Source organism: Micromonospora sp. NPDC048909, from assembly GCF_040649635.1.
Classification (GTDB): Bacteria; Actinomycetota; Actinomycetes; order Mycobacteriales; family Micromonosporaceae; genus Micromonospora.
This window is the reverse complement of record NZ_JBEZFU010000006.1, coordinates 401,368-458,726: the sequence shown is the minus strand read 5'-3', so window position 1 is coordinate 458,726 and position 57,359 is coordinate 401,368. Positions and strand designations below refer to the sequence as shown.

The following is a 57,359-nucleotide window of genomic DNA, read 5'->3' as shown; positions in this document are numbered from 1 at the left end:
GCTCGCCGAGCCGGGGCGGCTGCTCGACCGCCGGCGCGGGACGCTGCGCGGGAACCACCAGCCGATCGGCGCCCGGCTCGCGGCGGTCGTCGCCGGGCAGCCCGGGCGGGGCGCTCACCGGCGTCGGCCGGCCGGCCGGCTGCTCGGCGACGTGTCCCACTCCGTTGGTCCGGTGCCCGTTGACGCGGGCAGGGGGCTCGGTGTCGCCGGGGTGGCCGGGCAGCGGCGCCGGCAGATCGCCGTGGCGGGGCGAGGAGGCCGCCCAGCCGAAGGCCGGGTCGGGTTGCCAGCGCGGCGCGGCCTCCCGGGAGGACACACCCTCGCCGGGGCCGGACCAACCAGCCGCCTGGGGCGCCCATCCGCCGCCGGGACGGTTCGGATCGTCCTGCTGACCCGTCCCGTCGCCGTGCTCGCCGGGGGTGGCGGCACCGGGTTGCCCTGCTTCACTCACCGCGCGCTCCTTGGTTGCCCCCGCTGAGGCTACCGTGTGGTGACAGTGGCGATAAGTTACAGCGGCGGGCCAATTCCGCGACGGGTCATCGAGCCCGACCGGTTCGGGGTATAAGTGCCGGCTCGTACGGAGAAACTCGGAGGTTCCGATGTCCGCTGTGGGGAACGGTGCACAGACGGCCGGCCGGCCCACCCGCCTGCCCCGCTCCGCGCGTCGCAAGCAGCTGCTCGCTGCGGCGCAGGAGGTGTTCGTCGCGCAGGGCTATCACGCCGCGGCGATGGACGACATCGCCGAGCGGGCCGGGGTCTCCAAGCCCGTGCTCTACCAGCACTTCCCGGGCAAGATGGAGCTCTACCTGGCGCTGCTGGACACGCACTGCGACGCGATCGTGGCCAAGGTCCAGGACGCCATGCAGGGCACCAGCGACAACAAGGAGCGGGTCAGCGCGTCGGTGCGCGCCTACTTCGACTTCGTCGACCACGAGAGCGAGGCGTTCCGGCTGGTCTTCGAATCCGACCTCCGCAACGACCCGGCCGTGCGGCAGCGCGTGGAGCGGGTCGAGCAGGGCTGCATCGCGGCGATCACCGACACCATCATCTCCGACACCGGGGTGAGCCGGGCCCACGCCGAGCTGCTCGCCTCCGGTCTGGTCGGCGCCGCCGAGACCGCCGCGCAGTTCTGGCTCGCCCGTGGCCGTCAGGTGCCGAAGGCCGAGGCCGAGGCGCTGGTGGCCGCGCTCTCCTGGCGTGGCATCGCCAGCTTCCCGCTGCAAGGTGAGTCAGCCTGACCATCCCCGCCGTGATCGGATAGCCTTCCCACGGCGGCTATTTCGCCCCAGTTGAGGAGGCACAGTGGAGGTCAAGATCGGCGTGCAGTACGCGCCGCGCGAGCTGGTTCTGGAGAGCGCGCAGTCGCCGGCCGAGATCGAGCAGATCGTGACCGACGCCTTCGCCAACAACAGCGGCACGCTGTCCCTGACCGACGAGAAGGGCCGGCGGGTCATCGTGCCGGTCGACAAGGTCGCCTACGTCGAGATCGCCGAGGCGTCCCCCCGGGCGGTCGGGTTCACCGTCCGCTGAGCGTTCCCGGCGTCCGCGGCGGGTGAGGTCGAGCCCGCCCGTCGCGGGGCCGGCGGCGGCGTGGCCGGGTCGGCGGGCTCCGGTCCGGCCCGGTTGGCGGGCCACGGCCGGGGTCAGTTGTTCAGCCCGGCGGCGGCCATCCGCGCGGTGTGCGCGGCGGTCAGCTGCCGGAACAGGGCCGGCGCATCCACCCGCTCCGCCTGCGCGATCAGCGCGGTGAGCGCGCCCCGGTCGGCGGCGGCCACCCGACCGGCCTGCGAGAGCGCCTCGCCGACCAGCCGTCGGGCCCACATCGAGAGCCGGTCCGCCGTCCGCGGGTCGACCTCGATCGCCTGCCGGATCTCACCGGCGGCGAACTCGGCGTACCGGGACTCGTGCAGCACGTCGAGCACCAACTGCCGGTCCGGCTCGTCCAGCGCGCCGGCGATCTCCCGGAGGAAGTCGTCGGTGATCGCGTCCCCGACGTACGCCTTGGTGACCGCTTCCGCCCAGTCGCGCGGCTCCGTCGAGTCGTGGTAGCCCTGCAACGGCTCCACGTACGGCGCCATCGCCACCTCGGGTGACACTCCGAGCGCAATCAGCCGGTCGGCGAGCCGCCGGTAGTTGCCGATCTCGGCGGCGGCCATCTCGCCGAGCGCGGCGCGGCGGCGCAGGTCGGGGGCGAGCCGCGCGTCGGCGGCCATCCGTTCGAAGGCGAGCAGCTCGCCGAGGGCGACCAGGCCGAGCAGGTCGGTGACGGCGGTGCCGGGGGTGGTCGGCGCGGACACGAGCGCAGGTTACCGTTCCGTGCCCTCACACGGGGCCCGCGACGGCGGCTCGTCCCTTCCGCCGGGAACCTTCCCGCCCGCTCCGATTGCCCCTGTGACCCGGGACACATGTCGTCCCCCCGGCCGTTCGGCCCGGACCTGGAATCAGGACGGCGTCCAGCCGGTTCAGGTAGTATGGAGCAGTTGCCGTGGGCGCCGATCTCATCGAAGTGAAGCCCGCGGCGCGCGTGCGGCCCGGTCCGGCTCGGCGATCCGCCCCCGACCGTGTGGCCCGCGCCAAACCGAACGCGCCCTGCGGACACGATGGGGCGCACCACGAGAGGGCACCCCCACATCCACATGAGCGAGTTGACGCAAGGCATTCCGGGCGGCCAGGAGCTGGCCCCCACCGCTCCGGTACGACCGGAGGCACCGACCTTCGCCGAGCTGGGCGCGCGTCAGGAGACCGTCGACGCGCTGGCCGCGGCCGGCATCACCCGCGCGTTCGCCATCCAGGAATACGCGCTGCCGATCGCGATGCGCGGCGTCGACCTGATCGGCCAAGCACCGACAGGCACCGGCAAGACGCTCGGCTTCGGCGTACCGCTGCTCGAGCGGGTCTTCGCGCCCAGCGAGGGCAGCGACGGCGTGCCCCAGGCGCTGGTCGTCGTCCCCACCCGTGAGCTGGGCCTCCAGGTCGCCAAGGACCTGGCCGCCGCGGGCCGCACCCGGGGCGTCCGGGTGCTGCCGATCTACGGCGGGGTGGCCTACGAGCCGCAGATCGAGGCGCTGCGCAAGGGCGTCGAGATCCTGGTCGGCACTCCGGGCCGGCTGATGGACCTGCAGAAGCAGAAGCACCTTCGGCTCGACCGGGTGCGCGCGCTGGTGCTCGACGAGGCCGACCGGATGCTCGACCTGGGCTTCCTCGACGATGTCGAGAAGATCCTGGCGATGCTTCCCGAGGACCGGCAGACCATGCTCTTCTCGGCGACCATGCCGGACCCGATCGTCACCCTCTCCCGGCGCTTCCTGCGCCGGCCGGTGACGATCCACGCCGGGCACACCGCCGAGACGGGTCCGTCGCCGCAGACCGAGCAGCTGGCCTACCGCACCCACTCGATGAACAAGGTCGAGATCGTCGCGCGCATCCTCCAGGCGGAGGGACGCGGCCTGACCATCATCTTCACCCGTACCAAGCGGGCCGCCGACCGGGTCGCCGAGGACCTCGACTTCCGTGGTTTCGCGGTGGCGGCCGTGCACGGCGACCTCGGTCAGGGCGCGCGTGAGCGGGCGCTGCGGGCGTTCCGGGCCGGCAAGATCGATACGCTGGTCGCCACCGACGTGGCGGCCCGGGGCATCGACGTCAGCGGCGTCACCCACGTCATCAACTACGACTGCCCGGAAGACCAGGACACCTACACCCACCGCATCGGCCGTACCGGCCGGGCCGGGGCGAGCGGCGTCGCGGTGACCTTCGTCGACTGGGACGACATGCCGCGCTGGCGGATCATCGACAAGACGCTCGGCCTGGACATGCCGGAGCCGGCGGAGACGTACCACACCTCCGCGCACCTCTACACCGACCTGCACATCTCCCGCGACGTCACGGGCACCCTGCCCACCGCCGAGCGGACCCGGGCCGGGCTCTCGGCCGAGGTCGAGGAGGACCTCGGCGGCGGCCGTTCCCGGCGCGGCGAGGGCCGGGGTTCAGGTTCCCGTCGCGGCGAGAGCCGGGGCGAGGGTCGCGGCGAGGGCCGGGGCCGGGGCGAGCGCCGCCGGGGTCGCAGCGAGGCGGCACCCGAGTCGGACGCCGCCGCCGCACCCGCCGACGCCGCCACCGAGGAGGACGGCACCCGCACCCCGCGCCGCCGGCGTCGCCGCCGGGCCGGCGAGGTGGTCGCGGGCGAGGCGACCGCGGTGATCACCGCGGAGGGCGGGGCCACCGAGCAGGCCGCGACCGGTGAGGGCGAGGCGACGGCGAAGCCGCGCCGCCGCCGGCGCCGTCGCGGTGGTGGCTCCGGCGCCGGTACGCCGGCCGAGGCGACCGCCGACTGAGACCCGCACGACGTTCGGCATCCCCCGCACCGGCCCCGGTGCGGGGGATGTCCGCGTCTCCGGCCGGCAGGCCATCGTTCGACCGGCGGGCCGCGCGTCCCGCAACGGTCCCTCCCGACCTCCTTTGCTCTGCTTCAGCCCGGGCAACAGTGAGCCCTCACTTGTGTTGCCCGGGTTGAAGCAGAGCAAAGGGAGCGAGGTGGGGTGCCGGGTGGTCGTCGAGCCCACGCCGGCATCGCGCGCGCCGCACCGCACGCGCGCACCGCACCGCACCGCTCGCACCCGCTGGGCGGGACCGACCGACCAGGATGATGGAGCAATGGCTGAACCGCTGGACGCCGCCCTGACCGAGGTCCGGGCGTTGCTGCTCGACCCCGCCCTGACCCGGGCGGTGGCCGCCGGACGCCGGCGCGGGCAGCGCCCCTCGGTGATCCGGGCCGAACTGCGGCCGGTGACCCTCAAGGCCGGGCCCCGGCTGCAGATCTCCACCTCCGACGGCGCCCGGCCGTACACCCGGAACGTCGCCCCCGGGTCGGACGCCGCTGCCGCGGTGGACGCACTGCTGGCCGAGCCGTTCGGCAACTGGCACGTGGAGACCGCCGACGCGACGCTCCAACTGCGGGTCACCAAGTCCGGCGAGGCCCAGGTGCACCGGGCCGCCGCGACCCGGCCGGCCGCGACGCCCGGCGGGCACGACCGGGAGAAGGAGTACCTGCTGGACCCGGGCGACCCGTTCTTCGCGGAGATCGGCGGCTCGGCGGCGAAGCGGCGCCAGGTCGACGCGTTCCTCCGGGCGCTGGCCGCGACCCTGCCCGACGAGCTGACCGGCGCGCTGCGGGTGGTCGACCTCGGCTGCGGCAACGCGTACCTGACCTTCGCCGCCTACCGCTACCTGACCGGGCGCGGGCTCGACGTCGAGCTGGTCGGGGTGGACGTCCGGGAGGACCAGCGGCAGCGCAACACCGAGTTGGCCGAGCGGCTGGGCTGGGCCGATCGGGTGCGCTTCGTGGCCGGCACGATCGCCGACGCGGTGGTCGAGCCGGCACCGGACCTGGTGCTTGCTCTGCACGCCTGCGACACGGCAACGGACGAGGCGCTGGCCCGAGCGGTGCGGTGGAATGCCCGCTGGGTGCTCGCCGCGCCGTGCTGTCACCATGACGTGGCCGCTCAGCTGCGGGCTCGGCCCGCACCGGCGCCGTACGAGCTGCTGACCCGGCAGGGGATCCTGCGGGAGCGGTTCGCCGACGTGCTCACCGACGCGCTGCGGGCCGGGCTGCTCCGGCTGCACGGCTACCGGGCCGAGGTGGTGGAGTTCGTCGACTCCCAACACACCCCGCGCAACCTGCTGATCCGGGCCCGACAGACCGGGACGGCGCCGACGGCCGAGCAGCTCCGGGACTACCGGGAGCTGGTCGACCAGTGGCAGGTCAGCCCGCGACTGGAGACCCTGCTCGCCACGGACGCCCCGGTCGTCACGGGCTAGCGCCGCCGGTCGGCGCCCCGCTCGCGGCCCAGCGGGCGTTCGGCGGACATCGCGCGGTCCAGTGGGGATGGTCGCTCGCCCCGGTAAGGCCCCCGCTCGCCCTCGGGCGGAGCGGTCGGAAACGGCACCACCTTGCCGGGGCTCTCGGCATTGCCGGCGGCGGCGAAGGCGTTCCAGGAGATGTCCACCAGCAGGCGCTTGAACTCGGCGTGCCGGACCGCGGCGCTGCGCTGCAACGCCATCCGCACCCCCAGCACCACACCGACCAGGGTGGTGGTCGTGGCACCGGTGGCGGCCAGCACGTGCACGCCGCTGGCGGCCCCGCCGCGCAGCGCGAGCACCAGCAGCCAGATCCAGAAGCCGGCGGCGAACACACCGGCCTTGGCGACGAAGAAGAGGCTGACCGCACCAGGCTGGTACGGCAACGGGCGGCTCGGCTCGACCATGGCGCTCCTCGGCGATGCTGCGGTGCTGGACGACGGTGCCGGGACGGGCACCGAGCTTAGTTGAGGGACGACAATCAACGCTGGACACGCTTCCAGCGCATGCTCATCCTCCGCCGAAAAAAGTCCCGTCCATGGGACAGTTTGTGCGGTCAGTCAATTGTTTCCACGCCGTCGGGTACTACGCTCGGATGCGTCATCGTCCCCGGTGTTGCGGTCGGGAGGGAAGCCCGCAGGGATGAGTTCTGCAGAGGTTTCGCCGCAGATGGCGTTCGCACGGTTCGTGCGCCGGGCCATCGACGACGCCCGCGAGGAACGGGGCTGGACGGTCACGGATCTGGCCGCGCACACCGGCGTCGGCCGCTCCACCGTCTTCCGTTGGCTCGCCGGCGACTGGCAGGACTACCCCGAGCTGGCCAAGGTCCGTGGCTTCTGTGCCGCGCTGGACCTGCCGGTGGCCGCGGCGTTCCGGGCGCTCGGCCTGCCCGACGCCGGTCCGGCCCCGCGCCGGCGCAGCGACGACGGGCCGGTCGAGGCCGACGTCCGGGTGATCCTGGACCGGCTCGCCGACCCGACCGTGCCGGCCGAGGAGAAGCACCACATCCGCGACCTGCTCCGCTACCTCGCCCGCCGCCCGATCCGCCGGGCCGGCTGACGCTACGGCGGGCCGCCGTCAGGGCACGGTGACGGTGAATTCGGCGGTACGGACCACGCCCGCCACCTGGAAGTCGAGGTAGAGCCGGTACCGGCCCGGCCCCGGCGTGGTCAGCCAGAACCGCACCGCCCCGTCGACCAGCGCCGGTTCGGGGTGCACGTGCAGGTAGCCGAGATCCCCCTCGCGCAGCGCCACCAGGTGCCCGTACGCCCCGAGGTAGCGCTCCAGGGCCGGGGCGGCACCGTCGGCGGTGATCCGGAAGGTCAGTGCGACGTTCGCCCCGGCCTGCGGGGTGCCCTGGTAGTCGACGGTGAAGCCGTCGACGGTCGTCGCGGTGGTCGCCGGCGGCAGCGGGCGCGGGTCGTAGCGGCCGGGCGCGGCCAGGTCGACGCCGAGGGTGAGCGCGGTCTGCGTACCGTCGGCAGCGAGCGCGGTGAAGTCGGCGTACGCCCGCCAGGCACCGGGCTGCGGCAGGCTCAGCGGCACCGACCAGGTGCCGTCCGGCGCCATCGTCGGGTGCAGGTGCTGATAGCCGGCCAGGTCGCGGCGCACCACGATGAGGTGCATCGGCTTGTCGTGCACGATGGCGAACCGGGTGACCGGCCGGCGCTGGGCATCGCGGATCTGGAACCGCAGCGGCGCCGCGCGACCCGGGGCGAACTCGGTGCTCAACGGAGCCAGGGTGTAGCCGGCCGCACCGATCGCGAGGCCGCCCGCGTCGGTGCTCGGGGCCTGGTCGGTGCCGCCGCCGTGGTCGTGCGGCGCGGTGCCCGGCGTGTGCGTGTGGTCGGTGCTGGTCGCCAGACCCGCCGCGGTCGCACCCCCGCCGTTGAGCCGGCCGAGGCCGAAGCCGAGCAGCACGGCGAGCACCAGGCCGCCGACCACCAGCGCCAGTCGGAGCGTGCCGCGGTCGGGCGCGGCGGAAACTCCCTCAGGCACCGCTGCCCGACCCGTGACCGGCCTGCTCATCCATGGCGCCCACGGTACCGCCGGAGCCGCCCCGCCCTGGTTGGTGTGCCGGCGGCGTGGCGACGGTCGCAATCGGCCCGGCTCGGGAACTTTTCGCACCCGGCCGCGCGCGACCGCCTCCGGGCGGCGTGGTTCAGCCGCACTCACGCCGGCGGGGACTCAGCCGGCGATCGCCAGGGCGAGGGGCAGCACGTCCGGTGCGCCGGCCCGGCGCAACGCCCGGGTGAGGAGCGTCATCGTCCAGCCCGAGTCGACCTGGTCGTCGACGAGCAGCACCGGCCCGTCCAGCCCGGCGAGCGCGTCGGCGAGGTCCGCCGGCACGGTGAAGGCGTCGTGCAGCGCGCGTACCCGCTGGGCGCTGTTGCCCCGGGCCCCGTGGGCGGACGGAGCGGCCGGCGGCAGTTGCCCGAGTAGCGGCAGCCGGCCGACCGTGGCGATCTGCTCGGCGAGCGAGCCGACCAGACGGGCCCGACGGCGCGAACCGGCCGCCACCACGGCCACCGGACGGCGCGGCCACGGCGAGTCGCCGTGCGCCCACGCCTTGAGCACCTCGACCACGGCGGCGGCCACATCGTCGGGGACCGGGACGTCGGCCGACTCCGGGCCGACCAGTTCGCGCAGCCGGCCACCCCAGCCCAGGTCGGAGAGGCGTCCCACCGCCCGACCGGGCAGCGCCTGCTCCGCGGGGGCGATCCGCCCCTTGAGCGGTACCCCGACCGCGTCCAGCCCGGTGGGCCAGAGCTTCTTCGGCGGGATCTCCACCCCCGGCCGGCCGAGGAAGGTCTGCGCGGCGCTCTCGGCGGTGGTGGACACCTCGGTGGCGAAGAGCGGCCCGGCGCACCGGTCGCACCGGCCGCAGTCGGCCGCCTCGACGTCGTCCAGGCATTCGCGCAGGTAGCGCATCCGGCAGCCGGGCGTGGTCGCGTACTCCCGCATGGCCTGCTGCTCGGCGGTGCGCGCGGCGGCGACCCGGCGCAACCGGGCCTCGTCGTAGACCCAGGGCTCGCCGGTGGCGAGCCAGCCGCCGCGCACCCGGCGGACCGCGCCGTCCACGTCGAGCACCTTGAGCATCAACTCCAGCCGGGCCCGGCGCAGGTCGACCAGGGGCTCCAGGGCCTGGGTGGAGATCGGCCGGTCCGGGTGCAGGGCGGCGAGCACGGCCCGGACCTGCTCCTCCGGCGGGAACGCGAGCGAGGCGAAGTAGCGCCAGATCGCCGCGTCCTCGGCGCCGGGCAGGAGCAGCACCTCGGCGTGCTCGACGGCCCGGCCGGCCCGGCCGACCTGCTGGTAGTAGGCGATGGGTGAGGGCGGCGCGCCGAGGTGCACCACGAAGCCGAGGTCGGGCTTGTCGAAGCCCATGCCCAGCGCGCTCGTGGCGACCAGCGCCTTGATCTTGTTGTCCAGCAGATCCTGCTCGGCGGCCCGCCGGTCGGCGTCGTCGGCCTGCCCGGTGTAGGCGGCGACCGGGTAGCCGCGCGAGCGGAGGAACTCCGTGGTCTCCCCCGCCGCCGCCACGGTCAGCGTGTAGACGATGCCCGAGCCGGGCAGCCGGTCGAGGTGGTCGGCGAGCCAGGCCAGCCGGTGCGCCGGGCTGGGCAGCTCGAGGACGCCCAGGCGCAACGACTCCCGGTCGAGCGTGCCACGCAGCACCAGGGTGTCGCTGCCGTCGCCCGTGCTGAGCTGCTCGGCGACGTCCGTGGTGACCCGGGTGTTGGCGGTGGCCGTGGTGGCCAGCACCGGCGTACCGGTCGGCAGGTTGCCCAGAAAGGTGCGCAGTCGCCGGTAGTCGGGCCGGAAGTCGTGCCCCCAGTCCGAGACGCAGTGCGCCTCGTCGACCACCAGCAGGCCGGTGGTGCCGGCCAGCTTCGGCAGCACCCCGTCGCGGAAGTCCGGGTTGTTGAGCCGTTCCGGGCTGATCAGCAGCACGTCGACCGCGCCGGCGTGGATCTCCGCGGTGACCTCGTCCCACTCGTCGAGATTGGCGGAGTTGATGGTGCGGGCCCGGATGCCGGCCCGCGCGGCCGACTCCACCTGGTTGCGCATCAGCGCCAGCAGCGGCGAGACGATCACCGTGGGCCCGACCGTGTCGGCGGCCCGGCCGGCTTCGGCCTCGGCGGTCCAGCCGGCGCCGGCTTCGGCGGCCCGGTCACGCTCTCGGAGCAGCGCGGTGGCCACGAAGTAGACCGCCGACTTGCCCCAGCCGGTGCGCTGCACGCAGAGCACCCGGCGCCGGTCGACCACCAGCGCCTCGATGGCCCGCCACTGGTCCTCGCGCAGCCGGGCGTGCTCGCCGGCCAGCCGCCGCAGCACCGCCTCGGCTCGCTCCCGTACCGCCGCCCGATCCTGGCTCATCCGGCATTTCTACCAGCGACAGGCGACGCCGCCACGCTCCACCGCCGGAGGCCCTGGTCACGAGCCAGGTGGCGGGACCGTCCGGTCCGGGGTGGCAGCCGGCGTCGGGGGCAGGAAGAAGAGCAGGTCGCGGAGGGGCTCGGTGACGTTCGGCGGCAGCAGGCAGCGCCCGGCGAGCTCCTCCAGGGAGGAGTACGGGCCGCGCAACCAGCGGTCCACCACCATCTGCCGGCACTGCTCGGCGGTCAGGCCGGGCAGACCGGCGAGCACCTGCTCCGGGACGGCGTTGACGTCGATCAGGCCACCGTCGTCGAAGCTGCGGGGCAGGTCCGGTCGCCCGATCCGCAGTTCCCCCCGGGCCGCCGGGTAGTGGTAGAGCAGGTAACGGGAGTGCTCCCGGCGGATGCGCCGCTCCTCCTCGGCGCGGTCCTTGGCGCTGCCCGGCCCGCCGGTGAGTGTCGCCCAGACGCCCCGGCTCAGCAGGACCACGTGCACCGCCCCGATCAACCAGGTGAACACCACCAGGCCGAGAAAGACCACCGACGTGGCCGCGGAAGGCTCGGCCTCGGGGTGTTCGATGTCGAGCAGCGACACCTCGAGGACCAGCACGGCCAGGTAGCCGACGCCGGCGAGCGCGAGCCGCCAGCTGCGCCGCCACGCGGCGTACAGCAGGATCACCAGCCAGGTGAGGCAGCCGAGGGAGAGCAGGACGAGGACGGTACCGACCACCGTGGCGGTCGCGCTCGCCCAGCGAGGCATCGGGGTCTTCGGCCACCGCCCATCGGCTGCGGGCGGCGGACCGGCGAACGACGAGGGCCCGGCCGGCGGTGGCAGGTACGCCGGGAAGGGCGCCGGCGCCGCGCTGACCGGCGGCGGTATCGCGGGCGGCGGCACCGCCGGCGGGGCGACCGACGGCCAGGCCGGTGAGGCTGCCGGCGACACGGCCTGCGGGGTAGCTGGCGGCGGAGTCGGGGGCGTCGGGTCGGCCGCCACCCGCGCCGGCGGGGCGGAGGCGGCCGGGGCTGGCGGCTCGGCGGACGCGGTCGGTTTGCCGGACGCGTTCGGCGCAGCGGACACGGTCGGTTCGACGGAGGCGTTCGGCGCAGCGGACACGGTCGGTTCGACGGAGGCGTTCGGCGCAGCGGACACGGTCGGTTCGACGGAGGCGGTCGGCGGCGCCGAATCGGTGGCCCGGCCGGCCGGTGGCAGCGGTACGGCGGCGGCCGGCATGAGCGTCGGATCGGACCGGAGGATGCGCCGGTGCAGGTCCTGGAGCGCGTCGCCCGGCTCGATGCCGAACTCCTCGCGGAGCAGGTCGCCGTACTCCCGGTAGCCGGCTAGCGCCTCGGCCTGCCGGCCGCTGCGGTGCAGCGCCAACATCAGCTGGTGCCGCAGCCGCTCCCGCAACGGGAACTCGACGACCAGCTCCACCAGCTCACCGACGAGCTCCCGGTGCCGGCCCAGCTCCAGGTCCAGCTCGGCGCGCGTCTCCAGGGCGGCGGCCCGCAGCTCCACCAGCCGGTGCCGGGCCGACTCGAAGAACGGGCCGGGCAGGCCGGCGAGCGGCTCGCCGCGCCACAGCTCCAGCGCCGACCGCAGTGCGGTGACCGCCTCGGCAACGCGGCCCTCGGAGCGCAGCCGCTGCGCTCGGCGCACCGCCCGCTCGAACGCCACCGCGTCCACCGACTCCGGCGTCACCCGCAACAGGTAACCCGCGTCGCTCAGGGTCAGCACCTGACCGGGCGTACGCGGGGAGCGCTCCGGCTCCAGCACCCGGCGCAGCCCGGCGACGTACTTCTGCACGACGTTCGGCCCGTTCGCCGGCGGGTCATCCGGCCAGACCGCCTCGACGATCTGCCCGGTGGGCACCGGACGGCCCGTGGCGAGCAGGAGTACGGCCAGCACCGCGCGCTGCTTGCCCGGGCCGGTGTCGAGCTCCTGGTCGTCATACCAGGCTCGCTGGGGACCGAGGATCTCGAAGCGCACCGTTCCTGACATGCGATCTTTCGCTCCTGACACCCCCCGCTGGCGCCGGCGGCAGCCGCACGGCGGTCGGACCGCAGCATCGGCAGTCGGATCGCAGCATAGCGGCAGTGATTCGGCAGTGCCGGCCCGCAGCATCGTCAACGGCAACCGCCGGACATGCGAGAAAGAGAACCGCGATGACACAGCGCACCCGTACCGCCGGCCTCCTCCGTCGGGTCGTCTCCACCACCACCGCCGCCCTGGCCGCCACCGCGCTGCTCGCCGCCTGCACGCCGGATGATGGTGCCGAGCGGACGGCCGAGCCGGGGTCGTCGAGCGCCGCGCCCACGCCGAAGGCGGCGCTGCTCGCCGCCGTTCCCGACGGCACGGAGGGCACGTTCCGGTTCAGCGGCAAGGACTCGTCCAGCACGGTCTCCGGGATGGTCGACCCGACGGCCAAGGGCGCCGAGTTCACCACCTCGATCAAGGACCCCGACCTGGGCTTCATCACCACCATGTCGTTCCGGCTGGTCGCCGACCAGACCTGGATGAAGGTGAAGTTCACCGGCACCAAGGGCCTCACCGGCCTGCCCAAGCTGCCGGACCGGTGGCTGCGGTTGGACCGGAGCCGGCTCACCGACGGCGAGAGCGCGCCGGTCTACGACGGCGTCGACGTGGGCAACGCCGGCCCGCTCGTCGAGGCGGCGACGGCCGTCGAGGAGCAGGGCACCGGCCGGTACGCCGGCACGATCGACCTCACCTCCGGCGAGGCGGCCAAGGCGCTCGACGCCGAGGCGATGGCGGCGCTCGGCGACAAGGCCAAGGCCATCCCGTTCACCGCCGAGGTCGGCGCGGACGGCAACCTCGCCTCGCTCACCCTCCAGGTGCCGGCGGCGGGCAAGCAGAAGGCGTACGAGTACCTGGTGCGGTACCGCGACTACGGCACCGCGCCGAAGGTCACCGCCCCGACCGGCAAGGCCGCGCAGGATGCGCCGGCAGTGGCGTACGAGCTGCTGAACGGCTGATCACCGAACTGACAGCGAGCGGGCGGCGGCCACACGGGGGGCCGCCGCCCGCTCGTCGTCGGGTCAGCGGCCGAGTACGGAGCCGCCGTTGACTCCCAGCACCTGGCCGGTGACGTAGCCGGCCGCCGGGCTGGCCAGGTAGCGAACCGCCTCGGCGATGTCGGCGGGCTCGCCGGCCCGCCCGACCAGGGTGGCCGCGACCCGCCGGGTGTGCCCCTCGGGGGTCATCCGGTCGCCGAAGAACTCGGTCTCCGCGACGTAGCCGGGGCTGACCACGTTGACCGTGATCTGCTCCGGGCCGAGTTGCGCGGCGAGGTCGTACGCCCAGCCGTGCAGCGCCGCCTTCGCCGCCGAGTACGGTCCGGCGCCGCCGCGCTGGGCGGCGATCGAGCCGAGCAGGATCACCCGGCCGCCCGGCCGGCGCAGGGCAGGGCGCAGCGCCTCGGTGAGCAGGACGGCGGTGAGCACGTTGGCATCCAGGTTGGCCCGCCAGTACGCGGCGGCGCCGGCAAGGGTGTCGGTCTTCCGGTCGAGGTATCCGCCGGCGTTGTTGACCACCACGTCGACGGTCCGGCCGCCGAGCGCGGCGACCACCCGGTCGAGCTGTTCCGGATCGGTCAGGTCGGCGGCGACGGCGCTGACCGCCGCCGGCCGCCCGCACTCCGCACCGATCCGCTCGGCGGTGGCCGACAGCACATCCGCCCGCCGCCCGACGACGAGCACGTCGTAGCCGTCACCGGCCAGCGTCCGCGCGATAGCCGCCCCGATCCCGGTCCCACCCCCGCTGACCACCGCAACCCGCTCGTCCATTCCCGACTCCTCCCCTGCCCGGACACCCCGTCGATCATGAAGTTATCGCCCGCCGACACGGCGTGTCGCGACAATAACTTCATGATCGACGGGGCGGGGCGGGGTTAGGGGCGGGGGGTGGGGCGTAGGGATTTGCGCAGGAGGGTGAGGCGGGGGGTGAGGCTGGCCAGGCCGCCGGGGAAGAAGTAGACGGCCAGGATGAAGATGGTGCCGAGCACGAAGAGCGGCTGGGAGAGCGGCCGGCTGAGCACCGCGGGCAGCGCGTCCACCGCGTCGGAGGTGCCGAACGCGGTGAGCCGGTGGTCCAGGTACATGTAGAGCACCCCGCCGAGCACCGGACCCCAGCGGGTGCCCGGCCCACCGAGCACCACCATGACCAGCAGCGACAGGGTCAGCTCGGACGAGGTGATGTGCGGCGAGGCGCCGCCGACGATCAGGCAGTAGACCACTCCCCCGGCCGAGGCGAGCCCGCCGGCCAGGGTGAACGCCACCAGCTTGTAGCGGTACGGGTCGAGCCCGAGCACCCCGATCCGCCGCTCGTCGTCGCGCAGGCCGGCGAGCACCCGCCCGGTCGGCGAGCCGGAGACCCGGTGCACCACGAAGACCACCACGGCGAGGTAGGCCAGCGCCAGCCAGTAGAGGTTGACCGTGTTGGTCACCCCGACCAGTCCGGCGGGCAGCCCGGAGACGTCCAGCGGCAGCCCCTCCTCGCCACCGGTGAAGCCACCGAAGTCCCGGGCCACCAGGATCGCCCCGACCTGGGCGAAGGCCAGCGTCACCATGGCGAAAGCGATGCCGACCGTACGCAGCGCCACCGCGCCGAGCAGCGCGGCCAGGATCGTCCCGCCGGTGACGGTCAGCAGTGCCGCCTGCCAGAGCGGCAGCCCGGCCTTGGTGACCAGGATGTCGGTGCCGTACACGCCGGCGGCGAAGTAGAGCGCGTGCCCGAAGGAGAGCATCCCGGTCCGGCCGAAGAGCAGGTCGTAACCGGCGGCGAGGCCACCGAAGACCAGGCAGACGGCGAGCAGTTGCAGGGTGCCGGGCGAGTTCAGCGGTCCCTCGAAGATCCCCGGCAGGGGCAGTGTCGAGTACGGCACGATCGCCGCGACCAGCAGCGCGACCAGCGGCAGGAACGGGCGCACCCGATGCCAGCCCCCGCGCTCGGGCGTCAGCTCGGCGGGCACCGCCGCCGGCGGGGCGGGAACCTCAGCACTCTTGACCTCGGTCATGCCGTTGCCACCTTTCCGGCGATGCCCTGGGGGCGCAGCAGCAGCACCACGGCCAGCAGCCCGACCACACAGACGTCGCCGAGGCCGGAGGGGCCGTAGTAGTTGACGAACTGTTGCAGCAGCCCGACCGCGACCGCCGCGTACGCGGAGCCGACCACCGAGCCCATCCCGCCGATCACCACCACGATGAACGCGAAGATCAGCAGCGAGCTGCCCTGCCCCGGTGAGACGGTCCCGAAGTAGACCCCGCCGAGCGCCCCGGCCAGCGCCGCGGCGGCCCCACCGATCGCGAAGACCAGGGTGAACGCCTTGCGGACGTCGATGCCGAGCGCCGTCACCATCTCCCGGTTCTCCACGCCGGCCCGGATCACCAGGCCATAGCGGGTCCAGCGGAGGAAGGCGAGCAGCGCGCCGAGCACCAGCACCGCCGCGATGATCAGCAGCAGGCCGCCGTTGGGCACCTGCGCGCCGAGGATCCCGGTCACCTCGCGGGTCCAGGCCGGCCGAGGGAACGGCCGGGCGTCGGCGCCCCAGGTGGCCTGGAGCAGCGCCACCCCGGCCAGCGAGAGGCCGACGGTGACCAGCACCTGCTCGATGGTGCGCGAGTAGAGCGGCCGGATCAGCACCAGCTCGACCAGGACCGCGACGAGCGTGCCGGCGGCCACCCCGAAGGCGACCGCGAGCACGAAGCCGAACCCGTCCGACCCGGCGCCGGGCAGGTTGCCCGCCGCCCACCAGGTCGCGTACGCGCCGACGCCGAGGAAGAGCCCGTGCGCGAAGTTGAGCACGTCGGCGAGGCCGAAGACCAGCGAGAGCCCGGAGGCGACCAGGAAGTAGAGCGCCGCCAGCCCGAGGCCGGTCAGCGCCAACAGGATCACGGTGCCCATCAGTGCGCGTCCTTCCCGGCCGCCGCGGCCCGGTCCGACCCGGCCGGCTGGTGTCCCTCGCCGGTGCCCACGCCCAGCAGGGACTTGGTCAGCGCCGTCTCCAGCAGCAGTTCCTGGGCGTCGCCGGTCCAGGCCACCTGACCGGCGGCGAGCACCACGGCGTCCTTGGCGAGCCGCCGGACCACCGCGAGGTTCTGCTCGACCAGCAGCACCGGCACCGACTCCGCGACCCGTTCCAGCACCTCGGTCACCTCGGTCACCACCTTCGGCGCCAACCCCTTGGTCGGCTCGTCGATCAGCAGCAGCCGGTTGTCGTTGAGCAGCACCCGACCGATCGCGAGCATCTGCTGCTGCCCGCCGGAGAGCGAGCCGGCCCGTTGCCGTCCGCGCCGGTCCAGCTCGGGAAAGAGCGCGAAGACCTTGTCGTACGCCGGGGTGATGCCCCGCCGTTCGGCGAGCCGCAGATTCTCCGCCACGGTGAGGCCGGCGAAGACACACCGGTCCTCCGGCACGTAGCCGAGCCCGCCGCGGACCAGTCGGTAGGTGGGGCGGGTGAGCAGGCTCTGCGCGCCCATCCGGATCGTCCCGCGTACCTCACCGCTGCGGGGGGTGAGCCCGACGACCGCGCGCAGCGTGGTCGTCTTGCCGACGCCGTTGCGGCCGAGCAGGACAGTCACGCCGGTCGGGGCGACCGTGAAGGACACCCCCTGGAGGATGTGCAGCCCGGCGATGCGGACCGACAGGTTCTCCACGCTGAGAATGGGTTCCATCAGAGCGACTCCCCCAGGTAGGCCTCTTGCACGGTGGGGTTGGCCATCACCGTCTCCGGGGTGTCGCAGGCGAGCAGCGCGCCGTGGTGCATCACGGCGATGCGGTCGGCCAGCTCGAGGATCACGTCCATGTGGTGCTCCACCATGAGCACCGACCGGCCGCTGTCCCCGGTGAGCGACCGGATCACCGCGACCAGCTCGGGCACGTCCTCGGCGCTGACCCCGGCCATCGGCTCGTCCAGCAGCATCACCCGCGGCTCGCCGGCGAGCAGCAGGGCGATCTCCAGCTTGCGCTTCTCGCCGTGGGCGAGGGTGCCGGCGAGCGCCGTACCCCGGTGGGCGAGGCCGACCCGGTCGAGCGCCGCGTCGGCGGCGGCGGCGACCTCCCGGTCGGCCGCCGCCCGCCGCCACAGCTTCATCGAGCCCCCGCGGTGCGCCTGCACGGCGAGCCGCACGTTCTCCCGCACGGTGAGCGAGCCGAAGACCGAGGACGCCTGAAAGGTACGGCCGAGCCCGAGCCGGGCCCGCCGGTGCGGCGGCAGGGTGGTGATGTCCTGCCCGTCCAGGGTTATCCGGCCTTCCGTGGCCCGGCGCAGGCCGGTGATCAGGTTGAACAGTGAGGTCTTGCCGGCGCCGTTCGGCCCGATCACGCCGAGGAACTCCCCGGGCGCCAGGTCGAGGTAGACGCTGTCGACGATGGCGACCTCACCGATCCGCCAGGTCAGACCGCGGGTGGCGAGCATCAGGTCAGCCCTTCATCGCCACGACCGGCGGCGCGGTCTCGTCACCGGTGAGGCTCTTCTGCGCGGTGGCGGTGAACGCGGTGCCGCTGCCGGTCAGCTTGGCCTGGTACATCGGCTGGAGCAGGGCGTGGTCCTCGGCGCGGATGGTCATCTTGCCCTTGACCCCGTCGAAGCTCCAGCCCTCCAGCGCGGTGACCATCTTGTCGACGTCGTCGCCACCCTCCTGGGCAGCGCGGACGACCATCTGGGCGGCGGCGAAGCCGTCCGGGTGGAAGAGGTCGACGGTGCCGACCTTGGCCTTGAGCGCCTTGCTGGCCTCGGTGTCGCTGGCTCCGTCGAAGTAGTGCGACAGGAAGGAGATCTTGCTGCCGGCCGCGCCGAAGGTCGGCCAGGAGGCGCGGATGTCCAGGCCGGTGACGACCGTGGTGGAGGAGAGCACGCCCTGCTGGTCGAGGGTCTGCCACATCGCCGGGGCGGTGGTGCCGGCCCAGGCGACGAAGAGCAGGTCCGGCTTGGCGGCCTTGATCTGGCTGGCGAACGGGGTGAACTCGGTGGCGCTGGCCGGGGCGCGCACGCTGCTGACGGTCGCACCGGCGCCGCCGATGACGGCCTTCACGGCGGCCTCGTTCGCGTCGCCGAAGGCGCCGTCCTGGGCGAAGACCACGACCTTCTTGCCGGTCGGGTCGCCGATGAACGACTTCGCGGTCACCACGTCCTGGTAGGACTGGCGGCCCGAGCGGAAGGTGTACTTGTTCGCGGCGGTGACCGCGTCGGTCGCGGCCGGCCCGGAGATGAAGAGGACCTTGTTCTGCGCCGCGATCGGGGCGACCTGGAGCGCCACGCCGGAGGCGGTGGAGCCAGCAATGATCTTGCTGCCCTTGCCGATGAGGTCCTTGGCCGCGGAGACCGCCTTCGCCGGGTCACCGGCGTCGTCGACCTCGGTGAGTTCGATCGTCCGGTCGCCGACCTTGTTGGTGCCCTTGGTGGCGTAGTCGAGGCCGGCCTTGAACCCCTCGATGTACTGCTTTCCATAGCTGGCCAGCGCACCCGACTGGGAGTACACCAGGCCAACCTTGACCGGGGCGGCGCTGTCGCCGCCGCCGGAGGCGGTGTCCTGCGGGCTGCCACAGGCCGTGGCGGCCAGCGCCGCGGCCATCATCGTGGCGGCGGAGAGGAACACCCGCCGCGTCGTCCGGACCGTCATTGCGACTCCACGTGAGGACTCGGAGGGAGGGAAACTCATTGTCGGCTCACGCTAGAAGTGACGTCACCCACGGGCTATGTGGCCGAAACACACAAGTAACCGGGGTGGGATGGCCGGCCGTTACAGCGAGCTGCTCATACCCGCCCCGACGCCGCAGCACGATGGGCGCGGCCTCCGTCTTCCCCACACCTCATGTGTCGACCCCGGCCATCGACCGCGATACCGGCCCGCAAGCCGCTCGCGCCGGGCACGTCCGGCCCATGATCGACACAACTTCAGGGAAGTTGCGGCCTCGAAGCGGGGCGAGGCAGCAACTTCCGCGGCACCACGCTCCCTCAATCGCGCGCCGTGGTGGCGGGCGGAATGGCGCTGGCCCGGCACCCGGGGACGGGTGACGGGCCAGCGATTCGGGGTGGGTCAGGCGAGGCCGGCGCGGGCGGCGACGGCGGTGTCCGGCTGGTCGGTGAAGACGCCGTCCAGGCCGAGGCGGAAGAAGAGCTCGTACTCGCTGGTGATGTCGCCGCGGGCGTTCGGGTCGTTGCCGATCCGGAAGTCCGTCGGCAGGAACTGGTTCTCCACGCGGAACGTCCAGGCGTGCACGACCAGACCCTCGCGGTGCGCGTCCCGCACCACGTTGGTCGGGGCGAGCAGCTTGCCCGCGGCGTCCCGCGGCACGATCAGGTTCTTGTGCGCGCCGATGCCGTCGGCGTACCCGGCGATCCACTTCAGCCCGGCCGCGGTGGCCAGGTCCTGGTAGGTGCGGGGGTCACCGGCGACGGTGAAGTCGTAGGGGCGGCCGGTGGCGTCGAGCAGCTGGGCCAGCCGGACGTCGGTCATCCGGGAGAGCTTGCGCAGGTTCGCCGTCTCGAAGGACTGGATGATGACCGGCGAGTTCTTCCGGGTCAGCTTGTTGGCCCGGAGCACCTTCAGCAGCGGCTCCTCCAGTGGCCGCCCGATCGCGGCGAAGTAGCTCGGGTGCTTGGTCTCCGGGTAGATGCCGATGGTGCGGTTACGCGCCCGTCCCTCGGTCCGGGCCAGGTCGATGACCTCCTGGAGGGTGGGCACCTCGAACTGGCCGTCGAACGCGGTGTTCGCGACCCGGACCTGCGGCAGCCGCTCCTTGGCGCGCAGCGTCTTCAGCTCGGCCAGGGTGAAGTCCTCGGTGAACCAGCCGGTCACCGATACGCCGTCGATCGTCTTGGTGGCCTTGCGCGCGGCGAACTCCGGGTGCGCGGCCACGTCGGTGGTACCGGAGATCTCGTTCTCGTGCCGGGCGACGAGCACGCCGTCGCGGGTCGAGACCAGGTCGGGCTCGACGAAGTCGGCCCCCATCCGGATCGCCAGGCGGTACGCCTCGAGGGTGTGCTCCGGGCGATAGCCGCTCGCACCGCGGTGGCCGATCACGAGCGGCCGGTCGCTCGCCCGGGACTGCCCCCGGTCGGCGGCCGGCTCGGCCGAAGCGGCCATCGTCGGCACGGCCACGGCGGCGGCCAGCAGCCCCGCGGCCAGGCCGAGGGCGGAAAGGGTACGTCGCAACGCGGTCTCCTGTCGTCGTCGGTGGACCGCCACAGCAGACCGCCCCGGGTTGGCCGGAAGTTGGTCGATGCCTGGCCGGCAGGTGAAGTTCCGGATCGCCGGTTCACTCACCCCGATACCGACGGAAACGGAAGATTGTCTGGTGCGCCGGTTCTTTCGACACCCCGTACGGCTGGTGCCGTTCGCCTTCCTGGTGCCGATCCTGATCGGCACCGGGCTGCTGTCGATGCGCGCGGCCACCGTCGACTACCAGCCCGCGCCGTTCGTCACCGCGCTCTTCACCTCGACCTCGGCGATCTCGGTCACCGGGATGGCGATCAACGACACGCCCAACTACTGGTCGGTCTGGGGACTGGTCCTCATCACCCTGCTGACCCAGCTCGGCGGCCTCGGCATCCTCACCGTCGCCGCGCTGGTCATCCTGCTGGTCAGCCGGCAGCTCGGGCTCCGCAACCGGCTGCTCGTGCAGGCGGAGACCCAGGAGTTCGGCGTCGGTGACGTGGTCCGGCTACTGCGCCGGATCGCCGTCACCGTCTTCGCCTGCGAGGCGGCGATGACCGTGCTGGTCGCCGGGCGCCTCTGGATCAGCTACGACTATCCGCCCGGCCGCGCCCTCTGGTCCGGCACCTTCCACGCGGTGCAGGCGTTCAACAACGGTGGCTTCGCCCTCTACACCGATGGGCTGCTGGCCTTCTCCCAGGATCCGTTCGTGGCGCTGCCGCTGGCGTTCGGCGCGATCATCGGCGGGCTGGGCTTCCCGGCGCTCTTCGAGGCGGTCCGCGAGTGGCGGACGCCGGTCCGCTGGGCGGTGGCCACCAAGCTGACGATCTGGGGCAGCGTGGTCCTGGTGGGGTTCGGCTTCCTCTGGCTGCTCATGACCGAGTGGACCAACCCGCGGACCATCGGCCAGTACGACATGCCGGGCAAGGTGCTCGCGTCGTTCACCCAGATCGCGCTCAGCCGCACCGGCGGGTTCGAGGTACTCGACATCACCGCGCTGCGCGAGGAGAGCTACCCGCTGCTGGTGGCGTTGATGTTCATCGGCGGCGGCAGCGCCAGCACCGCCGGCGGGATCAAGGTGTCCACCTTCTTCCTGCTCGCCTTCGTCATCTGGGCCGAGCTGCGCGGCGAACCGGACGTCTCGGTCGGGAACCGCCGGGTGGCCAACGCCAGCCAGCGGCAGGCGCTGACCGTGGCGCTGCTGAGCGTCGCGCTTGTCGCGCTCGGCACGCTGGCGGTGATCCTGTTGACCCAGGGCACCCTCTTCTACCAGGCGCTCTTCGAGGTCACGTCGGCGTTCAGCACCACCGGCCTCACCGTCGGGCTGGCTCAGCGGATGCCGGAGAGCGGGCAGATCCTGCTGACCGTCCTGATGTTCATCGGCCGGGTCGGCCCGCTCACCCTCGGGTCGGCGATCGCCCTGAACACCCGGCGCCGGCTGTACCGATACCCGGAGGAGCAACCCATTGTCGGCTAGGCACGCGGACGACAGCGGTGTCGTGGTGATCGGGCTGGGCCGGTTCGGCTGCCACCTGGCCGGCTCACTGACCCGGCTGGGTCACGAGGTGTTGGCGATCGACCGGAACCCCGAGCAGGTACAGCGCTGGTCGGCGCAGCTCGAGCGGGTGGTGCAGGCCGACTCGACCGAGGAGGACGCGCTACGCCAGCTCGGGGTCAACTCCTTCGGACGCGCCGTGGTCGCCATCGGCGCGTCGGTGGAGGCGAGTGTGCTCAGCGTCCTGGCGCTGGCCGAACTCGGGATCGAGCAGATCTGGGCCCGGGCCACCTCGATGAAGCACGCCAAGATCCTGTCGTCGGTCGGCGCCCGCCACGTGATCTTCCCCGAGGCGGAGACGGGCGAGCGGGTGGCTCACCTGATCGTCACCCGGATGCTGGACTTCATCGAGTTCGGCGACGACTTCGCCATCGCCAAGGTGCGCGTACCGGAGGTGCTGGCCGGCCGCCCGCTGTCGGAGATCCGGCCGATCGAGCGCTACGGGGTGCGGGTGCTCGGCGCCAAGCTGCCGGGCGAGCAGTTCCAGTACGCCTCGGACGCCACGGTGCTGCGGGGCGGCAGCGCGCTCGTGGTGGAGGGGAGCATCGAGCAGGTCCAGCGCTTCGCCCAACTGAGCTGAATGCGGCCGAAGGAGCGGAGCAGGCTGACCTACTTACCGCCCTTGCCCGGCCCACCGCCGGGCCCCTTGCCCTTGCCGGGCTTCTCGGGCTTGTCGGGCTTCTCGGGCTTCGGCTTGGTGCCGCCGGCAGCGCCCCGGGTCGAGGTGGCCGGCTTCGCCGGCGCCTTGGTCGGCACGGCCTTGGTGGCCGGTTTCGGTGCCGTCCCGGCCACTCCGGAGACCTGCACCCCGCAGCTCCGGTCACCCAGGCTGAACTGCACCGGCAGCGGGTTCCCGCCGGTGTAGCGGCCGGTCAGGGTGAGCTTCTCGGCGGCGCCGGGCGCCAGCGCGATCCGCTCGGCCGGCGGCCGGACGACGACCGTGCGGCCCTGCTGGCTCGCCGACGCGGGGGTCACCCGGGTCACCGTCTGCTTTCCGGGGAAGGTGAAGCTCATCGCCCAGTCGCGCAGCTCCTGGTCGCCGGTGTTGGTGAGGGTCAACTCGGCGGCGAAGTCCTTGCCGGAGTCGGTGCGCAGCGCGTACGCGACCTGGCAGGGGACCGGCTTCTCCGCCCCCATCCGCGCCTCGGTCGGCTGCTCCGTCTCCCCGCTGGCCGGGCTGCGCCCGGTCACCCCCCAGAGTGCGGCGGTGACCGCGATCAGGCCGGCCGCGGCCACGCCGGCCTCCACCCGCCGGCGCCGGGCCACCGACCGCCGGTTGCGGGTGCGCGAGAACGGCAGCGCGTCGGTCGCCGCCGACCAGGGCAGGATCGTGGTACCGGCGTTCGCCAACGTCACCGGGCCAACCGGCCCGCCGGCCGGCGAGACCGGCACGGCGGCGAGCAGCCCGGCCGCCTCGGCCAGGGTGCCGGCCAGCTCGGCGGTGCCCGGCCGGTCCTCGGGGCGCTTCGCCAGGCAGCGCCGCACCAGGTCGGCCACCTCGTCGGGGAGCCCGGGCACGGCCGGCATCGGCCCCGGGTCGGTGTACATGTGCGCCCGCAGCATCTCTGTGGTGGTGCTGGCCTGCCAGGGCAGCCGCCCGGTGAGCATCCGGTAGAGCAGCAGACCCACGGCGTACACGTCGGTGGCCGGCGAGACCTGGCCGTTGTCCAGTCGCTCCGGAGCCAGGTAGGCGGGGGTGCCGAGCAGCGTGCCGTCCGCGCCCTTCTCGCTCTCCCCGACCAGCGCCGAGATGCCGAAGTCGACGACCTTGACCCCGGTCGGCGTCAGCATCACGTTGCCCGGGGTGACGTCCCGGTGCACCACGCCGCGGGCGTGCGCGGTGGCCAGCGCGGAGGCGACCTCGGCGGAGATGGTCACCGCCTCCCGCCAGGGCAGCTGCGCCTGGCGGCCCAGCCGGCTGGTCAGCGGGGCGCCGTCGACCAGCTCCATCACCACGTACGGCACGGTCAGCCCGACCTGCTGGGACTCGCCGTAGTCGTACACGTTGGTGATGTTGGGGTGGCAGAGCCGGGCGGCGGCCTGCGCCTCGATCCGGATCCGGTGCCGGAAGGCCCGGTCGGTGGCCAGCCGCGACGCGAGCACCTTGACCGCGACCTGGCGGCCGAGCACCTCGTCGTAGCCCCGCCAGACCACGGACATGCCGCCCGCGCCGAGCTGCTCGATCAGCCGGTACCGCTCACCGAGCAGTTGCGCGCCGTTCCGGTCCCCACCGCCCATGGTCGGAGTTGTTGCCCGGTAGCGACCCGCCTACACCTGGCAGGCCGAATTCGGTTCGCGAAGTCACCCGTTCAGGCGGTGGCCAGCAACTGGTCCACCGGCGCGTAGTCGTCGGTCAGCACCAGCGCCTCGCCCACGAAGTCGGTCAGCTCAGCGCCGGAGATCAGGCTCGCCCGCACGTCCACCTCGAGCAGCCGGGCGCGTACCGCCTCCAACGGCAGCGGCGCGTCCGAGGCGACGATCACGAAGTTGGAGCCCTGCTCCCCGGCCAGCGCCTCCGGCGGCGCGATCAGCGCCACGTGCCGGAACTCGGTGGCGACCGTGGCCAGCTCGCTGCGGATGAAGCGCAGCGGCGGATAGTCGATGACGTTCTGCACGTAGACACCGCCCGGGCGGGTGACCCGATCGATGTCGGCCGCCATCTCCCGGGTGGCCAGGTGCCAGGGGACCACCAGGTGCCCGAACGCGTCGCCGACCACCAGATCGCGGCTGTCCGCCGGCTCCCCGGCGACGAGCATCCGGGCGTCGCCGGTCACCGCCCGCAGGTCCGGCCCCTGGCGTACGCCGAGGTCGCGCTCGCCCAGCTCGATGAGCCCGCCGTCGATCTCGAAGACCAGGTTGTCGGTGCCGGGCCGGGTGGCGGTCAGGTAGCGCGGCACGGTGAACCCGCCACCGCCCAGGTGCAGCGCGTCCAGCCGCTGCCCGGCCGGCGCGACCACGTCGGCCACCGCGCCGAACCACTTGGTGTACGCGTACTCCAGGTGGCGCGGGTCGTCGAGGTCCACGTAGGAGTGCTGCGCCGAGTTGAGCAGCAGCGTCCGCCCGCTCGCCCGGTCGGGATCGGCCTCCACCTTCGCGCAGTGGTACGCGGTCTCGATGTCACACGGGTTCGGCGCGACCGTGGTCAGCCCGGCGCCGACCAGACCGAGCACCGCGAGCGCGGCCTTGGCCCGGGCCGGACCGGGCAGCTCGGTGCGCGACTGCCGGCGCAGGTACCAGCCGACGCAGAGGCCGGTGACCCCGAGCGCCACCGCCAGCGCCAGCAGGATCACGGTGCTGGGCAGGGCGGCGACCAGCACGAAGCCGGTGAGCAGGGTGGCGGTGATGCCGCCGAGGGTGCCGATGCCGGAGAGCCGGCCGACCACCTGGCCGGTGCGGCGCAGGTCGGCGAGTTGGAGCTTCACCACCAGCGGGGTCACCGCGGCGAGCAGCACCGCCGGGACGAAGACGGCCAGCGCGACGAGCAGCAGGATGGCGCTCGCCGCCCCGCCCCGCAGCACCTCGCCCGCGTACCGGACCACCGGCAGGGTGATCGCGGTGGCGATGCCGGCCAGCACCAGCGCGGGGGCCAGCAGCGGGCGGGGGTCACGCCGGTCGGCCAGCCAGCCACCGGACCAGGCGCCGTAGGCGATCGCGGCCAGCGCGATGCCGATCACCGAGCTGGTGACCTGGAGGGTGACTCCGACGTACGGGCCGACCAGGCGCAGGGCGGCCGTCTCCAGCACCAGGACGGCGCCGCTGGCGAAGAAGACCAGGAAGGCGGCGAGGCCTCCTGGCAGGGCGCGGACGGGATCGCCCGGTACGGGGGGCGCGGACGGGGCCGCAACCTCGGACGGTGGGGAGCTCATCGTCGCGATGGTACGCAGCCGACCCGGCTTCGCGCGTCAGTACATCGAGAGATGAACATGGTTCGTGTGGCTCGCCGCCGGGCTGCCACTACCGCTGTAGGAGCGCCAGCCGGTGCCGGGATGCCAGATCTGCCGGTACCAGATCACGTAGAGCACGCCCAGCCGGTTCGCGTTACGCACGTGCCAGGCGGCGAGGCTGTCGCCGTACGCCTTGTCGCCGCCGGTCGCGTTGCGGTCCTCGAAGCCGTTGGTCGCGGCGGCGAAGTCGCAGGCCCGACCCTTGGGATGCTCGCCGCCGCCGCCGCTGCGGTGGCAGGAGACGTACCGCTTGTAGCCGGCCGCCTTGGTCTGCTGCAGGGCGTTGAGGGTGCGCGGGGTGATGCAGCCGGAGGTGGTCGGATCGTTCACCGAGCAGGACTCCGACGGCCAGGATCCGTCGGAGTTGCGCGGCGCCGGCTTCGCCGAGGAGGAGCTGCCGCCGCTGAACCCGCCGCTGGTGCCCGAGCTGACCTCGGCCAGCGCCGCTTCGGCCTCCTTCTTCTTCTTCGCCATCACGGCGAGCTGCTTCTGCTGCTCGCGCACCTCGGCGTCGATGGCGAGCTTGGCCTGCTGCGCCTGCTGGCGCGCCTCACTGAAAGAGCGCAACCGCCTGCTGTCGCGCTGCGCCATCAGGTCGAGGTTGGCCGCCCGCTCCAGGAAGGCCTCCGGGGAGGCGCTGTTGAGCAGCATCGACGTCGGGGTGAGCCGACCCACCCGGTAGGACTGCGCGGCCACCTCGCCGACCTGCGCGGTCAGCTCGGTCACCCGCGCTTCGAGAGTGCCCATCTCGGCCACCAGCTGCTTCTGCCGGCGCTTGGAGTTGTCCAGCTTCGCCTTGGCCTCGATGTGCGCCTTGGCGGTGGCCTCCAGGGCGTCCTGCAGCTTCTTGGTCCCGCCCTCGTTCGGCTCCGCGTAGGCGGGCACCGCACCGCTGCCGAGCAGCAGCGCGACGGCGGCGAGCAGTGCGATCAGCGGGCCGCGGGCGCGACGCCGGCTGGGCATGGTCGTGGGCACGACTGCGTCCTTCCGTCGACCGCCGGCCCCCCGGTTGATCCTGCGCGGCGGCGGCCCCGCCGGCGCCGATCGGCGGCCTGCTGGCGGTGACCGCCGGTCACGATACCGGACCGGCCGGCGCTGATCGGCCCCCCGAACACCGGTGGCGCGGAACCTCGACGCACCGTGTCGGGCCGGTCGCCGAACGCGTCGGTCAGTCGCCCAGCAGGGCGTCCCGCGCCTCGGCCCACACCCGCTCGTTAGCCGCGACCAGCAGCCCACGCCCATCGTCAGCGGGGTGGTACTCGGTGCCGTCGAACCGCCGGGCGACGCCGCCCGCGGCCCGGACCAGCAGCGCGCCCGGCGCATGATCCCAGGGCAGGGTGCGCCAGAAGAGCGCGAACTGCTGCTCTCCGGTGAGGATGTCGAGGTACTCCCGGCCGGCGCAGTGCTGACCGGGGAGCAGCTCGCCGATCCGCGAGCCACCGGCCTGTACCCGGTCCCGGGCGGCCGGCGGCAGGAACCGGGTCACCGCCATCCCCCGCAGCGCGCTCGGCGTGGAATCCGTTCCGCCGTTCTGCACCAGCTGCCCATCGAGGTACGTCCCGAGGCCGAGCCGGGCGGTCGCGAGCGTGTCGGCCAGCGGGTCGAGTACCCAGGCGGCGACCGTCTCCCCCTCGCTCAGGAGCGCGATCATCAGGGCGAACGGCCGGCGGCCGGCGGCGAAGTTGGACGTCCCGTCGACCGGGTCGACGAGCCAGACCTCCCCACCGCCGCGCAGGTGCCGGAGCAGCCCCTGATCCTCGGCGACCGCCTCCTCGCCGACCACCACCGAACCGGGCCGGAGCCGGCGCAGGCCGGCCGAGATCAGCTCTTCGGCCCGCCGGTCCGCGACGGTGACGATCTCACCGGGCGCCTTCTCGGCGACGTCGGCGGCGTCGAGCTTGCGGAACAGCGGGACGACGACCTGGTCGGCGGTCTCCCGCAGCAGCGTGCCGACGTCGTCGAGGAGGGTGTCAGCCACGCGGCGGCAACTTGACCACGCTGACGAAGAACTCGTCGATCTGCCGGACCACCGAGATGAACCGCTCGAAGTCCACCGGCTTGGTCACGTAGGCGTTGGCGTGCAGCTGGTAGCTGCGCAGGATGTCCTCGTCCGCCTGGGAGGTGGTGAGCACCACGACCGGGATCCGGCGCAGGTCCTCGTCGTTCTTGATCTCCTCCAGCACCTCGCGGCCGTCCCGCCGGGGCAGGTTGAGATCCAGCAGGATCAGGTCCGGGCTCACCGCGTCCGTGTACTGGCCCTCGCGGCGCAGGTAGGCCAGCGCCTCGGCGCCGTCGGTGACGACGGTCAGCCGGTTGCGCAGCTTGTGCTCCTCGAACGCCTCCTGGGTCATCAACACGTCGCCCGGATCGTCTTCGACCAGGAGGACCTCGATCGGGCTCTTGCCGTCTGCCGGCGCTGTCATCCCACCGTCTCCCTCATGCCACCCGTTCTACCGCCTTCCGGCGCCGCGTCCGTGCGGTCTGGCCGGTCTGCCCGCTCCGGTTGCTCCTGCTGCGTGCCGCCGGCCGGCGCCGCGGCCTCGGACGGCTGGTCGGCGTCCGGCCCGTTCGGCGACGCCGTCGCGCCGTCCCCCGTCGAGCCCTCCGCCGTGCCCGGCTCCGCGGCGGACGCCTCGATCTCCGCGGGCAGCGCGGGGAGGGTGAATCGGATCGCCGTCCCCTCCGGGACGGAGGTGTCCACCCAGACCCGGCCACCGTGGTACTCCACGATCTTCTTCGCGATGGCCAGCCCGATCCCGGTGCCCGGGTACGCGTCCTTGGAGTGCAGCCGCTGGAAGATGACGAAGATCTTGTCGGCGAACTCCGGCTCGATGCCGATGCCGTTGTCCTCGCAGCTGATCTCCCACTCGTCGCCGACCCGCCGGGCCGAGACGTGCACCCGCGCCGGCACGTCCGGCCGGCGGAACTTGATCGAGTTGCTGACCAGGTTGGCCAGCAGGTTGGTGAGCAGCGGCTCCTCACCCCGGATGACCGGCAGCTCGGACCAGGTCAGCTCGGCGTCCGCGTACTGCCGCGCCGCCTCGGTCTGGCCGGCCACATCGCCCATCACCTTGTTCAGGTCGACCTCGGTGAAGCCGGCGGTGAGCCGACCGATCCGGGAGAACGCCAGCAGGTCGTTGATCAGGCGCTGCATACGCTGGGCGCCGTCCACCGCGAACGCGATGTACTGGTCGGCCCGCTCGTCCAGCTGCCCGGCGTAGCGGCGCTGGAGCAGCTGGCAGAAGCTGGCCACCTTGCGCAGCGGCTCCTGCAGGTCGTGCGAGGCAACGTAGGCGAACTGCTCCAGGTCACGGTTGGAGCGGGTCAGCTCCTCGGCCTGCTTCTGGAGCTGGCTGTTGACCCACTCGATCCGTTCCCGGGCCTCCCGGACCTCGGCCAGGTCGGCGGCGATCTTCTGCCGCATCGCGTCCACGTCGTCGGCGAGCCGCAGGAACTCCGGTGGGCCGGCGCCGGCGATGCGGTGCTGGAAGTCGCCCTCGGCGACCTCCCGGACCTGCTCGGCGAGCCCGGTCAGCGGGCGCACCACCATCCGGTCCAGCGAGAGCACCAACAGCATTCCGGCGACCACCACCACCAGCCCGGCCGCGATCAGCAGGACGACCAGCAGGTTGCCGGTCCGGCGGATGTTCTCGGCGTTCTGCTCACGCGCGCCGAGGATGTCGGCCTGGAGTTCCTCCACGGCGGCGCGTACCCCGTCGAACTGCTGGCGGGACTGTTCGGTGATGAGCGCCTGACCGGCGGCGGTGCCGCTCTGCTCGGTCGTCGTGATCACCGGGACGGCGACCGACTGTCGCCACTGCTCCGTCTGCTGCTCGACCTGCCCCAGTTCCTCCGCGATCTCCGGGTACTCGGCCAGCAGCCGCCGCATCGACTCGACCAGGTCCTGCTCCTGCTGCACCCCGGCCTCGTACGGACCGAGGTCGGCCCGGTCGCCGCTGACCGCGAAGCCCCGGACCGCGGTCTCCTGGTCCAGCAACGCGTTGAGCAGCTCCTGGGCGTGCACCCGGAGCGGGCCGGTGGTGTTCAACAGCGCGTCGACGTGGGTGCGGTTGCGCGCGGCGACCGCGGCCTCGGCCGCGGCCAGCCCGACGAGGAGGACGCCGACGACGGCGAGCAGCGTGACCACCCGCTGGCGCAGGCTCCAGCGGGACGTACCGACCTTCACCGGCCACCACCTCGGCTGACCATGAGCATGGCGACGTCGTCGGCGAGCGGGCCGCCGTTGATCTGCTCGGCCCGCCCGACCAGCCAGGCCGGCAGCTCTGGCAGCGGCACCGACCGACTGGCCGGCTCTTCCAGCAGACGGTTGAGGCCGGGCACGTCGAGTCGCTCGTCGCTGTCGCCCACCCGCCCCTCGATCAGTCCGTCGGTGTACATCAACAGGGACCAGTCCTCAGTGTCGAACTCCAGGTCGTAGGCGACCGGCCGGCGGGGCCGGACGCCGAGCAGCCGGCCGCCGGGCGCCGGCACCGGCGCCACCCCGCCGCGGGAGAGCAGCAGCGGCGGCGGGTGCCCGGCCAGGCGTACGGTGGCCCGGTTGGTGTCCAGGTCGAGCCGGGCGGTCGCCACGGTCGCGAAGATCTCCTGGAGCCGGCGCTCGCTCATCAGCACCTGCTCCAGCGCGGGCAGCACCTCGTCGTCGGGGACCCCCGCGAGCACCAGGGCCCGCCAGGCGACCCGCAGCTCGACGCCGAGCGCCGCCTCGTCCACCCCGTGCCCGCAGACGTCGCCGACGATCAGGTCGACCCGGTCGGGCCGGGTCTGCACCACGTCGTAGAAGTCGCCGCCGATCAGCGCGGCGTGCCGGCCCGGCCGGTAGAAGGTGTGCACCGCCACCTGGTCGGTCGACATCAGCGGCTGGGGCAGCAGACCCCGCTCCAGGCGGGCCGACTCGGCCTGGCGCAGCTCGACCTCGCGCAGCCGGCGGGCGTTCTCGTCGGCGCGCTTGCGCTCCACCGCGTAGCGCAGCGCCCGGGTCAGCAGGACCCCGTCGACCTGTCCCTTGACCAGGTAGTCCTGGGCGCCTTCGGCCACCGCGACGATGCCCAGGTGCTCGTCGGAGCGCCCGGTCAGCACGCAGACCGCCGCGCCGCTGGACATCTCCAGCACCTGGCGCAGCCCGTCCAGCCCCTGGGCATCGGGCAGGCCGAGGTCGAGCAGCACACAGTCGACGCCCATCACCCGCTGGCGGGCCTCGCTGAGACTGGTCGCCACCAGCAGATCGATCATCGAATTGGTCTCGGCCAGCAGCTCGCCGACGAGGAAGGCGTCGCCCTCGTCGTCCTCCACCAGCAGCACCCGGAGCCGCTCACCCGGCGGCACCTTGGGGTGTCCGCCCTGCACATGGGCCCGCGGCACGACTGAGGGACCGGTCAGGCCGGCCCCCCGGTGCGGCCGGGTCACCGCCGCGAGACGCGGGAGATCGCTGGTGATGTCGGGCTCCTTCCGAGTGCCCTGCTGATCCTGTATTAGACAACGGTCGCACACAACACGACGGGCTCGGCGTCGGCGGCAATGGGGCGGATCACTGCCCGCTATGGGGCAAACCGGTCCCTCACGTCGGGCTCCCGGGCGGGTGCGCGTCCCGGGCATCCCGTTCCGAGGTTTGTGGGGGCAGGATGGGGCCACCCAGCCCCACCGCCCCACCCCGAGGAGTTCCCGTGGGCGCACCCCCCACCCCCGCCGCCGACCGCGCGCCGGCCCGGCCCGGGCCGCGCGTGCCCGCCGCCGACCGGGCGATGGCCCGGCCCCGGCGGCGGCTGGCCGCCGCCGCGGCGGCGCTCGTCGCGTTGGTCGCCGTCGGCGCGGGCAGCCTGATCGACCTGCGCACTCCGGCGCCCCAGCCGACCGGTGCGCCGACCGACGAGTTCAGCGCCGGCCGGGCGTACGAGAACGTCAAGATCATCGCGGCCCGGACGCACCCGGCCGGGAGCCCGGCCAACGACCAGGTCCGGGCCCACGTCGAGCAGGTGCTGCGCGGACTGGGCCTGGAGACGCAGGTGCAGGACAGCGTGGCGCCGGAGGCCGGGCAGCTCAGCGGAGCCGCCGGCGGCACCACCCTGGCCCGGGTCCGCAACGTGGTGGCCCGGCTCCCTGGCACCGACCCGACCGGCCGGGTCTTCCTGGTCGCCCACTACGACTCGGTGCAGACCGGCCCGGGCGGCAACGACGACGCCGCCGGCACGTCCACCATCCTGGAGGTGGCCCGCGCGCTGGCCACCGGCCCGCGACCGCGAAACGACATCGTCTTCGTGCTCACCGACGCCGAGGAGGCCTGCCTCTGCGGTGCGGCCGCGTTCGCTGCCAGCCACCCGCTCGCCGCCGACGGCGGCGTGGTGCTGAACCTGGAGGCGCGGGGCTCCACCGGCCCGGTGATCATGTTCGAGACGTCCCGGGACAACGCGAAGCTGGTCGACGTCTTCGCCCGGGCCGCGCCGCACCCGGTCGGCACCTCGTTCGCCGTGGAGATCTACCGGGCCCTGCCCAACGACACCGACTTCACCGCGTTCCTGAACAAGAACTTCGTCGGCCTGAACTCGGCGTACATCGACGGCGGCGCGATCTACCACACCCCGCTGGACACCCCGGCGGCGATGGACCGGGCCAGCCTCCAGCAGCACGGCGACAACGCGCTCGGCCTGGCCCGCGAGTTCGGCCGCACCGACCTGACCGACCTGCGCGCCGGTGGCGACGCCAGCTACTTCCCGGTGCCCGGCGGGCTGGTCCACTATCCGGGCTGGCTGACGCTTCCGCTGGCGCTGCTGGCGCTGGCCGCCGTGGTCGCCGTCGGCTGGCTGGCCCGCCGCCGCGGGCGCACCACCGGGGGCCGGCTGGCCGCCGGTTTCGGGCTGGCCCTGGTGCCGATCGTGGCCGCCCCGCTCGCCGCGCAGCTGCTCTGGGCGGCGGTCACCGCGATCCGGCCCGGCTACGCCGAGCTGCTCGACCCGTACCGGCCGATCTGGTACCGGCTCGCCGTCCTGGCGCTCGCTGCCGCCGTCGTCTTCACCTGGTACGCGCTGACCCGCCGCTGGATCGGTCCGGCCGCACTGGCCATCGGCGGGCTGGGCTGGCTGGCCGCGCTCGGGGTGCTGCTGGCCGTGGCGGTGCCGGGCGGGGCGTACCTGACCACCCTGCCGGCGCTGGCCGGCGCGCTCGCCGGGCTGATCGCACTCGGCACCCGGGTCGACGGCCCGTGGCCGGTGGTCGCGGTGACCGTGGCCGGCGCGGTCGGCGTGGTGATCCTCCTCCCCACGGTGGTACTGCTCTTCCCGGCGCTCGGCATGGCGATGGGCGGAGTCGCGGCCCTGGTCGCGGTGCTGCTGGGGCTGGCCGCGCTGCCGGTGGTGGATCTGCTGCACCCGCAGGCCGGCGGGCAGCGCGGCCTGGTCGCGGGCCGGGCCCGGCGGCTCGGCGCGCTGCCGGCGGTGGCCGCCTCGGTCGCGGCGCTGGTGCTGGCCGGCGTCGGCCTGCGGGTCGACCGGTTCGACGCGGCGCACCCCGCGCCCACCCACCTGATGTACGCCCTGGACGCCGGGACCGGCCAGGCCCGCTGGCTGAGCCATGAGGCCGAGCCGCAGCCGTGGACCGACAGGTACGTGGACGGGGTGCAGTCCGTCGCCGACGACTTCCCGGGTCTGGGCGACGGTGAACTGCGCACCGGGCCGGCGCCGGCGGCGAACCTGCCGGCGCCGAAGCTGGAGGTGCTCGCCGACAGCGGCCCCGGCGCCGAGCGCACCCTGCGGGTGCGGCTCACCCCGCAGCGCCCGGTCCGCCTGGCCACCCTGCACGTGGACTCGGCGACCGCGACCGTGCTGCGCGCCGAGGTGGCCGGCCGGTCCGTGCCGGTCGAGGCGCGCACCGGCCGGTGGGGCTTCGGGGTGGTCTTCCACGCCCCACCCGCGGAGGGCATCGAGGTGACGCTCACCGTCACGCCGAAGGCGGAGCGGGTCGAGCTGCGCGCGATGGACGCCAGCGACGGGTTGGCCGAACTTCCCGGCTTCCAGCCCCGGCCGGCGGACGTCGGAATCGTCGGGTCGCACAGCTCGGAGATGCTCGCCGTCGCCCGGACCTATCCGGTCTGATCGGAACGCGACGGGTCGCCCAGGGTGGCCGGCCGGCCTCGATAGGCTGTCTCGTCGGCCGGCACCGACGGTGGTCGGCGGGCTCTCTGGTCCTGGCGAGGGGCGGTTCTGGCGATGGTGGACAGACAGGACGTCGAGGCGGCCGCCGCGCTGATCGGCGGCCGGGTACGGCAGACTCCCGTGCTCACCCTCGACGGCGGCGAGCTTGGTGTGCCCGGGCGGCTCAGCTTCAAGCTGGAACTGCATCAGCACGCCGGCTCCTTCAAGCCGCGCGGCGCGTTCAACCGGATGCTCCAGGGGCCACTGCCCGCAGCGGGCGTGCTGGCCGCGTCGGGTGGCAACCACGGTCTCGCCGTCGCCTACGCGGCCCGCGCCCTGGCCGTTCCGGCCGAGGTGTTCGTGCCGGTGACCGCGTCCCCGGTCAAGGTGGAGCGACTGGCCGGGTTGGGCGCCACGGTGCAGCAGGTCGGCCAGCACTACGCGGAGGCGTTCGCGGCGAGCACCCGACGGGCCGAGGAGACCGGTGCCCTCGTGGTGCACGCGTACGACCAGCCGGAGGTGGTCGCCGGCCAGGGCACCGTCGGCCGCGAACTGGAGCGGCAGGTCGACGGTATCGACACGGTGCTGGTGGCGGTCGGCGGTGGCGGCCTGGTCTCCGGCATCGCGACCTGGTTCGACGGCGGGGTGCGGGTGGTGGCCGTCGAACCGGAGCAGATCCCCACCCTGCACACCGCGTTGAAGGCCGGTCGCCCGGTCGACGTCGAGGTGGGCGGCATCGCCACCGACTCGCTCGGCGCCCGCCGGATCGGTGAGATCGCCTTCGACACCGCCCGGCGGACGGGCGTGCAGTCCGTGCTGGTGCGCGACGAGGATCTGGTGCGCGCCCGCCGGCTGCTCTGGTCGGAGCTACGGGTCGCCGCCGAACTGGGCGGAGCCGCCGCGCTGGCCGCGCTGCTCGGCGGGGCGTACGTGCCGGCGGCGGGCGAGCGGGTGGCGCTGATCGTCTGCGGCGGCAACACCGATCCGAGCGACCTGGCGACCGCCCGTCCGCACTGACGGCCTTCAGCGTCGTGGGCCGCGATCGAACACCCGGTCGAGGTGATAGGTCAGGATCGCCAGCGCGGCGTCGCCGTCGCGTTGACCGCCGAGCACGCTGGAACCGAGGCCGTTGGTCAGGGCCAGCAGGCCGGCGACCACCGTCTCCGGGTCGAGACCCGGGTCCACCTGCCCGTCCTCCTGCGCCGTGCGGAGATGACCGGCGAGGAAGCGTTCCAGCGCGTCGGGATAGGTGGTGCCGTGCCGTGCCGCGAGTTCCGGCTCGGCGAGCACCAGCGTGTAGTACGCCGCGTAGGTCCTCGTCAGCCGGCGGCTCTCCTCGTCGGTCGGCAGGATCGCGGTGAGGGTGCCGTAGATGACGCTGCGCGGGGTCGGCGGCGTGCCGATCGCCCGGATGCGGTCCCGGACCCGGGCGGAGAGTTGTTCGCCGAGGTAGGCGAGCGCACCGAGCAGCAACTCGTCCTTGCTGTGGAAGTAGTACTGCACGAGCCGCAGCGACACGCCGGCCTCCGCCGCCACCTCGCGCATGCTCGCCGCCTGCAGGCCCCGGGTGTTCGCGATGCGCAGCAGCGCCTCGCCGATCTGTCGGCGACGCACGTCGTGGTCCACGCGCTTGGGCACGGCGCTCCATTCGATTCGGGATCGCGGTCTCCGCGGTCTGCCACTCGGCCTATCACGCCGTCCGGTTTTGATGATACGCTTGTATCACTAAAGCCGACCGGGATCGGGGGCCGCCATGTCGACCGACCGCATCAGCGAGTTCACCAGCGACCGGGCGCGCCGCAAGTTCCTCGCCGCGTACACGCGCACCTTCGGTCGACTGTGGCCGGCCGACCACACCTCCCTCGACCTGCCCACCACCTTCGGCACCGCACGGGTCTACCGGACGGGCCGACCCGACGGGACACCGGTCGTGCTGCTGCCCGGCGCCGGCGGCAGTTCGCTCATGTGGCACCGCTACGTCGCCCGACTCGGCGAGAATCGCCCGGTGCTGGCCGTCGACCCGTGCGGCGAGCCGGGCGGGTCCACCCAGGACCGGCCGATCACCGGCGGAGCCGACCTGTCGCAGTGGCTCGGCGAGGTCATCGCCGGCCTGGACGTCGACCGCGCGCATCTCGTCGGCTGCTCCTACGGCGGCTGGACGGCCCTGCAGCACGCCATCAACGCTCCGAACCAGGTCGCCAGCGTCACCCTGCTCGACCCGGCCGGGTTCGGCAAGGTCACCGGTCGCTTCCTCGCCTGGGTGATCGTCGGTGGGCTCGCCGGCCTCGCGCCCCGGCCGCTGCGCCGACGAGCGGCCCGCTGGCTGCACAACACCACCCTGCTCGACGACGACCTCATGCGCCTCGCCCTGGTGACCGCGGGCTTCCGCCGCCGGCTGCCCGTCCCGCCGACCCTGACCGACGAGGAGTTGCGCGCGGTGGCCGCCCCGACCCTCGTCCTGCTCGGCGAACGCAGCCAGATGTACGACTCGGCGCTGGTCGCCGCCCGAATCCGAAGCCTGGTCCCCGCCGCCCGGGTCGAGATCGTCCCCGGCGCGGGTCACGACCTGCCGATGTACCACCCCGAGCTGATCATCGACCGGACGACCGAATTCCTCGCCCGCGCCGAGACCCCGGCCTGACTACTTCCAACGAAAGTGCACGAAGAGGCGGCCGAAGTTCTTCGAGTCCTTCTCGACCCGGTGGTAGAGCTGCTTGACGTCCTTCTGGTCGAGGAACCGCAGCACCCGCTTCTTGAGCTGACCGGAGCCCTTACCGGGGATGATCTCCACGAGGGTGGCCTTCTTCGCCACCGCCTCGTCCATGATCCCGCGCAGCGCGCGGTCGATGTCCTGCCCCTTGTTGAAGATCTCGTGCAGGTCGAGCTTGAGCTTCACGACGTGCCCACCTCCAGCTCAGCTCCCATGACGGCCCAATGGTAGGCCCGGACGGAACGCGACGGGGCAGCCCCGGTGGGGCTGCCCCGTCCGCTCGTCCGACCGCCGGCCGCGCTGCGGCCGGCCGGTGCTCAGCGCCCGCCCACCCGGGTCTCCACCCGGCGCAGCGCGGTCGTGTAGTCGTCGTTGCCCGAGTGCATCGCCGCGGCGATCCGCAGGTGCCGCAGGGCGTCGGCGTGCCGGTTCAGCCGCTCCAGCGTCCGGCCCAGCACGTGGTGGGCGTAGTGGTCGCTGGGGTCGCGGTCGACCAGCGCGCGCAGCTGCTCCTCGGCCCGGTTGAGCTGGGCCGACAGGAAGTACGCCCGGGCCAGCAGTTGCCGTACCGCGGCGTTGCCCGGCTCGGCCTCGACGATCGGTTCGAGCAGCCGGGCCGCTCCGGTCGGGTCACCGGTTTCGAAGAACATGGTCGCCCGCCGGTACTCAGCCAGAAGATCCATTCGACCCACCCCCTCGTATCGCGCCGTCACTCCCCCGACGCTGACACAACACCGACCGGATGGCGACTGTTCCCGGGGCCGATCCGCCGGCACGGGCGTCGGATCACGCGCGCCGGGCGGCCGAGAGATCCCAGGCTCGGACGCCGCCGATGATCCCGGCGGTGTTCGGCACCACCACCACGTCGTCACCCATCCGGGTCAGCTGCTCCGGACGGATCAGCCGGGAATTTCCCCCACCCAGGTAGAGCCGGTCCCACCGGAACACCGGGCGGAGCCCGTCCACCACCCCGCGGACCCGCCTGGACCAGAACGCGTCACCCAGCCGGCGCCGTTCCGGCTCGCCGACGTACGTGTCGTAGGTCATCCCCCAGCGCACCGGCGCCTGGGAGAGCTCCAGGTGCGGCGCGAGGATCCCGCCGTCGAAGAGCGCGCAGCCCAGCCCGGTGCCGAGGGTGAGCACCAGCTCCAGCCCGGTGCCCGCCACCACCCCGGCGCCGTGCACCTCGGCGTCGTTGAGGGCCAGCACCGGCACCCCGAACGCCTCCGCGAGCGCCGTCCGCACGTCCCAGCCGGACCACTCGGCGAGCAGGTCGGGATCGACCCGGGTACGCGGCCCGGCCCGGGTGACGTAGTGCGGCGTGGCCACCACTACGCCGTGCCGGAGCATGCCGGGCAGCCCGACGGTCACCCGGTCCGCGGCGGGCAGCCGGGCGCCCAGGTCCAGCAGGGTCTTGACGAAGAGCGCGGGCGGCAGCGGGTACGGCGTGGGCACCCGCAGCGGCCGCGTCCGCATCGTGCCCGCCCCGTCGAGGACGGAGGCCTTGATGCCGCCTCCGCCGCAGTCGATCGCCAGTGTGGTCACCACCCCGCCGAGTCTGCCCCGTGCCGCCCGGCGATGTGCACCGGGCCGGATAGGCTCGCCTCCTCATGAGCGCCACGATGATCGTCAAGGACCTGGCCGCCGGGCACGGCGACCGCCCGCTCTTCACCGGGTTGGACCTGGTGGTCGCGCCCGGGGACGTGGTCGGCCTGGTCGGGCCGAACGGGGCTGGGAAGTCGACGCTGCTGCGTACCCTCGCCGGGCTGCTGCCGGTCGAGGCCGGCAGCGTCACCCTCAGCCCGCCCACGGCGAGCGTCGGGCACCTGCCGCAGGAGCCGGAGCGGCGACCGGGCGAGACCGTACGCGGCTTCCTGGCCCGGCGCACCGGGGTGACCGGCGCGCAGGCCGCCCTCGACGCCGCCACCGAGGCGCTCACCGCCGGTGCGACGGGCGCCGACGACGGGTACGCCGACGCGCTGGAGCGCTGGCTCGCCCTCGGCGGCGCGGACCTGGACGAACGGGCCGAACAGGTCGCCGCGGAACTGGGCCTCACCGTCGACCTGGACCAGGAGATGACCGGGCTCTCCGGCGGCCAGGCGGCCCGGGCGGGGCTGGCCTCGCTGCTGCTCAGCCGCTATGACGTCTTCCTGCTCGACGAGCCAACCAACGACCTCGACCTGGCCGGTCTGGAGCGGTTGGAGGAGTTCGTGACCGGGCTGCGCGCCGGCACGGTGCTGGTCAGCCACGACCGGGAGTTCCTCACCCGGACGGTGACCCGGGTCCTGGAGCTGGACCTGGCGCAGCAGCAGATCCGGCACTACGGCGGCGGCTACGCGGCCTACCTGGAGGAACGCGAGGTGGCCCGCCGGCACGCGCGGGCCGACTTCGAGGAGTACGCCGACACCCGGGCGGCGCTGGAGGCGCGGGCCCGGACCCAGCGGTCCTGGATGGAGAAGGGCGTCAAGAACGCCCGGCGCAAGGCCACCGACAACGACAAGATCGGCCGCAAGTTCCGCTCCGAGGCGAGCGAGAAGCAGGCGGCGAAGGCGAAGCAGACCGAGCGGCTGATCGAGCGGCTCGAGGTGGTCGAGGAGCCGCGCAAGGAGTGGGAGCTGCGGATGGAGATCGCCACCGCGCCCCGCGCCGGCGCCGTCGTGGCCGCGCTGCGCGACGCGGTGGTACGCCGGGGAGCGTTCACCCTCGGGCCGGTGAACCTCCAGATCGACTGGGCGGACCGGGTGGCGGTCACCGGAGCGAACGGCTCCGGCAAGTCCACCCTGCTGGCCGCCCTGCTCGGCCGGCTGCCGCTGGACACCGGGCACGCCGCGCTCGGCCCCGGGGTGGTCGTCGGCGAGGTGGACCAGGCCCGTGGGCTCTTCCTCGGCGACGCGCCGCTGATCGACGCGTTCCGGGTCGCCGTACCGGAGCTGTCGCCGGCGGACGCGCGGACCCTGCTGGCCAAGTTCGGCCTGCGGGCCGGGCACGTGCTGCGGCCGGCCGCGACCCTCTCCCCCGGCGAGCGGACCCGGGCGGCGCTGGCGCTGCTCCAGGGGCGCGGGGTGAACCTGCTGGTGCTCGACGAGCCGACCAACCACCTCGACCTGCCCGCCATCGAACAGCTGGAGTCGGCGCTGGCCAGCTACCCCGGCACGCTGCTGTTGATCACCCACGACCGGCGGATGCTGGACGCGGTGGCGACCAACCGGCGGCTGCGGGTCGACGCCGGACGGATCGCCGAAGACTGATCCGTGCCGATGGCGCGCCACGGGGTGAGAATGACCCCATGCTCAAGTGGGAGTACGCGCTGCTGATCCGGCGGCGCCAGGCGGCGACGAACGACATCGGCTGGGAGGTCGTCTTCGTCTGGTACGGCCCGGACGGCTCGATGGTCGACGTCACCCCGTACGGGGACACCGCGCTGGCCCACCTCAACCGGGCCGGTGACCAGGGCTGGGAGTTGGTCGCGATGAGCGAGGACCCGTCCCTGCCCGGCAACAACGAACTGCACCGCTACCACCTGAAGCGACCCAAACCGGCGGCCCCGCCGCCCCGGCAGCGAATGCGGGCCGGCGGCCGACCGCGTCGGACCATCACCGGCTGACCGGCCGGGCGGCGGCGCGTGCCGGTCCGCTCGAGGCCGGTGTCGCATCGGTGCCTCACCGGCTCGGCCCCGGGGGTGTGCTGGTGAGCGAGATACCTCAGAGGCATATTGATGCCGCAGAGGTATCTGCCTGATCGGGGCTACCGCACGCACCGCCTGACCCCGCACCGCTCGACCACGCGGTGCCGTCGAATGTCCCTCCAGAGCAGGGCATATGCGGCGGGGATGCGGGTAACGGGCGGCGGGAGGTGACCCATGGTCGCGTTGGCACAGACCCCGCCGTCGGCGGACCGGCTGCGGGCGGTGGACGGGTTCCTCGCCGAGGCGTGGGCCGATCAGGTTGGCCACGACGACCGGCTGCGCGGCCTCGCCGTCGAGGTGCGCTTCGACCGCGGCGTCGCGCACGTGACCGGCGAGGTGGCCGACCCGGCGCAGCTGCGGCTGGTCCGGGATCAGATCGGCCGGCTGGCCGGGGTGCTCGGCGTCTGGTGCCGGGTCCGGGTCGCCGGGCGGGATCCGGTGGTGGTGGACCTCGGCTGCGGGCCGAGCAAGCAGTGGCCGGGGAACCTGGGTCTGGACATCTTCCCCGCGACCGGGGTGGACGCCGTGGCCGACCTCTCCCGGTCGCTACCGCTGGCCGACGATGCGGTCGACGTGTTCTTCACGGTGCACATCCTGGAGCACCTGATCGACTTCCTGCCCCTGCTGGACGAGTGCCACCGGGTGCTCCGCCCGGGCGGAGTGCTGCACGTGATGAGCCCCTGGTGGGGGCACGTGAACGCGGTGGCCGACCCGACCCACGTCCGGCTGCTCGACGTGCAGACCTTCAAGGGCATCTGCCTGCAGCGTCCGCCCGGCACGCCGCGCTGGTATCCGCTGCACGCCGGCTGCGACGGGGCCTCGATCTTCGCCGACCTCACCCCGGTCCCACCGGACGCCGCCCCACCCACCGCGTCGCACCTGGCCCGCTTCTTCGACTGACCCGCGACTCCCCCGAGCTCGGGGGGATCAGCGCGGGTGGGTGGATTCGCGGGGGGTCAGCCGGTAGGGGGCGGAGAGTTCGCGGGCCGGGGCGGAGGGGTCGCCGTCGAGGCGGTTGGCCAGCAGCTCGACCGCGAGCCGGGCGATCTGCTCCTTGTCCGGGGCGATGGTGGTCAGCGTCGGCACCGAGAAGCGGCCGTCCTCGATGTCGTCGAAGCCGGCCACGGCGACGTCGTCGGGCACCCGCAGGCCCGCCTCGTGCAGCGCCCGCAGCGCGCCCAACGCGAGGGTGTCGTTGAAGCAGAAAACGGCGTCGGGGCGTACCCGCGAGGTGAGCAGGTGGCGCATGGCGGCCGCGCCGTCTGCGCGGTGCCAGGCCGGCGCGGGCGCGATCAGCGCCTCGTCGTAGCCGAGGCCGGCCGCCTCCAGCGCGGCGGCGTAGCCGGTGAGCCGGAGCCGCGCGCTGGCCCCCTCCGGGGTGCGCTGTGACCCGATGGCGGCGATCCGGCGCCGGCCGAGACCGACCAGGTGGTCGGTGATCTCGCGGGCGGCGGCCACGTTGTCGATCACGACGTGGTCGGCGGGGCCGGGGTCGACCCGCTCGCCGAGCAGCACCATCGGGGTGCCGTCCAGGTTGGCCAGGTCGTCCGCGGTCAGCGCCAGCGGGCTGAAGATCAACCCGTCGATCAGGTGGTCGGTGATCCCGGAGGCCACCACCCGCTCCTGCTCGCGGCCGCCGCCGGTCTGGTCGATCAGCACCGTCCAGCCGAGTTCGGCGGCGGCGTTGACCACGTGCCGGGCCAGTTCGGCGAAGTACGGGATGTCCAGCTCCGGCACGGCCAGGGCGATCACGCCGGTGCGGCCCTTGCGCAGGTTGCGGGCGGAGAGGTTCGGCCGGTAGTTGAGGGCGGCGATCGCCTCCTCGACCCGGGCCCGGGTGTCCGGCCGGACGTGCACGTAGCCGTTCACCACGTTGGAGACCGTCTTCACCGACACGCCGGCCCGCTCAGCCACGTCCTTGAGCCTGTGTCGCACTTCCGCAACCTCCCCGATGTAACCACCGGCACTCTACCGCGTAACCCGCTCTTTACAACGTTGCCTGCAACGTTGTAAAAAGCAGGGAACAGGGTGTGCGGTGACCGTGGTCACCGGACACCAGAAATGACGAAAGGTGACATCCGGTGCGGACCGCACAGCTGACGATCGACCCGGCATTCGCGATCGGGCCGGCCGACCGGCGACTCTTCGGCTCCTTCGTCGAGCACATGGGCCGCTGCGTCTACGGGGGCATCTACGAGCCGGGCCACCCGGAGGCGGACGCCCTCGGGCTCCGACGTGACGTGCTGGAGCTGACCCGGGAGCTGGGCGTCTCCGTCGTCCGCTACCCCGGCGGCAACTTCGTCTCCGGCTACCGCTGGGAGGACGGCGTCGGCCCGGTCGGTGACCGACCGCGCCGGCTCGACCTGGCCTGGAAGACCGTCGAGACCAACGCGTTCGGCCTGCACGAGTTTATGACCTGGGCGGACGAGGCCGGGGTCGAGCCGATGATGGCGGTCAACCTCGGCACCCGGGGCGTGCAGGAGGCGCTGGACCTGCTGGAGTACAGCAACCACCCGGGCGGGACGCACCTCTCCGACCAGCGCCGCAAGAACGGCGCCGAGGATCCGTTCGGGGTGCGGCTCTGGTGCCTCGGCAACGAACTGGACGGCCCCTGGCAGGTCGGGCACAAGACCGCCGACGAGTACGGCCGGCTGGCCGCCGAGGCGGCCCGGGCGATGAAGATGATCGACCCGTCGATCAGCCTGGTCGCCTGCGGCAGCTCCAACCGGCGGATGCCCACCTTCGCCTCCTGGGAGGCGACCGTGCTCGAGCACACCTACGAGCACGTCGACTACATCTCCGCACACACCTACTACGACCCCTCCGACGGCGACCGGGCCAGCCTGCTCGCCTCCGCCGTCGACATGGACAACTTCATCACCGAGGTCGTCGCCACCGCCGACCACGTGGCGGCGAAGCAGCGGCACCGCCGCAAGCTGAAGATCTCCTTCGACGAGTGGAACGTCTGGTACGAGGCCCGCCTCCAGGCTGACCTGGACCGGCGCGGCTGGGTCGAGGCGCCGGCCCTGATCGAGGACGACTTCACCGCGGTCGACGCGGTGGTCGTCGGCGACCTGCTGATCACCCTGCTCCGGCACGCCGACCGGGTCGGCGTGGCCGCCCAGGCGCAGTTGGCGAACGTGATCGCCCCCATCCGGACCCGCAACGGCGGGCCGGCCTGGCGGCAGAGCATCTTCCACCCCTTCGCGCTGACCGCCCGGTACGCCCGTGGCACGGTGCTGCGTACCGAGCCGGTCTCGCCCCGCTACGAGACGAAGAAGTACGGCGACGTCCCAGTGCTGGACACCGTGGCCGTGCACGACGAGGAGACGGGCGAGCTGACCGTCTTCGCGGTCAACCGGGGCGACACGGACCTGGAGCTACAGCTCGACCTGCGCGGCGTGTCGGGACTATCCGGTCAATCCCACCTGACCCTCGCTGCCGGGGACGACCCGTCGGCGACCAACACCGAGGCCGAACCGGACAAGGTGACGCCTCGGGAACTGAACACCCCCACCCTCGACGCCGGCCGGTGCTCGGTGCGCCTGCCGGCCGTCTCCTGGAACGTGCTGCGCTTCGGAAACCGGCCCTGACCAGGCAAACTTTTTCCCGTCCCCCCAAGGAGAGATACGGCATGATCCAGAACGAAATGAGCCGGCGGCGACTGCTCGGCCTCGGCGTCGGGCTCGGCGCCGCGGCGACCCTGACCCTGGCCGGCTGCGGCGGCGGCGACGACTCCGGCGGCCCGGCGGCGGCCGGCAACGGTGGCAAGGACTACACCGGCCCGAAGGTGGACCTCAAGCTGTGGAACGGCTTCACCGGCGGCGACGGTGAGATCTTCAAGACGCTGGTGAACCAGTTCAACACCGAGCACCAGAACATCGCGGTGTCGGTCGCCACGTACCAGTGGGACGACTACTACAACAAGCTCCCCGGCGCGGCCTCCAGCGGCAACGGGCCGGACGTCGCGGTCATGCACATGGACCAGCTCGCCACCTTCGCCGCCCGCGGCGTGATCACCGAGCTGGACGACGTGGCCAAGACGCTCGAGCTGACCGAGGCGGACTTCGCCCCCACGGTCTGGCAGGGCGGTCTCTACAACAACAAGCGGTACGGCATTCCGCTGGACATGCACCCGCTGGGCTTCTACTACAACAAGTCGGTGATGCAGAAGGCCGGGCTGGACCCGAACAAGCCGCCGACCACCCGGGACGACTTCACCGCCGCGCTCACCGAGCTGAAGAAGTCGGGCGTGCAGGGCTTCTGGATCAGCCCGTTCCAGTTCACCGGCGGAATGAGCTTCTACTCGCTGGTCTACCAGTTCGGCGGCAGCCTCTTCGACGCCGAGGTCGCCAAGGCCACCTTCAACTCCGACCCCGCGGTCGAGGCGTGCACCTGGCTGGTCGACATGATCAAGCAGGGGCACTCGCCGGCGAACGTCGGCCAGGACGCCGAGTACCTGGCGCTGAAGAGCGGCAAGAACGCGTTCACCTTCAACGGCATCTGGCAGATCAACGATCTGAAGAAGAGCCCGGAGGTCCAGTGGGGCGTGATGCCCCTGCCGCAGATCGGCAGCAAGCCGGCGGCCTGGGCCAACTCGCACAACTTCACCATCGTCAAGCAGCGGGCCAACAACGCCAACAAGGTCTCCGCGTCGAAGGTGTTCATCAACTGGCTCAGCCAGCACTCCCTCGACTGGGCCAAGGGTGGCCAGGTGCCGGCCCGCAAGACCGTCCGGGACAGCGCCGAGTTCAAGGCGCTGACCGAGGTGAGCGCGCTCGCCCCCGAGCTGGAGTACGCGGCCTTCCCGCCGGCGACGCCCGGCCTGGGTGAGGTCATCACCACCTTCTACAACTCGTTCAACGAGGCCGTGCTGGGCAAGAAGTCGCCGAAGCAGGCGCTGGACGACGGGGTGGCCAAGGCCAACAAGCAGCTCGAGGACAACCGCAAGAAGTACGGGAGCTGATTCTCCGTGGCGGACGTGATCGAGGTCGGGGCGGCGCGCGGTGACGCGCCGCCCCCGGCGGCCAGCGCTGCCCGCCGGGGCGCCACTTCGGCGAACCGGTCCGGTCGGGCGACGCCCTACCTCTTCCTCGCCCCGTACCTGATCCTGTTCGGGGTGTTCGGCCTGCTGCCGATCCTGCTCGGCATCTGGCTCAGCGTGCACCAGTGGGACTTCCAGCTGCCCAACCGGCCCTTCGTCGGGCTGGACAACTACAAGGAACTCTTCTCCAGCGACTCGGCCGTCTACGGCGACTGGTGGCAGAGCGTCCGGGCCACGGCGATCTTCACGCTCCTCGCGGTGCCGCTGCTGGTGGTCATCCCGCTGGGGCTGGCCCTGCTGCTCAACCGCTCGTTCCCGGGCCGGACCTTCTTCCGGGCGGTCTACTTCGCGCCGTACGTGCTCGGCGTGGCGGTGATCGGCCTGCTCTGGCGGTTCCTGCTCGACGCGAACCTGGGCCTGGTCAATCGCGTGCTCGGCGTGCTCGGCCTGCCCGCCGACACCCCCTGGGTGACGGACGTGCCGTGGGCCTGGGTCTCCCTGGTCGGGGTCACCGTCTGGTGGACCTCCGGCTTCAACGCGGTGATCTACCTGGCCGGTCTCCAGGACATCCCGGCAGAGCTCTACGAGGCGGCGAAGGTCGACGGCGCGAGCACCTGGGAACGATTCCGCCACGTCACGCTCCCCGGGCTGCGCCCGGTGCTGCTCTTCGTGATCACCACGACGGTGCTCGCCTCGGCGAACGTGTTCGGCCAGTCGTTCCTGATCACCCAGGGCGCCCCTGGAACGGAGACCCGCACCGTGGTCTGGTTCATCGTCGAGGAGGGGCTGCGGGACAACGACGCCGGCCGGTCCGCGGCGATGAGCATCGTGTTCGCGCTGATGCTGGCCGTGGTGAGCCTCGCCAACTTCCGCCTCTTCCGCTACCGGGAAGACTGAGGGGACCGCCATGACGACGCCTACGCGCAACGCCCGCGGCGCGGCGAGCACCCTGCGCCGGACCGCGCTCTACGCCATCCTGGTGGCGCTCACGCTGGTCTTCCTGATGCCGCTGGTGTGGATGCTCATCACCTCGCTGAAGACCTACGACGGCGCCCAGCAGATCCCGCCGAGCTGGCTGCCCGACCCGCTCTCCGGGTACGGCTACCAGCAGATCCTGACCAACTCCGCCAACCCCGTGCTGCGCTGGTTCCTGAACAGCATGGTGGCGGCGACGCTGCACTCGCTGCTGGTGCTGGCGACCGCGTCGATGGCCGCGTACGCGCTGGCCCGGATGCGGTTCCGGGGTCGCGGGGTGAGCTTCGCGCTGATCGTCGGGACGCTCTTCATCCCGCCGACCTCGCTGATCATCCCGAACTTCCTCATCGTCGACTCGCTGAACTGGATCGACACCCTCGCCGTGGTCGTGGTGCCCGGCGCGGCCAGCGCGTTCGGGGTGTTCTTCCTGCGGCAGTTCTTCATCTCCCTGCCCAGGGAGCTGGAGGAGGCCGCGGTGCTGGACGGGGCGAACCAGTGGCAGATCTTCTACAAGGTGGTGCTGCCGCTCTCCAAGCCCGCGCTGGCCACCCTGGCGGTGCTCTCGTTCCTGACCAACTGGAACGACTTCCTCTGGCCGATCTTCGTGCTGTTCAGCCCGGAGAAGCTGACCCTGCCGCCGGGTCTGGGCCTGCTGCAGGGCTCCTACGTGACCGACTATCCGGTGATCATGGCGGGGGCGGTGCTGGCCAGCGTGCCGGTGCTGATCCTCTTCGTGCTCGCGCAGCGACACATCATCCAGGGCGTCTCCCGCAGCGGCCTCAAGGGATGACGGCCGGATCAATCCGGCGAGGTGGTGCGGCGGCCGTTCTCGCCGCCGCACTGCTCGTCGGGGGCTGCGGCAGCGGCGACGAACCCACACCCACGAGTACGGGGAGTGACCCGAGCATGTTCACCAACCCGGTCATCCGGACCGACGCCCCCGACCCGCAGGCGATCCGGGTCGGCGAGACCTGGTACCTGTTCCACACCAACGCCGGCGGTCGGAACGTACCGGTGCACACCTCGGCCGACCTGGTCGACTGGACGCCGGCCGGTGACGCCCTGCCGGCGCTGCCCGAGTGGGCGGACGCCGGGAAGACCTGGGCGCCGGAGGCGATCCAGCTCGGGCCGGAGCAGTTCGTGCTCTACTACACCGTCGCCGGTCGGGAGTCCGGGCGGCAGTGCGTCGGGCGGGCGGTCGCGACGGCACCGCAGGGCCCGTACCGCGACGACTCGGCCGGCCCGCTGATCTGCCAGGCCGAGTTGGGCGGGGCGATCGACGCCAGCCCGTACCGGGACACCGACGGCAGCCTCTGGCTGCTGTGGAAGAACGACGGCAACGCCATCGGGGTGGACACCTGGATCTTCTCCCAGCGCCTCTCGGACGACGGGCTGAGCCTGGTCGGAGAGCCGACGAAGCTGCTGAAGCAGACCGAGCCGTGGGAGGGCACCCTGATCGAGGGGCCGTTCTTCCACCGCCAGGACGGATCGCTCTACCTCTTCTTCGCCGCGAACGCCTACGACAAGGCCGAGTACGCCGAGGGCTACGCGGTCTGCGAGTCGCCCACCGGCCCGTGCGTGAAGGCCCCGGAGAACCCGATCCTGACCGGCAACGAGGCGGCCTCCGGCCCGGGGCACGCCTCGATGGTGGTCAAGGACGGCCGGACCTGGCTGCTCTACCACGCCTGGCCGCCCGGCCAGGAGGGCAGCACCGACCCGGGCCGGCAGACCTGGCTCGACGAGGTCGTCTGGCAGAACGGCAAGCCCGTGATCAAGGGCCCCACCGCCACCCCCCAACCCCGCCCCTGACACAACACCCGCCCCCCGCCCCCTGCCCCCTGCCCCCGCCCCCTGCCCCCTGCCCCCTGCCCCCTGCCCCCCGGTGATCATGAGGTTTGCGGCGGATCTGGAGATCGATAGCGCCGCAGACTTCATGATCACCCGGGAGGGGCGCGGTGGGAGGGGTGCGGTGGGGAGGGGTTAGTTGGGGGTGCGGGGGTGTGGGACGGCTTCGCGGGTGGCGAGGCGGTTGCGGCGGTAGCCGTAGCCGAAGTAGATCACCGCGCCGAGCAGCATCCAGGCGGCGAACCGCAGCCAGGTCTCCACCGACAGGTTCATCATCAGGTAGAGGCAGGCCAGCGCGGAGACGATCGGCAGCACCGGCGAGAACGGCACCCGGAACGGCCGGTCCAGCTCGGGGCGGGTCCGGCGCAGGATCGGCACCGCGACCGAGACCAGCACGAACGCGCAGAGCGCGCCGATGCTCACCAGGTCGGCCAGCGCGGAGAGCGGCAGCAGCCCGGCGAGCAGCGCGACCCCGACCGTCATGATCGCCGAGATCCGGTACGGGGTGCCCCAGCGCGGGTGCACCTTGGCGATCGACGGCGGGATCAGCCCGTCCCGGGCGATGGCGAAGCCGATCCGCCCCATGGCCACCAGGTCGACCAGGATGACGCTGGTCAGGCCGGCGACCGCGGCGATCGAGACCAGGACCGCCGCCCACCCGGCGCCGACCGCCTCGAAGGCCGACGCGATCGGGGCGGCCCGGTCGATGTCGGTGTACCGCACCATGCCGACCAGCACCAACGAGACGCCGATGTAGAGCACGGTCGAGATGAGCAGCGTGCCGAGCAGCCCCAGCGGTAGATCCCGGCGCGGCTTCCTGGTCTCCTCACCGAGGTTGGCCACCGCCTCGAAGCCGGTGTACGCGAAGAAGACCACCGCGGCCGCGCTGAGCACCCCGACGAATCCGAAGACCGAGGGCTCCAGGCCGAAGATGGCCTGGGTGAGCGGCTGCCGGATGCCGTCCTCCCCGCCGGAGGCCGGCTCGGCCGGCGGAATGAACGGGGTCAGGTTGGCGGCCTTGACGAAGAACAGCCCGGCGACCACCACGAAGACGCAGATGGCGACCTTCACCAGCACCAGCAGGTTGGTGATCCGGGCGGACTCCCGGATGCCGACGATGCCGACCACGCCGAGGACCAGCACGATGGCGACCGCCCCGAGGTTGACCACGCTGCCGTCTTCGGCGAACCACCTGGCGGGGAGGTCGAACAGCTCGGCCAGGTAGCCGGACCACCCGCGGGCCACCACCGCCGCGCCGAGGGCGAACTCCAGCAACAGGTCCCAGCCGATGATCCAGGCGACGATCTCGCCCATCGTCGCGTACGCGTAGGTGTAGGCGCTGCCGGCCGTCGGCACGCTGGAGGCCAGCTCGGCGTAGCAGAGCGCGGCGAGCAGGGCGACCACCCCGGCGATGGCGAAGGAGATCACCACGCCCGGGCCGGCGCTGTCCCGGGCCTCGATCCCGGTCAGCGTGAAGATCCCGGTGCCGATCACGATGCCGATGCCGAACCCGGTCAGGTCGAGCGCGCCGAGCCGTCTCTTCAGGCCGGGACGGCCGTCGGAGCCGTCCGCCTCGCTCTGCGCTAGCACATCCCTGATCGGCTTGGTACGCAGCACGGACACCGCGCTCACCCCTCCCCACCGTGCGACCACCACCGCCGGCGGCCGGTGACCCGGGTTGCTACCCAGTACGCCTCGGCGCCAACCGCCAGTTTCTGCGCCAACCGGTCACCGGGTCTTGCGCGGAGCGCGCCCGGTGTGAAAATTTCCTTCTAGCGGCAGATAGGCAGCGGCGAATCTTGCCGAGGCGGGCCGCCACCCGACCGGAGCCCCAACGAAGGGACACCGCATGAAGGCATCTCGGCTCGCGGCCGCCGGACTGGCCGCAACTCTGCTCGGCGCGCTCGTCGCCGCACCGTCAGCCACCGCCGCACCCGACCCGGCGGCCTCCACCACCTGCACCACCGACCCGGCCACCCCGAAGCGGCAGTTCCGCGCGCTGTGGATCGCGTCGGTGACCAACATCGACTGGCCCAGCAAGGCCTCGCAGGCCGCCCCCGACCAGGTCGCCCAGCAGAAGGCCGAGTATCTCGACTGGCTCGACCTCGCCGAGCGTCTCAACCACAACGCGGTCGTCGTGCAGGTCCGCCCGACCGCCGACGCGTTCTGGCCCTCGGCGCACGAGCCCTGGTCGGAGTACCTGACCGGGGTCCGTGGCAAGGACCCGGGCTGGGACCCGCTGGCCTTCCTGGTCGAGGAGTCGCACAAGCGCAACCTCGAGTTCCACGCCTGGTTCAACCCGTACCGGGTCTCCATGCCGGCGCCCGGCGGCGCCGGCGCCGACCTCGCCCAGCTCGCCCCCGGCCACCCCGCCCGGCAGCACCCCGAGTGGACCTTCGCCTACCCGCCGGCCGGAGTGGCCGGCAGCCGGCTCTACTACAACCCCGGCATTCCGGAGGTCCGCGAGTTCGTGCAGACCGCGATGATGGACGCGGTCACCCGGTACGACATCGACGGCGTCCACTTCGACGACTACTTCTACCCGTACCCGAGCGGCACCCACCAGGTGCCGGACGACGCCACCTTCGCGGCGTACAACCGGGGGTTCACCAACAAGGCCGACTGGCGGCGGGACAACATCAACCTGCTGATCCAGGAGATGAACGCCAAGATCAAGGCGGCCAAGCCGTGGGTGAAGTTCGGGGTCAGCCCGTTCGGCATCTGGCGCAACGCCAGCGCCGATCCGCTGGGCTCGGACACCACCGGCAGCCAGTCGTACGACATCATCTCCGCCGACACCCGCACCTGGGTCAAGCAGGAGTGGGTCGACTACATCGTCCCGCAGCTCTACTGGTACATCGGGCAGTACCCGGCGGCCGACTACGCGCGGCTGGTCCCGTGGTGGGCGGAGACCGTCCGGGGCACTCGGGTGCAGCTCTACATCGGGCAGGCCGACTACAAGAGCGGCGACCCGGCGTACGGCAGCTTCTGGATGAACCCGCGCGAGCTCTCCGACCACCTCACCCTGAACCGGTCGTACCCCGAGGTCCAGGGCAACGTGCACTTCTCGGCCGTCCAGGTGCGGGCCAACCGGCTCGGCGCCACCGACATCTACGCCGCCGAGCACTACTCCCGCCCCGCGCTGGTGCCGACAATGTCGCACCTGCCGGCGAAGCCGCTGCTCTTCCCGGTGGTCACCAAGGCCACCCGGCAGGCCGACGGGGTGCGGCTGAGCTGGCGACAGCCCGCCGACGGGGTGGGACCGTTCGGTGACGCCACCGGATACGCGATCTACCGGTTCGACGGCACGACGTCCGGCGGCGCCTGCGGCACCGCGGACGCCGCGCACCTGGTGGACACGGTCCGGGCCACGTCCGGCGCGGTGCAGTCCTGGGTGGACACCACTGCGGTGCCGGGCAAGCGCTACACCTACCGGCTGACCGCGCTCGACCGGCTCGCCAACGAGAGCCCGCTCAGCCCGCCGCGATTCGTCGGCTGAGCACCGACCGGATGCCCCCGGGGCGACGGCCAAGCGCCGCCCCGGGGGCATTCGTCTGTTTGGGCGCATGTCACCAATAGTTGGCACGAACCACAGATCCGTGCCCATCTATTGATCGAGACTGATCGGCACCGGTGATACCCGCCGGTAACCCCCGTCCCGCCCGCACACCCCCGCGGAGGTACACGTGCCCAGACGCCTCGCCACCCTCCTCGCCTCGGGCGCACTCGCGCTGCTCGTCGCCCTCGGACTCGCCTCCCCCGCCGCCGCCGTCACCCCGGCCCAGAAGCTCTCCGTCCTCTCCAGCTTCACCCAGACCAGCGCCAGCAGCTACAGCTCCTGGAACTCCGCCCGGCTCAACAAGGCCGCCTGGTCCGAGTACGCCTTCGACTGGTCGACCGACTACTGCTCGTCGAGCCCGGACAACCCGCTCGGGTTCACCTTCAACATGTCCTGCTACCGGCACGACTTCGGTTACCGCAACTACAAGGCGATGGGCCAGTTCCCGGCCAACAAGTCCCGCCTGGACAGCGCCTTCTACTCCGACCTCAAGCGGGTCTGCGCCACGTACAGCACCATCGTCCGGCCGGCCTGCTACAGCCTGGCCTGGACCTACTACCAGGCCGTCAGCATCTTCGGCTCGGTCGCCGCGGTCGACCCGGCCGACATCGAGCGCGCCGCCAAGATGAAGGCCGACGCCGAGCGTCGCGCCGGCCTGCGGGTCTGACCCGGGTGGGGGCCCGCGTCGCTGGAAAGCCGGCGGCGCGGGCCTTCAACCGTGCCCATCCGGGCCGGCGTCGGATCGAGCACCCGACGGCTCAGGCCCGTTCGGTCTGGCCCGCCGGGCGGCGCTCCGGCTCCGGCGCGGCCTGCCGTGGTGCCGGGCGGGCCCGCGTCGTGCGGAACCGCGTCGAGTCGGCGGCCAGATCCGGATGCTCCACGTTCAGCGCCAGCGCGGCGGCCTCCTCCAGCCCCAGCTCGACGCCCTGGGAGTACGCGTCGTCGAACGCGACGTCGCCCAGCGACCGGCGCAGCTCGGCCTGCCGGTCGGCCCAGTAGCCGTCGTAGATGCCCGGGGTGGACCGCAGGTTGGCTCGGGTCTCCTGGGCGGCGCCGAAGAGCCGGGCGGCGGTACGCGGGTCGCCCCCGGCCGCGCAGCGCACCGCGATCGCGTTCAACGTGTCGCAGGCCCGGCCGTGGAAGCCGTGGCTCATCCGCGACCGGAGTGCCACCAACAGGTGCTCGTGCGCCGCGACCAGGTCGCCGCGGCCCAGGGCGACCATGCCGAGCAGCATGTCGACCGAGCGCCGGCCCCGCTCGACCGGGCGGGCCGCCTCGACCGGCCGAGCCGCCCCGAGCAGTTCCGCCGCCTCGTCGAGCGCGCCGCGCCGCCAGAGCAACTCGGCGAGGCTGTGCACGGCGAGCAGCGCGTCGCCGAGCACGGCCTGACTCTGCGCCCAGTCGATGACCTCCCGGCAGACCCGTTCCGCCTCGGCGAACTGTCCCATGTCGACCAGCGGCGCGGCCCGCCCGGCCAGCACCCGGGCCAGCAGGCCCGAGTCGCCGGCCTGCCTGGCCGCCGCCTCGGCCCGCTGCGAGTAGCGCAGCTCCTCGGCGAACTCGCCGTCCGCGCCGGCGTGCAACGAGTGCATGTGGTACGCCGCCGCCAGCTCGGCCTCTGGGATCCGCTCGCCGGTCTCGGCGATCCGCCCGTAGAGCCGGAACAGCCAGAGCCGCCCCTCCCGGGCCAGCCCGCGCTCCCGCCACCACTGGTCCAGGCCACCGGCGAGCCGCAGACCCGCGGCGGCGCTGCCACCGGTGGCGCACCAGCGCAGCGCGGCCCGCAGCTCCCCGGCGAGGGGGTCGAGCGCGTAGAGCGAGAGGGTGACCGGCCGTCCGTCCGGACCCAGGTGTGCCCGCTCCAGCGCGTGCGCGGACCAGGCCACGTGCCGGTTCCGGGCGGTCTGCTCCTCGCCGGCCTCGGCGAGTCGACGCGCCGCGTACGCCCGGATCGGGTCGAGCATCCGGTAGGTGCTCCCCGCGGCGTGCGGCTCGGCCAGCACCATCGACTTGTCCACCAGCACCGACAGCGGGTCGAGCGGGTCGTCGCCGAGCAGCCACTCGACCGTCGCCAGGTCCACCGGCCCGGCGAAGACGGACAGCCAGCGCAGCAGCCGGGCGGCCCGCGGCCCGAGGGTCCGGTACGACCAGGTGACGGTGGCCTGCATGGTGAGGTGCCGCTCGGTGGCGGAGCGCTGCACGGCCCGGCTGGCCGGCGTCGGCGGAGCGGCACCCGCCGCCGCGGCCACCAGGTCCACGGTGTCCTGTTGGTTGCCCATCCAGCCCCGGTCCACCGGCGGCGGCTCCGGATCCTCCCGGCCGGCGTCCAGGGTGCCGAGCATGTCGTCGAGGCGCTCGGCGAGCTGACCCACCGAGAGCACCCGCAGCCGGGCGGCGGCGAGCTCGATGGCGAGCGGCAACCCGTCGAGGCGCTGCACCACCCGCCGCAGGTCGGCCGACTCCGCCGGGTCCGGCTGCCGCCCGCCACGGGCCGCCGCCGTCCGATCCAGCAGCAGCGCCACCGCGTCGCTCTCCACCCCGTCGGCCGGGGGCTCGACCGAGAGGGGCGGGATCCGCCACACCACCTCGCCGGGCAGGCCGAAGGACTCCCGGCTGGTGGCCAGCACCCGCACCCCGCGCCCCCCGGCGAGGAGCCGGGAGATCACCTCGGCCGACGCGGCCGGCTGCGCGTCGCAGGTGTCCAGCAGGACCAGCATCCGGCGGGCCGCTGCGTACTCGACCAGGGTGTCCACCACCGGCCGGCCCGGCTCCGGGCGCAGGCCGAGCACGGCGGCGATCTCGAACGCCACCAGCCCCGGGTCGGTCACCGCGGCGATGTCCACGAACCAGACCCCGTCCGGGTACGCCTCGACCTCGCCGCAGGCCAGCTCCACCGCGAGCCGGGTCTTACCGGCGCCACCCGCGCCGAGCACCGTGACCAGCCGATGCTCGGCCACCAGCCGGTTCAGCTCGGCCCGCTCGGCCTGCCTGCCGACGAACGAGGTGACCTGGGTGGGCAGGTTGTGCGCCACCGCGTCGGCGGTACGCGGACGCGGGAACTGCCGCTCCAGACCCGGCGCGACCAGCTGGAAGAGGCGTTCCCTGTCGTCGAATCCCCGCAGCCGGTGCAGCCCCAGGTCGAGCAGGGAGGCGCCGGCCGGGAGCGGCTCGGCCCGCCGGGCGGTGGACGCCGAACAGAGCACCTGCCCACCGTGAGCGGCGGCGGCGATCCGGGCCGCCCGGTGCACCTCGGCGCTGGCGTACTCGCCGTCGCGCGGCTCGGCGTAACCGGTGTGCAAACCCATCCGCACCCGGGGCGCGGAGTCCGGAGTGGGCCAGTCATGGCTGGCCAGCGCCCGCTGCGCGGTCAGACAGGCGGTCAGCGCCTCGGCCGCGTCGGCGAAGGCCAGGAAGAACGAGTCGCCTTCCGTCAGCAGCTCCGCGCCGCCCGTGCCGGCCAGGGTCCGGCGCAGCAGCCGGCGGTGCTCCCGCAGCACCGGGCGGTACTCCGGACCGAGCAGTTGGGCCAGGCGGGTCGAGCCCTCGATGTCGGTGAACACGAAGGTCACCCACCCGGTCGGGAGCTGGATTCGTGCCGCCATGCGTCGAACCTCCGCCCGTGACGTCGGGTTCATGCTGCCTGAAGCGGAGCGATCACACATCGTGAGAACGGCCGGCCAGGCTCGGACTCAAAGTGCCACTCGGCCTCGCCTGGGGCAAGGCCGGCCCGCCGCTCGGCGGGTTGCGCGTCGATCCCGACCGGTTGTCCGTCGATCCTCGCGGATGTCCGTCCATCCTGGCGGACTGTCCGTCGACCTTGCTGACTCTGCGGGCCTGACCGGGCTGACCGGGTGCGGCGCCGGCCGCGGGCGACCCGACGCCGGGGTGCGGCGGGTCAGCAGCCGCAGCCGCCACCGCAGCAGCCACCACCGGCGGGAGCCGGGGCACCGGTGGCGGCGCCCGCACCGCCCCGGCCGGTGATAGCGACGGTGGAGAGCAGCTTGACCGTGTCGCCGTGGCCCTGCGGGCAGGCAGCCGGCTCACCTGCCTGCGCCATCGGGCGGTTGACCTCGAAGGTGTCGCCGCAGGCGCGGCAGCGGAACTCGTACCGGGGCATGGCATCAGGGTACGTCCGGGCCTGACGTTCAGCGGGGTATGGGTGATACTCGACGGGTGGCGGACGGCGAGGACAGATCGACCTTTCGGCCCCTACGACCGGCGGCGCCGCTCGACGGGCCGCTCGCCGAGTCCGGCGCGGCGCCGGAACCGGGGCCGCGGCAGGTGCCCCGGCCCCGCCGACCCTGGCTGCGCGCCAACTCCCCGACCGAGCCGGATGGCGCGTCGAGCGACGCTTCGGCCGGTGCCGCGACGACCGGCTCGGCGACAGCCGGCGCTGCCGACGGCACGGGCGGCGCGACCGACCAGCCGACGGCGGAGGGCGCGACCGGCTCGGCCGAGCCCGGCGCCGGGGACCCGGCGACCGAGGCGGCTCCGACGACCGGGCCGACGGCCGAAGCGGCCGCGGCGACCGAGGCGGCGACCGAAGCCGGCACGGCCACCGGTGAGTCGAAGACCGAGGCCAGCGCGGCCACCACCGATCCGAAGGCCGAGGCCAGCGCGAGCACCGGCGACCCGAAGAACACCTCGGACGGTCCGAAGACCGAGGCCGGCGCGGCGACCACCGAGCCGAAGACCGAGACCGACGCCGCGACCAACGAGCCGAAGACCGAAGCCGGGGAGGGCAGCACCGGCGCCAAGGCGGACGCCGGCACGACCGCCGCACCGAAGGCCGACTCCGACCCGGCCGGCACGAGCCCGAAGGCCGCCCCGGACGGGGCGACGGCCGAGCCGGCCACCGGGAAGGCCACCGTGGACGGTCCCGCCGGGCGTACCCGCCGGCACCGGGTGCCGTTCGCGCACGCCGTACGGCTGGGCCCGCGTCGGGCGGCGGTGAGCGCGGCCCGGGCGACCCGGGCCTGGTCCCGGCGGCCCAGCGGACGGCTCACCCTGCCCGGGATGTTCCTGCTGGTACTGGTCGCGGCGACCGCGGCGGCCGGCGCGCTGCTGGTCCCCGCGGCGGTCCGGGCGCCTCGCCCGGTCGCGGTCGACGGCGCCACCGGGCCGACCGTTCCGCCGGCCGGGGTGGCGCCGACCGCGGTGCCGTCCGGCCTGCCGGGCGGGGTGCTGCCCACGACGCCCCTGCCCACCGGCGTGGTGCCGCCCACCGGGCCGGTGATCGGGGTGGGTGGCCGGCCGGCCGACGCGCTGGCCGCCTGGGCCCAGCAGGTCGGCCCGAAGGTCGGCATCTCGCCGGTCGCCATGCAGGCGTACGGCTACGCCGAACTGGTGCTCGCCCAGACCAACCGCAGCTGCGCGTTGAGCTGGACCACGCTGGCCGCCATCGGGTTCGTCGAGTCCTCACACGGCCAGGCCAACGGCGCCCAGCTGGGTCAGGACGGGCGGGCCACGCCGGAGATCATCGGGCTTCCGCTGGACGGG

Annotated in this window: 48 protein-coding genes and 1 pseudogene (1 of these 49 running past the window's edge); 22 read left to right on the top strand and 27 right to left on the bottom strand. The window is 73.1% G+C overall.

Features of this window, described 5'->3' with window-relative positions:
• Window positions 1-599: 599 nt before the first annotated feature.
• Window positions 600-1,238 (top strand): TetR/AcrR family transcriptional regulator, encoded by a 639-nt coding sequence (locus AB0C04_RS19775; protein WP_357056405.1) that lies wholly within the window; start codon window positions 600-602, stop codon window positions 1,236-1,238.
• Window positions 1,239-1,302: 64 nt separating this feature from the next.
• Window positions 1,303-1,530 (top strand): DUF3107 domain-containing protein, encoded by a 228-nt coding sequence (locus AB0C04_RS19770; RefSeq protein WP_350875542.1) that lies wholly within the window; start codon window positions 1,303-1,305, stop codon window positions 1,528-1,530.
• A gap of 113 nt (window positions 1,531-1,643) precedes the next feature.
• On the opposite strand, the gene AB0C04_RS19765 is transcribed toward AB0C04_RS19770, so the two are convergent.
• Entirely contained in the window at window positions 1,644-2,297 is a 654-nt protein-coding gene (locus AB0C04_RS19765; protein WP_357056402.1) for a ferritin-like fold-containing protein, read from the bottom strand.
• 339 nt (window positions 2,298-2,636) lie between these two features.
• Here AB0C04_RS19765 and AB0C04_RS19760 point away from each other — a divergent pair, with 339 nt between their 5' ends.
• Window positions 2,637-4,331 carry a DEAD/DEAH box helicase gene (locus AB0C04_RS19760; RefSeq protein ID WP_357056399.1) on the top strand — a complete coding sequence of 565 codons (1,695 nt, stop codon included), beginning with the start codon at window positions 2,637-2,639 and terminating at the stop codon, window positions 4,329-4,331.
• 319 nt (window positions 4,332-4,650) lie between these two features.
• Entirely contained in the window at window positions 4,651-5,814 is a 1,164-nt protein-coding gene (locus AB0C04_RS19755) for an SAM-dependent methyltransferase (protein WP_357056395.1), read from the top strand.
• Here the strand turns inward: AB0C04_RS19755 and AB0C04_RS19750 are convergent.
• Window positions 5,811-6,260 carry a hypothetical protein gene (locus AB0C04_RS19750; protein WP_357056392.1) on the bottom strand — a complete coding sequence of 150 codons (450 nt, stop codon included), beginning with the start codon at window positions 6,258-6,260 and terminating at the stop codon, window positions 5,811-5,813. The genes AB0C04_RS19755 and AB0C04_RS19750 overlap by 4 nt on opposite strands.
• A gap of 235 nt (window positions 6,261-6,495) precedes the next feature.
• Between AB0C04_RS19750 and AB0C04_RS19745 the strand changes: the two genes are divergently transcribed.
• Window positions 6,496-6,912, top strand: a complete 417-nt coding sequence (locus AB0C04_RS19745) for a helix-turn-helix domain-containing protein (RefSeq protein WP_350875552.1) — start codon at window positions 6,496-6,498, stop codon at window positions 6,910-6,912.
• A gap of 18 nt (window positions 6,913-6,930) precedes the next feature.
• On the opposite strand, the gene AB0C04_RS19740 is transcribed toward AB0C04_RS19745, so the two are convergent.
• The 3 genes from AB0C04_RS19740 to AB0C04_RS19730 form a co-directional block, all read right to left on the bottom strand.
• Entirely contained in the window at window positions 6,931-7,851 is a 921-nt protein-coding gene (locus tag AB0C04_RS19740; protein ID WP_357056387.1) for a hypothetical protein, read from the bottom strand.
• Window positions 7,852-8,040: 189 nt separating this feature from the next.
• The gene (locus tag AB0C04_RS19735; protein WP_357056384.1) at window positions 8,041-10,233 is read right to left on the bottom strand and encodes a DEAD/DEAH box helicase; all 2,193 of its coding nucleotides are present in this window, start codon (window positions 10,231-10,233) and stop codon (window positions 8,041-8,043) included.
• A gap of 57 nt (window positions 10,234-10,290) precedes the next feature.
• Window positions 10,291-12,231, bottom strand: coding sequence for a BTAD domain-containing putative transcriptional regulator (locus AB0C04_RS19730; RefSeq protein WP_357056381.1), 1,941 nt, complete (start codon window positions 12,229-12,231; stop codon window positions 10,291-10,293).
• A 164-nt stretch (window positions 12,232-12,395) separates the two neighbouring features.
• Between AB0C04_RS19730 and AB0C04_RS19725 the strand changes: the two genes are divergently transcribed.
• On the top strand, window positions 12,396-13,223 hold the full coding sequence (locus AB0C04_RS19725) for a hypothetical protein (RefSeq protein WP_357056378.1): 828 nt from the start codon (window positions 12,396-12,398) through the stop codon (window positions 13,221-13,223).
• Between the two features lie 63 nt (window positions 13,224-13,286).
• Here the strand turns inward: AB0C04_RS19725 and AB0C04_RS19720 are convergent, their stop codons facing one another.
• The 7 genes from AB0C04_RS19720 to AB0C04_RS19690 all read right to left on the bottom strand — a co-directional run bounded on the left by AB0C04_RS19720 (window position 13,287) and on the right by AB0C04_RS19690 (window position 20,402).
• Window positions 13,287-14,033: an SDR family oxidoreductase gene (locus tag AB0C04_RS19720; protein WP_357056375.1), complete on the bottom strand. Its 747-nt coding sequence runs from the start codon at window positions 14,031-14,033 to the stop codon at window positions 13,287-13,289.
• Window positions 14,034-14,137: 104 nt separating this feature from the next.
• Window positions 14,138-15,262 carry a branched-chain amino acid ABC transporter permease gene (locus tag AB0C04_RS19715; protein WP_357056372.1) on the bottom strand — a complete coding sequence of 375 codons (1,125 nt, stop codon included), beginning with the start codon at window positions 15,260-15,262 and terminating at the stop codon, window positions 14,138-14,140.
• The gene (locus AB0C04_RS19710) at window positions 15,259-16,149 is read right to left on the bottom strand and encodes a branched-chain amino acid ABC transporter permease (RefSeq protein WP_357056369.1); all 891 of its coding nucleotides are present in this window, start codon (window positions 16,147-16,149) and stop codon (window positions 15,259-15,261) included. The genes AB0C04_RS19715 and AB0C04_RS19710 overlap by 4 nt, the downstream gene beginning before the upstream one ends.
• Window positions 16,149-16,919, bottom strand: coding sequence for an ABC transporter ATP-binding protein (locus tag AB0C04_RS19705; protein WP_357056366.1), 771 nt, complete (start codon window positions 16,917-16,919; stop codon window positions 16,149-16,151). The genes AB0C04_RS19710 and AB0C04_RS19705 overlap by 1 nt, the downstream gene beginning before the upstream one ends.
• Window positions 16,919-17,662, bottom strand: coding sequence for an ABC transporter ATP-binding protein (locus AB0C04_RS19700; protein ID WP_357056363.1), 744 nt, complete (start codon window positions 17,660-17,662; stop codon window positions 16,919-16,921). The genes AB0C04_RS19705 and AB0C04_RS19700 overlap by 1 nt, the downstream gene beginning before the upstream one ends.
• A 4-nt stretch (window positions 17,663-17,666) precedes the next feature.
• Window positions 17,667-18,866 carry a substrate-binding domain-containing protein gene (locus tag AB0C04_RS19695; protein ID WP_357056360.1) on the bottom strand — a complete coding sequence of 400 codons (1,200 nt, stop codon included), beginning with the start codon at window positions 18,864-18,866 and terminating at the stop codon, window positions 17,667-17,669.
• A gap of 417 nt (window positions 18,867-19,283) precedes the next feature.
• Window positions 19,284-20,402, bottom strand: coding sequence for a glycerophosphodiester phosphodiesterase (locus AB0C04_RS19690; protein WP_357056357.1), 1,119 nt, complete (start codon window positions 20,400-20,402; stop codon window positions 19,284-19,286).
• A 142-nt stretch (window positions 20,403-20,544) separates the two neighbouring features.
• On the opposite strand from AB0C04_RS19690, the gene AB0C04_RS19685 reads away from it, so the two are divergent.
• Window positions 20,545-21,879 (top strand): potassium transporter TrkG, encoded by a 1,335-nt coding sequence (locus AB0C04_RS19685; RefSeq protein ID WP_357056354.1) that lies wholly within the window; start codon window positions 20,545-20,547, stop codon window positions 21,877-21,879.
• Window positions 21,869-22,537 (top strand): TrkA family potassium uptake protein, encoded by a 669-nt coding sequence (locus tag AB0C04_RS19680; RefSeq protein ID WP_357056351.1) that lies wholly within the window; start codon window positions 21,869-21,871, stop codon window positions 22,535-22,537. Before AB0C04_RS19685 ends, AB0C04_RS19680 begins: the two co-directional genes overlap by 11 nt.
• Window positions 22,538-22,566: 29 nt before the next feature.
• Here AB0C04_RS19680 and AB0C04_RS19675 read toward each other — a convergent pair whose 3' ends face one another.
• From AB0C04_RS19675 to AB0C04_RS19645, 7 genes are all read right to left on the bottom strand, one after another.
• A complete protein-coding gene (locus AB0C04_RS19675) occupies window positions 22,567-24,195 on the bottom strand; it encodes a serine/threonine-protein kinase (protein ID WP_357056348.1) in 1,629 nt (542 codons plus the stop codon).
• 71 nt (window positions 24,196-24,266) lie between these two features.
• Window positions 24,267-25,823, bottom strand: coding sequence for a fused MFS/spermidine synthase (locus AB0C04_RS19670; protein WP_357056345.1), 1,557 nt, complete (start codon window positions 25,821-25,823; stop codon window positions 24,267-24,269).
• 36 nt (window positions 25,824-25,859) lie between these two features.
• Window positions 25,860-26,864, bottom strand: a complete 1,005-nt coding sequence (locus tag AB0C04_RS19665; protein WP_357056580.1) for a hypothetical protein — start codon at window positions 26,862-26,864, stop codon at window positions 25,860-25,862.
• 205 nt (window positions 26,865-27,069) lie between these two features.
• Window positions 27,070-27,879, bottom strand: coding sequence for an inositol monophosphatase family protein (locus tag AB0C04_RS19660; protein ID WP_357056342.1), 810 nt, complete (start codon window positions 27,877-27,879; stop codon window positions 27,070-27,072).
• Window positions 27,872-28,324, bottom strand: a complete 453-nt coding sequence (locus AB0C04_RS19655; protein WP_357056339.1) for a response regulator — start codon at window positions 28,322-28,324, stop codon at window positions 27,872-27,874. The genes AB0C04_RS19660 and AB0C04_RS19655 overlap by 8 nt, the downstream gene beginning before the upstream one ends.
• On the bottom strand, window positions 28,321-30,087 hold the full coding sequence (locus AB0C04_RS19650) for an ATP-binding protein (protein WP_357056336.1): 1,767 nt from the start codon (window positions 30,085-30,087) through the stop codon (window positions 28,321-28,323). Before AB0C04_RS19650 ends, AB0C04_RS19655 begins: the two co-directional genes overlap by 4 nt.
• Complete coding sequence (locus AB0C04_RS19645; protein WP_357056333.1) at window positions 30,084-31,280, bottom strand: fused response regulator/phosphatase; 1,197 nt, start codon at window positions 31,278-31,280, stop codon at window positions 30,084-30,086. Before AB0C04_RS19645 ends, AB0C04_RS19650 begins: the two co-directional genes overlap by 4 nt.
• Before the next feature lie 380 nt (window positions 31,281-31,660).
• Here AB0C04_RS19645 and AB0C04_RS19640 point away from each other — a divergent pair, with 380 nt between their 5' ends.
• On the top strand, window positions 31,661-34,003 hold the full coding sequence (locus tag AB0C04_RS19640) for a M28 family peptidase (protein ID WP_357056577.1): 2,343 nt from the start codon (window positions 31,661-31,663) through the stop codon (window positions 34,001-34,003).
• 114 nt (window positions 34,004-34,117) lie between these two features.
• Window positions 34,118-35,059 (top strand): threonine/serine dehydratase, encoded by a 942-nt coding sequence (locus AB0C04_RS19635; protein WP_357056330.1) that lies wholly within the window; start codon window positions 34,118-34,120, stop codon window positions 35,057-35,059.
• 6 nt (window positions 35,060-35,065) lie between these two features.
• Here AB0C04_RS19635 and AB0C04_RS19630 read toward each other — a convergent pair whose 3' ends face one another.
• Complete coding sequence (locus AB0C04_RS19630) at window positions 35,066-35,680, bottom strand: TetR/AcrR family transcriptional regulator (RefSeq protein WP_357056327.1); 615 nt, start codon at window positions 35,678-35,680, stop codon at window positions 35,066-35,068.
• Window positions 35,681-35,795: 115 nt separating this feature from the next.
• On the opposite strand from AB0C04_RS19630, the gene AB0C04_RS19625 reads away from it, so the two are divergent.
• Window positions 35,796-36,683: an alpha/beta fold hydrolase gene (locus AB0C04_RS19625; protein ID WP_357056324.1), complete on the top strand. Its 888-nt coding sequence runs from the start codon at window positions 35,796-35,798 to the stop codon at window positions 36,681-36,683.
• On the opposite strand, the gene AB0C04_RS19620 is transcribed toward AB0C04_RS19625, so the two are convergent.
• From AB0C04_RS19620 to AB0C04_RS19610, 3 genes are all read right to left on the bottom strand, one after another.
• On the bottom strand, window positions 36,684-36,938 hold the full coding sequence (locus AB0C04_RS19620) for a Smr/MutS family protein (protein ID WP_007465523.1): 255 nt from the start codon (window positions 36,936-36,938) through the stop codon (window positions 36,684-36,686).
• A 131-nt stretch (window positions 36,939-37,069) separates the two neighbouring features.
• Entirely contained in the window at window positions 37,070-37,435 is a 366-nt protein-coding gene (locus AB0C04_RS19615) for a tetratricopeptide repeat protein (RefSeq protein WP_357056321.1), read from the bottom strand.
• Window positions 37,436-37,538: 103 nt separating this feature from the next.
• Window positions 37,539-38,300: an ROK family protein gene (locus AB0C04_RS19610; RefSeq protein WP_357056318.1), complete on the bottom strand. Its 762-nt coding sequence runs from the start codon at window positions 38,298-38,300 to the stop codon at window positions 37,539-37,541.
• Window positions 38,301-38,362: 62 nt separating this feature from the next.
• Between AB0C04_RS19610 and AB0C04_RS19605 the strand changes: the two genes are divergently transcribed.
• The 3 genes and pseudogenes from AB0C04_RS19605 to AB0C04_RS19595 all read left to right on the top strand — a co-directional run bounded on the left by AB0C04_RS19605 (window position 38,363) and on the right by AB0C04_RS19595 (window position 41,337).
• Window positions 38,363-40,000 carry an ABC-F family ATP-binding cassette domain-containing protein gene (locus tag AB0C04_RS19605; RefSeq protein WP_357056315.1) on the top strand — a complete coding sequence of 546 codons (1,638 nt, stop codon included), beginning with the start codon at window positions 38,363-38,365 and terminating at the stop codon, window positions 39,998-40,000.
• A gap of 38 nt (window positions 40,001-40,038) precedes the next feature.
• A pseudogene (locus AB0C04_RS19600) lies at window positions 40,039-40,284 on the top strand (hypothetical protein); the annotation flags it as partial.
• A gap of 327 nt (window positions 40,285-40,611) precedes the next feature.
• A complete protein-coding gene (locus AB0C04_RS19595; protein ID WP_357056312.1) occupies window positions 40,612-41,337 on the top strand; it encodes a methyltransferase domain-containing protein in 726 nt (241 codons plus the stop codon).
• A 27-nt stretch (window positions 41,338-41,364) separates the two neighbouring features.
• Here the strand turns inward: AB0C04_RS19595 and AB0C04_RS19590 are convergent, their stop codons facing one another.
• Window positions 41,365-42,372, bottom strand: a complete 1,008-nt coding sequence (locus tag AB0C04_RS19590) for a LacI family DNA-binding transcriptional regulator (RefSeq protein WP_357056309.1) — start codon at window positions 42,370-42,372, stop codon at window positions 41,365-41,367.
• Between the two features lie 146 nt (window positions 42,373-42,518).
• Between AB0C04_RS19590 and AB0C04_RS19585 the strand changes: the two genes are divergently transcribed.
• From AB0C04_RS19585 to AB0C04_RS19565, 5 genes are all read left to right on the top strand, one after another.
• The gene (locus AB0C04_RS19585; RefSeq protein WP_357056306.1) at window positions 42,519-44,030 is read left to right on the top strand and encodes an alpha-N-arabinofuranosidase; all 1,512 of its coding nucleotides are present in this window, start codon (window positions 42,519-42,521) and stop codon (window positions 44,028-44,030) included.
• Between the two features lie 41 nt (window positions 44,031-44,071).
• On the top strand, window positions 44,072-45,403 hold the full coding sequence (locus AB0C04_RS19580) for an ABC transporter substrate-binding protein (protein ID WP_357056303.1): 1,332 nt from the start codon (window positions 44,072-44,074) through the stop codon (window positions 45,401-45,403).
• 6 nt (window positions 45,404-45,409) lie between these two features.
• Window positions 45,410-46,378 carry a sugar ABC transporter permease gene (locus tag AB0C04_RS19575; protein WP_357056300.1) on the top strand — a complete coding sequence of 323 codons (969 nt, stop codon included), beginning with the start codon at window positions 45,410-45,412 and terminating at the stop codon, window positions 46,376-46,378.
• Window positions 46,379-46,388: 10 nt separating this feature from the next.
• Window positions 46,389-47,246, top strand: a complete 858-nt coding sequence (locus AB0C04_RS19570; protein ID WP_357056296.1) for a carbohydrate ABC transporter permease — start codon at window positions 46,389-46,391, stop codon at window positions 47,244-47,246.
• A 116-nt stretch (window positions 47,247-47,362) separates the two neighbouring features.
• Window positions 47,363-48,265, top strand: coding sequence for a glycoside hydrolase family 43 protein (locus tag AB0C04_RS19565; RefSeq protein WP_357056292.1), 903 nt, complete (start codon window positions 47,363-47,365; stop codon window positions 48,263-48,265).
• 171 nt (window positions 48,266-48,436) lie between these two features.
• Here AB0C04_RS19565 and AB0C04_RS19560 read toward each other — a convergent pair whose 3' ends face one another.
• Window positions 48,437-49,924, bottom strand: a complete 1,488-nt coding sequence (locus AB0C04_RS19560) for an amino acid permease (RefSeq protein ID WP_357056574.1) — start codon at window positions 49,922-49,924, stop codon at window positions 48,437-48,439.
• Window positions 49,925-50,150: 226 nt separating this feature from the next.
• On the opposite strand from AB0C04_RS19560, the gene AB0C04_RS19555 reads away from it, so the two are divergent.
• Window positions 50,151-51,800: a family 10 glycosylhydrolase gene (locus AB0C04_RS19555; RefSeq protein WP_357056289.1), complete on the top strand. Its 1,650-nt coding sequence runs from the start codon at window positions 50,151-50,153 to the stop codon at window positions 51,798-51,800.
• A 187-nt stretch (window positions 51,801-51,987) separates the two neighbouring features.
• Entirely contained in the window at window positions 51,988-52,527 is a 540-nt protein-coding gene (locus tag AB0C04_RS19550; RefSeq protein WP_357056286.1) for a phospholipase, read from the top strand.
• A 91-nt stretch (window positions 52,528-52,618) separates the two neighbouring features.
• On the opposite strand, the gene AB0C04_RS19545 is transcribed toward AB0C04_RS19550, so the two are convergent.
• Together AB0C04_RS19545 and AB0C04_RS19540 are read right to left on the bottom strand one after the other, a co-directional pair.
• A complete protein-coding gene (locus AB0C04_RS19545; protein ID WP_357056283.1) occupies window positions 52,619-55,495 on the bottom strand; it encodes an adenylate/guanylate cyclase domain-containing protein in 2,877 nt (958 codons plus the stop codon).
• A gap of 260 nt (window positions 55,496-55,755) precedes the next feature.
• Window positions 55,756-55,977 (bottom strand): zinc ribbon domain-containing protein, encoded by a 222-nt coding sequence (locus tag AB0C04_RS19540; protein ID WP_357056280.1) that lies wholly within the window; start codon window positions 55,975-55,977, stop codon window positions 55,756-55,758.
• Window positions 55,978-56,033: 56 nt separating this feature from the next.
• Here AB0C04_RS19540 and AB0C04_RS19535 point away from each other — a divergent pair, with 56 nt between their 5' ends.
• Window positions 56,034-57,359: the 5' portion of a lytic murein transglycosylase gene (locus AB0C04_RS19535; protein ID WP_357056277.1), read on the top strand. The gene runs 324 nt beyond the window's last position; the window shows 1,326 of its 1,650 coding nt (coding positions 1-1,326); its start codon is at window positions 56,034-56,036; its stop codon lies off the right edge, out of view.

Bases quoted from the DNA above. Each gene is read 5' to 3' on its own strand.
- AB0C04_RS19775 (WP_357056405.1), top strand. From the start codon at position 600: ATGTCCGCTGTGGGGAACGGTGCACAGACGGCCGGCCGGCCCACCCGC.
- AB0C04_RS19760 (WP_357056399.1), top strand. From the start codon at position 2,637: ATGAGCGAGTTGACGCAAGGCATTCCGGGCGGCCAGGAGCTGGCCCCC.
- AB0C04_RS19755 (WP_357056395.1), top strand. From the start codon at position 4,651: ATGGCTGAACCGCTGGACGCCGCCCTGACCGAGGTCCGGGCGTTGCTG.
- AB0C04_RS19750 (WP_357056392.1), bottom strand. From the start codon at position 6,260: ATGGTCGAGCCGAGCCGCCCGTTGCCGTACCAGCCTGGTGCGGTCAGC.
- AB0C04_RS19745 (WP_350875552.1), top strand. From the start codon at position 6,496: ATGAGTTCTGCAGAGGTTTCGCCGCAGATGGCGTTCGCACGGTTCGTG.
- AB0C04_RS19735 (WP_357056384.1), bottom strand. From the start codon at position 10,233: ATGAGCCAGGATCGGGCGGCGGTACGGGAGCGAGCCGAGGCGGTGCTG.
- AB0C04_RS19730 (WP_357056381.1), bottom strand. From the start codon at position 12,231: ATGTCAGGAACGGTGCGCTTCGAGATCCTCGGTCCCCAGCGAGCCTGG.
- AB0C04_RS19725 (WP_357056378.1), top strand. From the start codon at position 12,396: ATGACACAGCGCACCCGTACCGCCGGCCTCCTCCGTCGGGTCGTCTCC.
- AB0C04_RS19720 (WP_357056375.1), bottom strand. From the start codon at position 14,033: ATGGACGAGCGGGTTGCGGTGGTCAGCGGGGGTGGGACCGGGATCGGG.
- AB0C04_RS19715 (WP_357056372.1), bottom strand. From the start codon at position 15,262: ATGACCGAGGTCAAGAGTGCTGAGGTTCCCGCCCCGCCGGCGGCGGTG.
- AB0C04_RS19710 (WP_357056369.1), bottom strand. From the start codon at position 16,149: ATGGGCACCGTGATCCTGTTGGCGCTGACCGGCCTCGGGCTGGCGGCG.
- AB0C04_RS19705 (WP_357056366.1), bottom strand. From the start codon at position 16,919: ATGGAACCCATTCTCAGCGTGGAGAACCTGTCGGTCCGCATCGCCGGG.
- AB0C04_RS19700 (WP_357056363.1), bottom strand. From the start codon at position 17,662: ATGCTCGCCACCCGCGGTCTGACCTGGCGGATCGGTGAGGTCGCCATC.
- AB0C04_RS19695 (WP_357056360.1), bottom strand. From the start codon at position 18,866: ATGACGGTCCGGACGACGCGGCGGGTGTTCCTCTCCGCCGCCACGATG.
- AB0C04_RS19675 (WP_357056348.1), bottom strand. From the start codon at position 24,195: ATGGGCGGTGGGGACCGGAACGGCGCGCAACTGCTCGGTGAGCGGTAC.
- AB0C04_RS19670 (WP_357056345.1), bottom strand. From the start codon at position 25,823: ATGAGCTCCCCACCGTCCGAGGTTGCGGCCCCGTCCGCGCCCCCCGTA.
- AB0C04_RS19665 (WP_357056580.1), bottom strand. From the start codon at position 26,864: ATGCCCAGCCGGCGTCGCGCCCGCGGCCCGCTGATCGCACTGCTCGCC.
- AB0C04_RS19655 (WP_357056339.1), bottom strand. From the start codon at position 28,324: ATGACAGCGCCGGCAGACGGCAAGAGCCCGATCGAGGTCCTCCTGGTC.
- AB0C04_RS19640 (WP_357056577.1), top strand. From the start codon at position 31,661: ATGGCCCGGCCCCGGCGGCGGCTGGCCGCCGCCGCGGCGGCGCTCGTC.
- AB0C04_RS19635 (WP_357056330.1), top strand. From the start codon at position 34,118: ATGGTGGACAGACAGGACGTCGAGGCGGCCGCCGCGCTGATCGGCGGC.
- AB0C04_RS19625 (WP_357056324.1), top strand. From the start codon at position 35,796: ATGTCGACCGACCGCATCAGCGAGTTCACCAGCGACCGGGCGCGCCGC.
- AB0C04_RS19615 (WP_357056321.1), bottom strand. From the start codon at position 37,435: ATGGATCTTCTGGCTGAGTACCGGCGGGCGACCATGTTCTTCGAAACC.
- AB0C04_RS19605 (WP_357056315.1), top strand. From the start codon at position 38,363: ATGAGCGCCACGATGATCGTCAAGGACCTGGCCGCCGGGCACGGCGAC.
- AB0C04_RS19595 (WP_357056312.1), top strand. From the start codon at position 40,612: ATGGTCGCGTTGGCACAGACCCCGCCGTCGGCGGACCGGCTGCGGGCG.
- AB0C04_RS19580 (WP_357056303.1), top strand. From the start codon at position 44,072: ATGATCCAGAACGAAATGAGCCGGCGGCGACTGCTCGGCCTCGGCGTC.
- AB0C04_RS19570 (WP_357056296.1), top strand. From the start codon at position 46,389: ATGACGACGCCTACGCGCAACGCCCGCGGCGCGGCGAGCACCCTGCGC.
- AB0C04_RS19565 (WP_357056292.1), top strand. From the start codon at position 47,363: ATGTTCACCAACCCGGTCATCCGGACCGACGCCCCCGACCCGCAGGCG.
- AB0C04_RS19555 (WP_357056289.1), top strand. From the start codon at position 50,151: ATGAAGGCATCTCGGCTCGCGGCCGCCGGACTGGCCGCAACTCTGCTC.
- AB0C04_RS19545 (WP_357056283.1), bottom strand. From the start codon at position 55,495: ATGAACCCGACGTCACGGGCGGAGGTTCGACGCATGGCGGCACGAATC.
- AB0C04_RS19540 (WP_357056280.1), bottom strand. From the start codon at position 55,977: ATGCCCCGGTACGAGTTCCGCTGCCGCGCCTGCGGCGACACCTTCGAG.